Below are 41,420 nucleotides of genomic sequence, written 5' to 3'. Positions count from 1 at the left end.
CCCCAGGTGGGTGCCGGCCCGCGGTGCGTGGTGCCTCACACGTGTTCCACGGCCGCGTCCAGCAGCCAGTCCACCAGGTAGCCGGCGAACGACGAGCGCACCAGCACCCAGAAGCCGGCCCTGGTCTCGTCCCGTGCGACCAGGACGACCTGGGTACGGGCCAGCGTGGTCTGGGCGCAGCGGCCGGGGCCGAAGGCACGGGGATGCAGGTCCAGGGCGCAGCCGTGGGCGAGCAGGTCGCGGGCGCGCGGGCCGCCGACCAGGAGGGTGGTGCGCTGGGCGGAGACGTCGGTGACGGCGACCGGTTCGTCCCCGGCGGCCGTGCGGATCCGGCTCTCCAGGTCCCGCTCGGTGCCCGGCCGGCCCACCACCAGCCATTCGTCGGGGCCGAGCCACACCGCGGTCACCTCCCCCGCGTGCACCACGGTGTCGGGTTCCAGAGGCAGTTGGAATCCGAGGGCCAGTGCCACGGCGTCCGCCGCCGGGCTCTTGGCGTCGAGGCGGACGTTCACCTGGGCCAGGAACGGGAGTTCGGCCAGCCGGAGCGCGCCCTTGGAGGAGCGGGTCACGGCGGCCAGGCGGTGCGCGGCGTCGGCCAGGGGGCTGCGCGGCCGTGCGGTCGGGGCGGTGTCAGCCATCGCGGCGGGCTCCCTCGGGGTCGTAGAGGACGGGACCGGCGACGGTCACCGGCAGCAGTTGTTCGCCGACGGGGGCGTAGAGGCGTTCGCCGATGCGGTCCCGGCCGCCCTTGACCAGGGCGAGCGCGAAGGTCCGGCCGAGCGCGGCGCTGCGGTAGCTGGAGGTGACGTGGCCGAGCATCGGCACGGGCGGGGCGGGCAGTTCGCTGTCGGCGACCAGGTGGGTGCCCTCCGGGAGGAAGGCGCCCAGGTCGTCCGTCAGCAGGGCGACCAGGTGCTTGCGGTCGGGGCGCACGGCGTCGGCACGGGCGTAGGAGCGCTTCCCGATGAAGTCGGGCTTCTTCTTCGACACCGCCCAGCCCATGCCGAGGTCCTGCGGGGTGACCGTGCCGTCGGTGTCCTGGCCGACGATCGGGTAACCCTTCTCGGCGCGCAGCACGTGCATGGTCTCGGTGCCGTACGGGGTGATGCCGTACGGCGAACCCGCCTCGTACAGCGCCTCCCACAGCGCGACGGCCTGCCACGGCGACACGTTGATCTCGTAGGCGAGTTCGCCGGAGAAGCTGATCCGGCAGACCCGGGCACCGATGCCGGCGACGGTGGTCTCCCGCCAGGCCATGAACGGGAAGTCCTCGTTGGCCACCGCGAGTCCGGGTGCGAGCGAGCCGAGGACCGCGCGGGACTCGGGGCCGACCAGGGCGACGGTGGCCCAGTGTTCGGTGACCGAGGTGCAGTGCACCCGCAGGTCCGGCCACTCGGTCTGCAGCCACTCCTCCATCCAGTCCAGGACGGCCGCCGCGTTGCCGGTCGTGGTGGTGACCAGGAACCGGTCGGGGGCGAGCCGGATGACCGTGCCGTCGTCGAACACCATCCCGTCCAGACGGCACATCACGCCGTAGCGGATCATGCCGACCTTCAGGTTGCTCATCATGTTCGTGTAGAGCCGGTCGAGGAAGAGCGCCGCGTCCGGGCCCTGGACGTCGATCTTGCCGAGGGTGGAGGCGTCCATGAAGGCCACCCCCTCACGGGCGGCACGGCACTCGCGGAGCACCGCGCTCTCCATGTCCTCGCCGTCCCGCGGGTAGTACCAGGGCCGCTTCCACTGCCCGACGTTCTCGAAGAGCGCGCCGTGCCCGACGTGCCAGTCGTGCAGGGCCGTGGTGCGGATCGGGTCGAGCAGTGTGCCCCGGTCGCGGCCGGCGAGGGCGGCGAAGGACACGGGGGTGTACGGCGGCCGGAAGGTGGGCAGGCCGAGCGCCGAGATGTCCACGCCGAGGAGTTCGGCGACGACCCCGCTCGCCAGCACGCCACCGGTCCTGCCCTGGTCGTTGGCGGTGCCGGCGGTGGTGTAGCGCTTGGTGTGCTCCACCGAGCGCAGGCCCGCGCCGGTCGCCCGCGCGAGGTCGTCCACCGTGACGTCGCGCTGGAGGTCGACGAACCGGGGGGCTTCGCCTGGGACGGTGAAGACCTGCATGGGCGGGGTGTACGGCTGCGGGGCCACGGCGGGGAGGGCGGGGGTCTCGGCGGTGTAGCCCTCGGCCTCCACCGCGCGGGTGCCGGCCGCCGTGCCCTGGACGAGGGCCGTGGCGAGGTCGAACGCTCCGTTCGCGGCGCCCGCGACCGCCACCGCCTGATGGCAGCTGTCGGGCACGAACGTCCCGAGTCGCTCGTCGTGGCGGAGCTTGCCGCCCGCCTGGCTGAACAGGTGCGCGACCGGGTTCCAGCCGCCGGAGACGAGGAGCAGGTCGGCGGCGAACTCCCGCTGTGCGCCGGTGCCTTCGTACGGGGCGACGGTCACGGCGGTGAGCCGCTCGCGGCCAGCCGTGCCGGTGACCGCGTGCCCGGGCAGCACCTCGATCCCGGCGGTCCTGGCCCGCTCGGCCCACTGGCCCGGTTCGGGTCGGGTGTCGACGATCGCGGCGATGCCGACTCCGGCCGCCGCGAGGTCGAGGGCGGCCGCGTAGGCGCTGTCGTTGGTGGTGAGGACGACGGCCTGCCGGCCGGGGAGCACGGCGTACCGGTGCAGGTAAGTGCGGGCCGAGGCCGCCAGCATCACGCCGGGGCGGTCGTTGTCGCCGAAGGCGAGGGAGCGCTCGTGGGCGCCGGTGGCGAGGACGACGTGCCGGGCGCGGATCCGCCAGACGCGTTCGCGGGAGACGTGCTGCGGGGCGTCGGCGCCGAGGTGGCCGGTGCGGCGCTCCACGGCGAGGAGGTGGTTGTCGTCGTAGTGGCCGAAGACGGTGGTGCGGGGCAGGACGCGTACCTCGGGGGCGGCTTCGAGGCGGGCGCGGGTGGCCGCGACCCAGTCGAGGTGCTCGCCGGTGCCGAGCAGGCTGCCGCCGGGTTCGGGCTGGTCGTCGGCGAGGATGACGCGGGCGCCACTGGTGGCTGCCGCCGCCGCTGCCGCGAGGCCGGCCGGGCCCGCGCCGACCACCAGGAGGTCGCAGTGGGCGTGGACGGCGTCGTAGCGGGCCGGGTCGGGGGTGGTGGCGAGGCGGCCCTGGCCCGGGAGGCTGGTCGCTACCAGGCCGTCGTGGAGCTCGATGGTGGTGGCGGGGAGCATCGGCTCGGGGAAGGGCGCCTCGACCTGCACGACCGCGTTGGGTTCCTCGACGCCGGCGGAGAAGATGCCGCGAGGGCGGCCGAGCTTGATGCTGGTGGCGGCCTGGATGACGCCGTTGGCGAGGAGGGCGGAGGCGAGGGTGTCGCCTTGGTAGCCCTGGTATTCGGTGCCGTCGAAGGTGAAGGTGAGGGGGGTGGTGCGGTCGACTCGGCCGCCGGTGGGGGTGCGGAGGGGGCCCGCGGCGGAGCCGCTGATGGATGGCGTGCCCCCGCCGCCCCTACCCGTCCCGTCCTGAAGGGGCGCTGCCCCTTCCACCCCGCTGGGAGCTGCGCCCCCGGACCCCGCTTCGGCCTGGACGGCCTCGTCCTCAAACGCCGGACGGGCTGAGAGAGGAGACGCCGGACGGGCTGAGTTGAGTGGACGGGGCTCGGCAACCGCGGGACGCGACTCGCCCGCCCTGTACACCGTCAGGATCTCGTTCGTCGACGTGTCGCGTACCGCGTTGAACCACCTCCGGCAGCCTGCCGCGTGGGTCCAGCGTTCGGCGAAGGGGCCCTTGGGATTGTCGCGGAAGAACAGATACCGCGCCCACTCCTCGTCGGTGAGGGAGGCCGGGTCCTCCGGGTACGGCACGTGGGCCTGGCCGCCGTAGTGGAACTCTGTCTCGTCGCGGGGCCCGCACCACGGGCAGGGGATGAGCAGCATGGTTGGGCTCCCTAGTGGGCCACCGCGGCAGCGCCGTGCTCGTCGACGAGCGCGCCGGTGGTGAAACGGTCGAGCGAGAAGGGGGCGTTGAGAGGATGAGGGGTGTCGTGGGCGATGGTGTGGGCGTAGACCCAGCCGACCCCCGGGGTGGCCTTGAAACCGCCCGTTCCCCAGCCGCAGTTGAGGTAGAGGTTGTCCACCGGGCTGAGGCCCACGACCGGTGAGGCGTCGGGGCTGACGTCGACGATGCCGCCCCAGGTACGCAGCACGTGGGCGCGCGCGAAGACCGGGAAGAGTTCGAGGGCCGCCGCCATCTGCTCCTCGATGATGTGGAACGCCCCGCGCTGGGTGTAGGAGTTGTACGCGTCGATGCCCGCGCCCATCACAAGTTCGCCCTTGTGCGCCTGGCTGACGTAGACGTGCACCGCGTTGGACATGACGACGGTGGGGTGGACCGGTTCCAGGAGTTCGGAGACCAGGGCCTGGAGCGGGTGGCTCTGGAGGGGGAGGTCGATGCCCGCCATCGCGGCCAGGACCGAGGTGTGGCCGGCCGAGCAGAGGGCCACCTTGCCGGCCGCGATCGGGCCGAGGGTGGTCTGGACGCCGACCACCCGGCCGTCGACCACGTCCACCCCCGTGACCTCGCAGTTCTGGATGATGTCGATGCCGGCCGCGTCCGCGGAGCGGGCGAAGCCCCAGGCCACGTAGTCGTGCTTGGCGATGCCGGCGCGGGGCTGGTAGGTGCCGCCGAGGACCGGGTAGCGCACGTCGGGTGAGGTGTTGACGATCGGGCAGACCTCTTTGACCCCGTCCGCGTCGAGCCACTCGGCGTCGACGCCGTTGAGGCGGTTGGCCTCGACCCGGCGGACGCTGTCGCGGACGTCCTGGAGGCTGTGGGCGAGGTTCAGGACGCCGCGCTGGGAGAAGAGGATCGGGTAGTCGAGTTCCTCCTCCAGGCCCTCCCAGAGTCTCAGCGCGTGTTCGTAGATGCCGGCGCTCTCGTCCCACAGGTAGTTGGAGCGGATGATCGTGGTGTTGCGGGCCATGTTGCCGCCCGCGAGCCAGCCCTTCTCCAGGACGGCCACGTTGGTGATGCCGTGGTTCCTGGCCAGGTAGTGGGCGGTGGCGAGGCCGTGACCGCCGCCGCCGACGATGACGACGTCGTAAGACCGCCTGGGCTCGGGCGTGCGCCAGAGGAACTCCGGGTGGTCGGGGAGGTCGGCGCCTGGGGGTCCCCCCACGCCCGCAGGGCGTAGGGGGCGGGTGCTGGGGCTCATCGGACGTCTCCGTCGTGCGAGAGGTGCGGGTAGAGCGGGTGCTTGGCCGCGAGTGTCTCCGTGCGGGCGCGCAGGGCTGGGATGTCCGGCTCGGGCTGGAGGGCGAGGGCGATCACGTCGGCGACCTCGGTGAAGTCCTCCTCGGTGAAGCCCCGGGTGGCCAGAGCCGGGGTGCCGATGCGCAGGCCGGAGGTGACCATGGGCGGGCGCGGGTCGAAGGGGACGGCGTTGCGGTTGACGGTGATGCCGATCTCGTGGAGGAGGTCCTCCGCCTGTCGCCCGTCCAGCGGGGACTCCCGCAGGTCGACCAGGACCAGGTGGACGTCCGTGCCGCCGGTCAGCACCTTCACGCCGGCCGCGGCCGCGTCGGGCCGGGTCAGGCGCTCGGCGAGGATCCGGGCACCGGCCAGGGTGCGGGCCTGGCGCTCGGTGAACTCGGGTGACGCGGCGACCTTGAAGGAGACGGCCTTCGCCGCGATGACGTGTTCCAGCGGGCCGCCCTGCATCCCGGGGAAGACCGCCGAGTTGATCTTCTTGGCGAGGTCGGCGTCGTTGGTGAGGATGACCCCGCCGCGCGGTCCGCCGAGGGTCTTGTGGGTGGTCGTGGTGACCACGTGGGCGTGCGGGACGGGGCTCGGGTGCAGCCCCGCCGCCACCAGGCCCGCGAAGTGCGCCATGTCGACCATCAGCAGGGCACCGACCTCGTCGGCGATCCGGCGGAAGGCCGCGAAGTCCAGCTGCCTGGGGTACGCCGACCAGCCAGCGATGATCATCTTCGGGCGGTGTTCCTTGGCGAGCCGCTCCACCTCGTCCAGGTCCACGAGGTTGTCGGTCTCGGAGACGTGGTAAGGCACGACGTTGAGCATCTTGCCGCTGTAGTTGATGCGCATGCCGTGGGTGAGGTGGCCGCCGTGCGCGAGGTCGAGGCCGAGGATCGTGTCGCCGGGCTTGAGCAGGGCGAAGAAGACGGCGGTGTTGGCCTGGGCACCCGAGTGCGGCTGCACGTTGGCGAAGCCCGCGCCGAAGAGCGACTTGACGCGTTCGATGGCCAGCCGCTCCGTGACGTCGACGTGTTCGCAGCCGCCGTAGTAGCGGCGCCCGGGGTAGCCCTCGGCGTACTTGTTGGTGGCCACCGAGCCCTGCGCCTCCATCACGGCGACGGGCGCGAAGTTCTCGGAGGCGATCATCTCCAGGGTGGACTGCTGCCGGTTCAGCTCGGCACGGAGCGCGGCATGGACCTCGGGGTCCAGCTCGGCCAAGGGCGTGTTCAGCGCGTTCATTTGAGTTTCGCGATCCTTTCAACGACCTTGGCGAGAGGTGCGCCCCGAAGGGGCGCGGGGCTGTGCCGATATTGCGGCTGCCGCCGCGTGGGCGCGACCAGCCACGACGTGCCCGCAGCCGAACAACGACGCCACCCGGATCCGTCACCCACGGAGACGACTCATCCCCGGGTCGAACAACGGCTCCTCGGCCACCACCGCCGCCACGCGCTGGTCGAAGTACCCGATCTGCACGCCGGTCCCCGGCACCGCCAGCTCCGCCGGAAGCCACGCGTAGGCAATCCCCTTGCCGACCGTGTAGCCGTACGCCGCGCTGGTCACGTAGCCGACGGCGCGCTCACCGTCGTAGACCGGCTCCTTGCCCATCACGACCGCCCTCGGGTCCTCGATCGTGAGGCAGCTCAGCCGGCGCCGCACGTCGCCCTTGCGCCGCTCCAACGCGGCCTTCCCGACGAAGTCGCCCTTGTCGAGCTTGACGGCGAAGCCGACGCCGGCCTCGTAGGGGTCGTGCTCGTAGGTCATGTCGGTGCCGAAGGAGCGGTAGCCCTTCTCCAGGCGGAGGCTGTTGAAGGCGCCGCGGCCGGCGATGATCCCGCCGAGCGGCTCGGCCGCCTGCCACAGGGTGTCCCAGAGCTTCTGGCCCTGGTCGGCGGTGGTGTACAGCTCCCAGCCGAGTTCGCCGACGTACGACAGCCGCATCGCGGTGACCGGCACCGAGCCGATGTAGGCACGCTTGGCGCGGAAGTACTTGAGGCCGTCGTTGGAGAAGTCCTCGTCGGTGAGCGGCTGGAGGACCTCGCGGGCGAGCGGTCCCCACAGGCCGATACAGCAGGTGCCGGGCGTGATGTCCCGGACCTGGACCGTGCCTCCCCCAGCTACCGCTGGGAGGTGCCCCCAGGCGGGGAGGTGGCGGCTGAACCAGTCGAGGTCGAGGTTGCCGTTGGCGCCGACCTGGAAGAGGTCGCGGGCGAGGCGGGCCACGGTGACGTCGCTGCGGATGCCGCCGTCGTGGTCGAGGAGCAGGGTGTACGTCACCGAGCCGACGGACTTGGCGACCTTTCCGGTGACCAGTCCCTCCAGGAAGTCGGCGGCGCCGGGGCCGCTGATCTCCAGGCGCTTGAGGGCGGTCATGTCGTACATCGCGACGGTCTCGCGGGTGACCTGGGCCTCGGCGCCGACGATGGGCGACCAGTAGCGGGCGGCCCAGTCGTTGGGGGTGGGGATCGAACGGCCTTCGAGCAGGCCCGCGTTCGCCTCGTACCACTGGGGGCGCTCCCAGCCGTTCGCCTCCAGGAAGAACGCGCCGTGCTCCTGCTGGCGGGCGTGGAAGGGGCTGGTGCGGATCGGGCGCGGCTTCCCGGACGGCTGGAGGGGGTGGAGGATGTCGTAGACCTCGACGAAGTTCTGGCAGTCGCGGGCCAGGACGTACTCCGGGGCCAGCTGGTGCGGCTCGAAGCGGTTGACGTCGCACTCGTGGAGGTCGAAGGACGAGCAGTGGCCGTCGACCAGCCATTCGGCGACCGCGCGGCCGACGCCCGCGGAGTGGGTGACCCAGACGGCCTCGGCGACCCAGAAGCCCTTGACGTCGGGGGACTCGCCGAGCAGCGGGTAACCGTCGGTGGTGAAGGAGAAGAGGCCGTTGATGCCCTCCTCGACCTTGGCCTCGCGGGTCGCCGGGAGGAGGGACTGCGTCTCGGTCCAGGCGTCCTCGAAGTCCTCCTCGGTGAACTTCAGGACCGAGGGCATCTGTGCGGCCTCGTCCACGGAGAGGATGTCGTCGGCGGAGATCGGCATGGGGCGGTGGCCGTAGTAGCCGATGCCGATGGCGTCGAAGCGGTCGCGGTAGTAGAGGTCGGCGTCCTGGTGGCGCAGGATCGGGCGGACCGCCTCCTCCGTCTGGCCGGCCAGGGCGGGGACCGGGCCGGTCCAGGCGAGCTGGTGGGCGAGCGGCGTGAGCGGGAGGTTCATGCCGACCATGCGGGCGATCTTCGGGCCCCAGATGCCGGCACAGCAGACGACGATGTCGGCGGGGAGTTCGCCCTGGTCGGTCAGCACGGAGGTAACCCGGCCCTCGCTCTGCCGGACGTCGAGGACCTCGTGGCGGGCGAGGAAGCGGACGCCGCGTTCGGTGGCCCGGCGGATCTGGGCCTCGACGGCGAGGACGGCCTTGGCGAGGCCGTCGGTGGGGACGAGGAGGCCGCCGAGGACCCGGTCGCGGTTGACCAGCGGGTGCTGTGCGACGCACTCGTCGGCGGTCAGCAGGCGTGCCTCGATGCCCCAGGCGGTGATCCAGCCGTGCCGGCGGTGGAGTTCCGCGAGGCGCTCCGGGGTGGTGGCCACTTCGAGGCCGCCGACCTGGAGGAAGCAGGGCTTGCCGTCGACGTCGAGGGAGCAGAACTTCTCGACGGTGTAGCGGGCCAGCTCCGTCATGGTCTTCGAGGGGTTCGTCTGGAAGACCAGGCCCGGGGCGTGTGAGGAGGAGCCGCCCGTGGCCGGGAGCGGGCCCTGGTCGACCACGGTCACCTCGGTCCAGCCGCGCGCGGAGATCTCGTCCGCGAGGGCCGCTCCCACGACGCCCGCTCCGATGATGACCACTCGGGGTCCCGCCATCGCCCAACCTCCGAACTTGAGACCGGTGCAGTTGCTTTGTGCGCAACATGATTCAGGCTGCGCAACTCAATGTGCCCGCCGGGAAGGAGGGGTGTCAAGAGGGTGGTGACCTAGCGGAACGGCCCCGGCCATGGCGGTGTCCGCGGCCGGAGAACGGCAACGCCCGGCGGGCGGCGCGCACAGCTGCGCACCGCCCGCCGGGCGTCCCGGAACGATCCCGCGGTCCTCGCTACTTCAGCCAGGCCTTGACCTTGTCGGGGTTGGCGTCGACCCACTTCTTGGCCGCCGCGTCGTCCGACAGCTTGTCCACCGCGATGTACTTGGCCACGGTGTTCTGGTCGTCGTTGGTCCAGTTGAAGTTCTTCACCAGGTCGTACGCCGGGCTGCCCGACTTGGCGAAGCTCGCGCTGACGATCTTGTCGAGGTCGTAGACGGGGTAGTCGCAGGCGACCTTCGCCGCGTCGGCGTCGCAACCCGTCGTGTACTTGGGCAGGTTCACCTTGACCAGCGGCACCTCGGACAGGAACCACTGCGGTTCGTAGAAGTAGCCGATCAGCCACTGCTTGTTCTTCTCGGCGGTTCTGAAGGCCTGGATGAGCGCGGTCTCGCTGCCCGCGTACACCACCTTGAAGTCCAGCTTCAGGTTCTTCACCAGCGCGGCGTCGTTGGTGACGTACGACGGGTCGCCGTCGAGCAGCTGGCCCTTGCCGCCGGACTCGGAGGTCTTGAAGTTGGCGGCGTACTTGTTGAGGCTCTCCCAGTCCGTGATGTCCGGGTGCGCCTTGGCCAGCCACGGCGGCACGTACCAGCCGATGATGCCCTTGTTGCCGGTGGAACCGGCCTCGACGGCCGTCTTCTGCCCGGTGATGTACTTCTTCTTCAGATCGTCGTGGCCCCAGTTCTCCAGGACGGCGTCGACCTCGCCGGTCCCGAAGCCCTGCCAGGCGATCTCCTCCTTCAGGTCCTTCTTGTTGACCGTACAGCCGAGGTTGTGCTCCGCGACGTACGCGACGACCGCCGCGTCCGCCTCGTAGCCCACCCAGGGGTTGACGGCCAGGTTGAAGGTGCCGCACTTGCCGCCCGAGGACGTCGAGCCGGCGGAACTGCTGCCGCCGACCTTCGCCCCGCCGCAGGCGGTGAGGGTGAGGCCGAGGACGGCCAGGCCGGCCGCGCCGGCTCGCCAGTGTTGTGCCATGGTGTCGAGCTCCTTATGCCCTGGTGCGTCGTGCCGCAGCCTGAGTGATCCGGTCGAACATGACTCCGAGCAGTACGATGGCCAGCCCTGCCGCCAGCCCCTTGCCGTACAGCTCGCTCTGCGAGAAACCGGCCACGACGTCGTAGCCGAGGGCGCCCGCCCCTACCAGGCCGCCCAACACAACCATCGACAGCACGTAGATCAGGCCCTGGTTGGTCGCGAGAGTCAGGGCGCCGCGTGCCATCGGCAGCTGGACCTTGGTGATGATCTGCCAGGTGTTGCACCCGGCCGAGGTGGCCGCCTCCACGGTGGACTCGGACACGTTCCGCACCCCGTCCGCGATGATCTTGATCGCCACGGGTGCCGCGTAGACGACGCCCGCGATGATCGCGGTGAAGCGGGTGGCGCCGAAGAGCGCCAGGAACGGTACGAGGTAGACGAACGGCGGCATGACCTGCGCGGCGTCCAGGGTGGGCCGGATCAGCCGGTCGGCCAGGGTGCTGCGGCCCATCCACACGCCGACGACGACGCCGGCCAGCATCGTCAGGACGGTGGCCACGACGGTCGAGGCGAGGGTGGTCATGCTGTCCGACCAGAGTCCGGTACCGACAAGGAGCCCGACGCACACGGCCGCCGTCACCCCGGCCCGCCAGCCGCCGAGGACCGCGCCGAGCGCGACCAGGACGGCGCCGACCAGCCACCACGGGGAGTCGGTGAGCAGGGTCTGGAAGGGGTTGAGCAGGCCGTTGGTGACCGCGTCCCGCAGGGCGTTGGTGAGGCCGTAGAGATGGTCCTGCAGCCATGTGGACGTGGTGTCGGCGGCGCTCGCGATATGGCTGCCGACGGTGCCGTCGCCGGGGAACTCGGCCGCCCAGACGTAGGTGTGGGAGAGGTAGACCAGGACGACGGCGGCGACTCCGCCAGCGCCCAGCAGCGGGCGGCGCCACGTGAGGAACCGCCCCTCCGCGCGGCGGGTCTCGGTTCGGACGGCCGCCGCGGTGGTCACCCGGTCGAGCACGATGGCCATGACGACGATGGCTAGGCCGGCGTTGAAGGCGGTGCCGACGTCGAGCGACTGGAGCGCCTGCACGACGGTCTTGCCGAGGCCGGGCGCGTCGATCAGGGCCGCGATGGTGACCATGGCCAGGGCGGCCATGATGGTCTGGTTGACCCCCACGACGACCGTGCGCTTCGACATCGGCAGCAGCACCTTCACCAGTTGCTGCACGCGGGTGGCGCCGAGCGAGTCGGCCGCCTCGACGGTGGTCTCGGGGACCGAGCGGATGGCGTACGCGGTGATGCGGATGGCGGGCGGGGCCGCGTAGATGACCGTGGTGATCACGGCGGAGGCGCCGCCGATGAGGAAGATCAGGGTCAGCGGGGCGAGGTAGACGAAGGTCGGCATCGTCTGCATGAAGTCCAGGAAGGGCGTCATGATCCGGTTGACCCGGTCGGAGAGCCCCGCCCACACGCCGAGCGGGATGCCGATGAGCAGGGCCACCAGGACCGCCGACAGGGTCAGCGCCAGGGTGTCCATGCTCTCCTGCCACAGGCCCTGGAGCCCGAAGAAGGTGAAGCCCGCGACGGCCAGCAGGGCGACCCGCCAGTTGCCCACGGCCCAGGAGACGTAGCCGGTGATGCCGACGACGCCGAGCCAGCCGATCTGCGGGACCGGGCGGCCGACGCTGGGCTGGGAGATCAGCGACTGGACGAAGGTGACCAGGTTGTCGATGACCAGCCGGATCTCGTTGAAGAAGTACAGGAAGACCGGGTTGGAGTTGCGGTTGGCGCCGATGCTGTCGTTGACGTCGTTCAGCCAGCGGTGCAGACCGGTGAGGTCGGCGGCGGCCAGCGTCAGGGTCTGCCGGCCGCGCAGCGCGGCGAAGAGCACCAGCCAGACGACCACGATCGCCGCCACCACCATCGGGCGGCTGACCTTCTTGCGCGGCGTCACGACCGGCGCGGTCGCGTCGGCGACGGCGGCCATCAGGCGCCGCCCTCCTGCCCGGCGACGACGGCGAGGATCTCCTCGTCGCCGACGATGCCGAGCAGCTTGCCGTTCTCGACGACCTTGACCGGTTTCTCGGCGGCGAGCACCGCCCGGGTGGCCTCGCGGACCACGACGTCCGGGCCCAGCTCGGGCCCGTCCAGCTCGTCGCCGTCGGCGGGCGGGCGCATGATCCAGCGCAGGGTGAGGACGTCCCCGCGCGGCACGTCCTTCACGAAGTCCCGTACGTAGTCGTCGGCCGGGGCGCCGACCAGTTCGTCGCCGGTGCCGCACTGGACCATCTTGCCGTCCCGCATGATCAGGATGCGGTCGCCCAGCTTGAGGGCCTCGGAGAGGTCGTGGGTGATGAAGACCATGGTCTTGCCGACCTCGTGGTGCAGGCGGATGACCTCGCTCTGCATGTCCCGGCGGATCAGCGGGTCCAGGGCGGAGAACGGCTCGTCGAAGAAGAGGACGTCGGGGTCGCCGGCGAGGGCGCGGGCGAGGCCGACGCGCTGCTGCATACCGCCGGAGAGCTGGTCGGGGTAGGAGTTCTCGTAGCCGGCGAGGCCCACCAGTTCGACGGTCTCCATCGCCCGTTTCATACGTGCGGCCTTGCTCATGCCGCGGATCTCCAGGCCGAACGCCACGTTCTCGACGACCTTGCGGTGCGGCAGCAGACCGAAGTGCTGGAAGACCATGGAGAACTTGCTGCGCCGCAGCTCTCGCAGCCGCCGGGCGTCGGCGCCGCGGATGTCCTCGCCCTCGAAGACGATCTCGCCCGCGGTGGGTTCGATCAGCCGGGTCAGACATCGCACGAGGGTGGACTTGCCGGAGCCGGACAGGCCCATGACGACGAAGACCTCGCCATTGGACACCTCGAAGTCCACATCGCGGACGGCGGCGGTGCAACCGGTGCGGTCCATCAGCTCGCGGCGGGTGAGCCCGCACAACTCCTCGGAGCCCGGCACCTCGTCGGCCTTCGGCCCGAACACCTTCCACAGCCGGCGCACGGAGATCACCGGGGTCCGATCGGGGTCCTGGGACGTGCCGCGCCGCTGCGACACCTCGGTCTGGGCTGGGGTCATGATCGGCCTCTCTTCGGCGTCAGCCGCGGAACCAGTGCTGCGGCCCGGGTTGGATGTTCTGCCAGACGTGCTTGGGCTCTCGGTACTCGTCCAGGCCGGTCGGTCCCAGCTCACGGCCCACGCCCGAGTGCCCGAAGCCACCCCATTCCGCTTGCGGCACATAGGGGTGGTAGTCGTTGATCCACACGGTGCCGTGACGCAGCCTGCGCGCGACCCGCTGGGCCTTGCCCGCGTCCTGGGTCCAGACGGCTCCGGCGAGGCCGTACTCCGTGTCGTTGGCGATGCGGACGGCGTCGTCCTCGTCCCGGAAGCGCTCGACGGTGAGCACGGGCCCGAAGGACTCCTCGTGCACCACGCGCATGTCCTGCCGGCACTCGTCGAGGACGGTGGGCGGGTAGTAGTAGCCGTTCGCCAGCGCGGGGTCCTCGGGGCGGGCGCCGCCGCAGCGCAGTACGGCGCCCTCGGCGATCCCGGCGGCCACGTAGGCCTCGATCTTCTCGCGGTGCTGTGCGGAGATCAGCGCGCCGGTCTCGGCCTCGGGGTCGAAGGGGCCGCCGAGGCGGATGAGCCGGGCCCGGCGGACCACCTCGTCGACGAAGGCGTCGTGGATCGAGTCCTCGACGATCAGCCGGGCGCCGGCCGAGCAGACCTGCCCGGAGTGCAGGAAGACGGCGGTGAGCGCGAAGTCGACGGCGGTGTCGAGGTCGGCGTCGGCGAAGACCACGTTGGGGTTCTTGCCACCCAGCTCCAGCGCGACCTTCTTCACGGTCGCCGCGGCGGTGGCCATGATCCGCTTGCCGGTCTCCAGGCCGCCGGTGAAGGACACCATGTCGACGGCGGGGTCCTCGGAGAGCGCGGCACCGGCCTCGGGCCCGGCGCCGAGCACGAGGTTGCCGACACCCGGCGGGAGTCCGGCCTCTTCCAGGGCCTTCATCAGCAGGATGGCGGTGGAGGGGGTCAGCTCGCTGGGCTTGAGGACGAACGTGTTGCCCGCGACCAGGGCGGGCGCGACCTTCCAGCTCGCCTGCAGCAGCGGGTAGTTCCACGGGGTGATCAGTCCGCACACGCCGACCGGCTCGTACACGACGCGGCTGACGGCGTCCGCACGCCCGGTGTCGATCACCCGGCCGGCGTCGGTGCCCGCGATGCCGCCGTAGAAGCGGAGGCAGGATACGACGTCGGCGATGTCGTACTCGCTCTCCACCAGGCGCTTGCCGGTGTCCAGGGATTCGGCGCGGGCGAACTCCTTGGCGTCGCGCTCGATGATGTCGGCGGTGCGCAGCAGCAGCGCGCCGCGCTCGCGCTCGGGGGTGTGCGGCCAGGGGCCCTCGTCGAACGCGCGCCTGGCCGCGCCGATCGCCGCCTCGGTGTCGGGGCGGGTCGCCTCCGAGACCGTCGCGACGAGTGTGCCGTCCGCGGGACAGCGGATCTCACGGTGGCCGCCGGCCACCGCGGCGCGCCATTTACCATCCACATACAGATCTGCCACGGCCGCGCCCTTCGAGCCCGAATTCGTTGCGCATTGTGCATTGGATTGCTTTTGGTGGAACACCCTGACCGAATGTACTGACAGCCGTCAAGGGCTCCGCGTATCCCGATTCGGCCGCGAAAGCGGCGCCCCCTCGGGCGGGTCAGCCGCCCAGCCGGTCCAGCAGCGCACGGCGCCACCGCTCCGTCTCGGCAACCTGGTTGAAGGTGAACAGATGGAGGCCCGCCACACCCGCCGACGGCGCGCCGAACGCCTCCTCGCCGCGGGCGAGCAGCCGCTCCGGGTCGTATCCGCCGGGTGTGGCGAAGCGCAGGAACCAGGAGGCGTGCTTGGTGAGGAAGCGGGTCGACTCCCCCACCCCGATCTTGGTCGCCATCGCCATCAGCTTGGCCCGCTGGACGGGCCCGGCGACGCCGACGTACACGGGCAGGGTGACGTCCCGGCGCCGGATCCGGCCGAGCCAGTCGCCGAGCACGCGCGCGTCGAAGCAGAGGTTGCTGACGATGTAGGTGGCGTGCGCCCGCTTGTCCCACATCGCCTGGATGGTGAGGTCGTCGTGGATCAACGGGTGGCTCTCCGGGTAGCCGGTGATCCCCGTCTCGGCGAAGGGTCTGCCCAGTTCGGTCAGCCTGCGCAGCACCGGCAGCGCTCCCTCGTACGGCCCGGCGGGCGGATCGGCGTCGCCCGCCGGGACGAAGAGGTCGTCGACGCCCACGGCGCGCAGCCGCTCGGTGACGTCCTTCAGGTGCGTGTCGTCCCGGAGCAGACGTGCGGGCACATGCGGGACGATCCGGTACCCGTGCGCCGCGAGCCGCTCGGTGAGGGCGAGGGTCGGTTCCAGGCCCTTGACCGGTGACGCCGTGACGGTGACCACTACGTCCTGGGGCACGTGGGCGAGGACCTTCTCCTCGGTCGCCTTCGCCGGCAGCACCTCGTAGCGGACGCGGGCCAGCAGCGCCCGCAGCGCCTCGGCACCCATGTCTACCCGGCCTGCTTCTGGGCGTCGCGGTGCCGGTAGTACACGGCCTCCGACGGTGGCAGCGGCTCCTTGCCGAGGATGAGGTCGGCCGCCTTCTCCGCGATCATCATCACCGGGGCGTAGATGTTGCCGTTGGTGACGTACGGCATCACCGAGGCGTCCACCACGCGCAGGCCCTCCACGCCGTGCACCCGCAGGCTCGTCGGGTCGACGACGGACATCTCGTCGGTGCCCATCCTGCAGGTGCAGGACGGGTGCAGGGCGGTCTCGCCGTCCTTGGCCACCCAGGCGAGGATCTCCTCGTCCGTCGCCACGGACGGGCCGGGCGAGATCTCCCCGTCGTTGTAGGGGGTGAGCGCGGGCTGGTCGAGCAGGTCGCGGGCGACTCTGATCGCCTCGACCCACTCGCGGCGGTCCTGCTCGGTGGAGAGGTAGTTGAAGCGCAGGGCCGGGTGCTCGCGGGGGTCCTTGCTCCTGATCTTCACCGAGCCGAGGGCGTCGGAGTACATGGGGCCGACGTGGACCTGGTAGCCGTGGCCGCCGGCGGGTACCGAGCCGTCGTAGCGGACCGCGATGGGCAGGAAGTGGAACATCAGGTTGGGGTAGTCCACGTCGTCGTTGCTGCGGGCGAAGCCGCCGGCCTCGAAGTGGTTGGTCGCGGCCGGGCCCTTGCGGAAGAGCCACTGCAGGCCGATGAAGGGGGCCCGCCACTTCGCCAGGTACGGCTGCACGGAGACCGGCTGCTTGCAGGCGTACTGGATGTACACCTCCAGGTGGTCCTGGAGGTTCTCGCCGACGCCCGGCAGGTCGTGGACGACGTCGATGCCGAGGGCGCCCAGTTCCTGCGCGTTGCCGACGCCGGAGAGCTGGAGCAGCTGCGGGGAGTTGATCGCGCCGCCGCAGAGGATGACCTCCTTGGCGCGGACCTCCTGGAGGGCGCCCTTGCCGCGCCGGTACTCGACGCCGACGGCCTTCTTGCCCTCGAAGAGGACCCGGGTGACCAGGGCGCGGGTCTTCACGGTGAGGTTGGGGCGCTTCCTGGCGGGCTTGAGGTACGCCTTGGACGCCGACAGGCGCCGGCCGCGGTGGACGTTGCGGTCGAACTTGGCGAAGCCCTCCTGCCGGTAGCCGTTGACGTCGTCGGTGGGCGCGTAGCCCGCCTCCTCGGTCGCCTTCAGGAAGGCGGAGAAGAGCGGGTTGGTGGCCGGGCCGCGCTCCAGGACCAGCGGGCCGTCGTGGCCGCGGAACTCGTCGTCCGGGTCGGCGGCCAGGCAGTTCTCCATCCGGCGGAAGTACGGCAGGCAGTGCGCGTAGTCCCAGGTGGCCATGCCCGGGTCGGCGGCCCAGCGCTCGTAGTCGAGCGGGTTGCCGCGCTGGAAGATCATGCCGTTGATGCTGCTGGAGCCGCCGAGGACCTTGCCGCGGGCGTGGTAGATGCGGCGGCCGCCCATGTGGGGCTCGGGCTCGGACTCGTACTTCCAGTCGTAGAAGCGGCTGCCGATGGGATAGGTCAGCGCCGCCGGCATGTGGATGAACACGTCCCACGGGTAGTCGGGGCGGCCTGCCTCCAGGACGAGCACCCGGTTGCCGGGGTCGGCCGAGAGCCGGTTCGCCAGTGCACTGCCGGCCGAGCCGCCGCCGACGATGACGAAGTCGTACTGCAAGGGAGCCATGGTGCCTCGTCTCGCTCGCGCCGTCGATTGCGCGGAATGCTAGTACGGGTATCGCTATACGCACCAGGTTGCGAACCACGCAACTTGTAAGATCTTTGTTCACATCGCGTTACTTGGAGTGTGTTGTTTACTGCGCGTATAGTTTCGCTATGAGCAACTTCAGTCCGGATACCGAAACGAACGGCTCATCTTCTGGTGGCGTGCAGTCCGTCGACCGCGCCATCAGCGTCCTGGAGATCCTGGCCCAGCGCGGCGAGGCGGGGGTGAGCGAGGTGGCCGCCGAGATCGATGTTCACAAGTCGACCGCGTTCCGGCTGCTCGGCGCCCTGGAGGCGCGCGGTCTCGTGGAGCAGTCGGGCGAGCGGGGCAAGTACTCGCTCGGCTTCGGCATCGTACGCCTGGCCGGGGCCGTGACGGGACGCATCGACGTCACCCAGCAGGGCCGGGCGGTGTGCGAGCGGCTGGCCGACGAGATCGGCGAGACGGTGAACATCGCGGTGTTGCAGGAGCACTATGCGATCAACCTCTACCAGGTGCGCGGCACGGCCGCCGTCACCGCGCACAACTGGGTGGGCCAGCTGACCCCGCTGCACGCCACCTCCAGCGGCAAGATCATGCTGGCCCACGTGCCCGCGCAGGAGCGCGCCGCGCTGATCGCGGAGGGCGGCCTGAAGAAGCTGACCCCGCACACCATCTCCTCGAAGGCGAAGCTGGAGAAGAACCTCGCCGACGCCCGGGAGCGCGGTTATGCCTGGACGCTGGAGGAGCTGGAGATCGGGCTGCACGCCATGGCCGCGCCGATCCGGGACCGGGACGGGGTGGTCATCGCCTCGATCAGCGCCTCAGGGCCCTCCTACCGGTTCACCGAGGAGCGCATGCACGAACTGGCCCCGGTACTGGTCAAGGGCGCGGAGGAGATCAGCCACCGCATGGGGTACCTGGGCTGAGCGCCCTCGGGACGACGACCACCGCAGGGCCCGCGTTCACACCCGGCGGGCGCGGGCCGCGGGCGGTCACTCCGGCTGCCGGGTCCCGAGCCGCTCGTGGACCCAGTCGTGGAAGGCGCCGATGTGGTGCTCGCTGGGCACCAGCACCCCGCCCTTGGCGTACAGCCGTGAGCTCATGCCGGGCTGCGTGCGCTCGCAGGCGTCGAAGTCCTGGCGGTTGACCCGGTCGAAGAGCTCCACGGACCGGCTGACGTCCTTGCCGCTCTCCACGACGTGCGGGAGGTAGAGCCAGTCGCACTCGACGATCGTGCGGTCGACGGCCACCGGGTACATCCGGTGGAATATCACATGGTCCGGCACCAGGTTGATGAACACCTGCGGCTTGACGGTGATCGCGTAGTACCGCCGGTCCTGGTCAGCCGAGACCCCGGGAATGCGGTCCAGCCCCTCGGAGCCGTCGACGGTGAAGCCCTGGACGTCCGCGCCGAACTCGGCGCCGTGGCCCACGTAGTACTGCGCCGCGTAGCCGTCGGCGAACTCGGGCAGCACCTCGGTGAGTTCGGGGTGGATGGTGGCGCAGTGGTAGCACTCCATGAAGTTCTCGATGATGAGCTTCCAGTTCGCCTTGACGTCGTAGACGATCCGTCTGCCGACGGAGAGGTCCTCGACGCCGTAGCGTTCGATCGACTCGACGTCGCCCAGCCGCTCGACCGCCGCCCCGATCACGTCCTCCTCGAAGGACGGCGGGTTCTCCGCGAGGCACACCCAGACATACCCGAGCCACTCCCGGACGGCCACGCCCACCAGGCCGTACTCGGTGCGGCCGACGTCGGGCATCTTGGTGAGGTTGGGCGCGGCGACCAGCTTGCCGTCCAGGCCGTAGGTCCAGGCGTGGTACGGGCACTGGAAGGCACGTGCGACCTCGCCGGTCTCCTCGGTGCAGAGCTTGGCGCCGCGGTGCCGGCAGACGTTGAAGTATGCGCGGATCGAATGGTCCCGGGCCCGGGTGACGAGGATGCTCTCGCGCCCCACGTCGACGGTGCGGAACGCACCGGGCTTCGGCAGGTCCGCGGCACGGGCCACGCAGAACCACATCGTCTCGAAGATGCGCTCCTGCTCCTGGGCGAAGATCCCGGGATCGGTGTAGGCGGAGCCGGGGAGGGTGGCGATCAGGCTGTCCGGCAGGCTGGTCGAGGTCACGGTGCACTCCTCGGAGGACGTCGTGGATCGGTGGGGTGGTGCGGGCGCCGGGTCAGGACGCGGCGGTGCCGAACTGCTTGCGGGCGCGGGTGAACAGCCGCGGCTGGTTCATCCCGAGCACGGCGACCTGCCGGCCCGCCCGCCGGTACACGGCGAGAAAGCTGCGGTCGTCGGTCGAGCCCTCCTCGACCGTCACGCTGTCGGCCCCGGCAGCGTGACCGACGAACTGGATCTTCACGCCGTACTGGTCGGACCAGAAGTACGGCGGCCGGGGCGCCCCCGGTTCCCGCGCGCCCTGCGCGAGCAGCGTGGCGACGGCCGTGTCCGGTCGCTCCAGCGCGCCGGTCCAGTGCTCGACCCTGCGGTGGCCGCCGGTGTGCGGGTCGTACCAGTTGGCGCAGTCGCCCACGGCCACCACCCCGGCGACGCTGGTGCGCCCGTCGGCGCCGCACTTCACGCCGTTGTCGAGCACGACGCCGGAGCCCTCCAGCCACTCGACGCAGGGGCGCGCCCCCACGCCGACGACGACGGTGTCGGCGGGCACACTGCGGCCGTCCTCCAGCAGCACGGCCTCCACCTGGCGCTCGCCGCTCAGCCCCTTCACGCCCACGCCGCACAGCAGCCGTACCCCGTGGTCGGCGTGGAGCGCGGAGACGACGGCACCCATGGCCTCCCCCAGCGGTCCGGCCAGCGGGGTCGGGGCCGCCTCGATCACGGTGACGTCGAGGCCGAGGGCGTACGCCGTGGAGGCGACCTCGGCGCCGACGAACCCGCCGCCGATCACCACGAGGCGGCCGCCCCTCGCGAGGTCCTCCCGGAGCGCGCGGGCGTCGTCGAGGGTGCGCAGCGTGTGGACGCCGGCGAGGCCCTCGGCACCGGGCAGGGTACGGGCGGCGGCGCCGGTCGCGATGACCAGGCCGTCGGCGCGGACCTCGCGGCCGTCGGCCAGCCGGACGGCCCGCGCGGTGCGGTCGAGCCCGGTGGCGCGGGTCCCGAGCAGCCACTCGGCGTGGAGTTCCTCGTCGTCGCGCTCCAGCGCCAGGTCGGCCTCGCCGAGGGTTCCGGCCAGGAACTCCTTGGACAACGGCGGCCTGTCGTACGGGCGGTGAGGCTCGTCGCCGACGACGACCAGCCGGCCGTCGTACCCCTGCCGCCGCAGCGAGCGCGCTGCCGACAGCCCGGCCAGCGAGGCGCCCACCACGGCCACGGTCCTCACGCCGCGCCCCCGGCCAGGCGGGCACTGACGCACGGCGGCAGGTTGGGGGTCTCGTCGGACAGCCGGACGTAGACCGTTCCGTCCTCCACGACGACCTCGTGGGTGCGGACCGGGCGCTTGGCCGGGGGTGCGTCCACGGCGCCGGTGCGCAGGTCGAACTTGGAGGCGTGCAGGGGGCATTCCACCTCGCAGCCCTCCAGCCAGCCGTCGGCGAGCGAGGCGTCCTGGTGGGTGCAGGTGTCGTCGATGGCGAAGAGCTCGCCGTCATCGGTGTGGAACACCGAGACGGGCGGTTCGATGTCGAGCCGGTGGGCCTCGCCTCGCGGCAGATCCGCGAGACGGCACGCGGGAATCATCATGACACCTCGGTGCGTATAGCGAAACGGATTGCGGTTAGCGCAACGCCAGTCTGCGGGCCGCCGCGAAGCGTTGTCAAGGAGTTCACGCGCCGGTTTGCCCGGGCCCCGACAGCGGCCCCCCGGGCACCCCGAGGCACCCTCGAAAGCGCGCGTGAGCAGGGCGAACAGGCCCTGTACACAGCGCGACCACGGCCCTGTCCCGGTGCCGTCACCGGGGCAGGGCCGCTTCGTCGGCGGGGCGGTCAGAGACCGCGGTAGTCCGTCACAGGAGCACCACCGAGCGCAGGACGTCACCGTGGTGCATGCGCTCGAAGGCCTTCTCGACCCCGTCCAGGGCGATGGTCTCGGTGACGAAGGCGTCCAGGTCGAGGCGGCCCTGCAGGTACAGGTCGATGAGCATCGGGAAGTCCCGGGAGGGCAGACAGTCCCCGTACCAGGACGACTTGAGCGCCCCGCCGCGACCGAAGACGTCCAGCAGCGGCAGCTCCAGCTTCATCTCGGGGGTGGGCACGCCGACCAGGACGACGGTGCCGGCGAGGTCGCGGGCGTAGAAGGCCTGCCGGTAGGTCTCCGGGCGGCCCACCGCCTCGATGACGACGTCGGCGCCGAAGCCGCCGGTCAGTTCGCGCACCGCGTCGACGGCGTCGGACTCCTTGGAGTTGACCGTGTGGGTGGCGCCGAGCCTGCGTGCGGTGTCCAGCTTGCGGTCGTCTATGTCCACGGCGATGACCCGCGCCGCGCCGGCCAGGTGCGAGCCGAGGACGGCCGCCGCGCCGACGCCTCCGCAGCCGATCACGGCGACGCTGTCGCCGCGGCCGACACTGCCGGTGTTGAGGGCGGCACCGATGCCCGCCATCACGCCGCAGCCCAGCAGCCCGGCGGCCGCCGCCGACGCGCGCCGGTCGACCTTGGTGCACTGCCCGGCCGCCACCAGCGTCTTCTCGGCGAAGGCACCGATCCCGAGGGCGGGCGAGAGCTCCGTCCCGTCGGTGAGGGTCATCCGCTGCTCGGCGTTGTGCGTGGCGAAGCAGTACCACGGCCGCCCGCGCAGACAGGCCCGGCACTGGCCGCACACGGCACGCCAGTTGAGGATCACGAAGTCACCGGGTGCCACGTCGGTCACCCCGTCGCCGACCGCCTCGACGACGCCCGCCGCCTCGTGCCCCAGCAGGAACGGGAAGTCGTCGCTGATCCCGCCCTCGCGGTAGTGGAGATCGGTGTGACAGACCCCGCAGGCCTCGATCCTGACCACTGCCTCGCCCGGACCGGGGTCGGGCACGACGATGGTCTCCAGACTGACAGGGGCACCCTTGCTCCGCGCGACGACGGCACGGACCTGCTGAGACATGGCCACTCCTCGACTGACAGAGGCGGCGAGATGTTGCCCAATACGGCACACATCTCGTGTTCCGCAACACAGCATCGCGGAGCCGGAAGCGGCGGTCAAGAATCCGGACGACGGGCCGACACCCCCCGGCGGCGGAGTGCGGCCGTCCGGGCGCCGGAGTGCGGCCGTCCGGCGTCCGGGCGCGCCGGGGGCCCGTCCGGCGTCCGAGCGCGCCGGGGGCGGCCCTCGCATGCGCAGGTATCATCTATTGCGCAATCATCACAAACCACCACATCCCGAGTCCGGCACGGATGTGCCCGAGGTGAGGATGCGCGACATCACCTTCGACGACCGCGGCGAGCTCCCGGAGCCCGGGGGCGAGGCGGAGGTCCTGCTGAACGCACAGGGCCGGGTCGTGGCCTGGGGCCCGGGCGCCGAGGAACTGCTCGGCCGGCCGGCGCGGGCGGTGCTGGGCCGGCCCGCGGCCGAGCTGCTCCACGACCCGGCCGATGCCGCGCACGTCGTCCGGCGCTGGGCGGAGGGTGTCCGCCAGGGACCGCTGGCGCTGCGACGGCGCGGCGGAGAACCGGTCCACGTCCAGGTCTGGGTGCGCCCCCTCACCTCCGCGGACGGCGAGCAGCGGTGGCTCGTGCAGGGGGCGGGTGCCGAGTCGTACCGCACGTACGAATTCGGTCGTGCCCTGCTGCAGGGACTGTTCACCGACATCCCCTTCCACATCGACCTCTTCGACACCCGGCTGCGGTTCGTCGCCCAGAACCTCGCGCAGCGGCGCGCCGGGGTGTTCCGGGATGCCGCGTACAGCGGGCACACGATGCGCGAGATGGCCCCGCCCGGTCTGCTGGACCTGGACGCCCTGGAGGAGCGGCAGCGGCGGGTGCTGGAGACCGGCGAGGCGCTGCTCGACACCGAGGTCGTCGGCCATCCCGTACCCGGTTCGCCCAACGACTACGTGTGGTCGGAGTCCATCCTGCCGCTCAGGAACCCGGCCGGGACGGTGATCGCGCTGGCCCATGTGATCTCCGACGTGACCCAGCGGGTCCGCTCGCGTGAGCGGCTGGTCCTGGCCAACGAGGCCGGCACCCGGATCGGGACCACCCTGGATCTCTGGCAGACGGCCCGGGAACTGGCCGAGGTATCGGTGCCGTGGTTCGCCGACGCCTGCCATGTCGACCTGCTGGACTCCGTCTTCTCCGACGGGGAGCCCGCCGACGACGCACGGCCGCGCCACCCGGTGCTCCGCCGGGCCGCCCGCGGCGGAGCCGTCGAGGACACGGACACCGAGGGGGCTCCGGCGGTGCGGGTGGGCGAGCTCGACACGGCGGCGACGGCACCCGGCTCACCGTTTCTCGACGCCCTGGCCAAGGGTGAGCCCGTGCTCCTCGCGGACGAGCAGCTGCGCCCCGGCACCGCGGGCCCCCGCCTGCCACCGGGCGCCGGCCCCGGAGTCCACTCGTGGCTGCTCGTCCCCATGCTCGCCCGGGGTGTCGCCCTCGGCACCGCCGTCTTCATGCGCTCCCGCAGCCCCCGCCGGTTCGAACCCGAGGACGTGCTGCTCGCCGAGCAGATCGTGACCCGCACCGCGGTGTGCGTCGACAACGCGAGCCGCTACCACCGGGAGCGGACGACGGCCCTCACCCTCCGGCGCAGTCTGCTCCCCCAGCGGCTGCCGTCGCCGTCGGCGGTACGGACGGCGTCCCGCTATCTGCCGGCCAGCGAGCACACCGGGCTGGGCGGGGACTGGTTCGACGTGATCCCGCTGTCCGGGGCGCGGGTGGCGCTCGTGGTGGGCGATGTGGTCGGGCACGGCCTGCAGTCGGCGGTGACCATGGGCCGACTGCGCGGCGCCGTACGCACCCTCGCCGATCTCGACCTGTCCCCGGTGGAGCTCCTCGCCCACCTGGACGAACAGATGAACCGGTTCCTCGACGAGCGCGGCGACGAGGTGTCCCTGGTGACGGGGGCGACCTGCCTGTACGCGGTGTACGACCCGGTGTCCCGGCTGTGCCAGCTGGCGCGCGCCGGTCATCCGCCGCCGGCGGTCGTCTCGGTGGACGGCGCCGTCGACTTCGTGGACCTGCCCGGCGGCCCGCCCCTCGGCCTCGGCGGTGTCGTGTTCGAGGAGCGCGAGATTTCCCTGGACGACGGTGACCTCCTGGTCCTCTACACCGACGGGCTGCTGGAGTCCCGTGCGCAGGACTTCGACATCGGGCTGCGCCGGATGCGCACCACCCTCTCCCGCACGCCCGCGTCGGCCGCACCGCAGGAGGTGTGCGACACGCTGGTCCGCGAACTGCTGCCGCCGGGCCACCAGGACGACGTGGCCGTCCTGGTGGCCCGGATGACCGGTCTGGCCGCGGACTCCCATGTCACCTGGGAGATCGAGGCGCACGAGAGGATGGTCGGCCGGGCGCGGGAGCTGACGGCGTGCCAGCTGGCGCGGTGGGGGCTGGCGGAGGAGTCGTTCACCACCGAGCTGATCGTCAGCGAGCTGGTGACGAACGCGCTGCGGTACGGCGGTGCGCCGATCACGCTGCGCCTGATCCGGGACCGCGGCCTGATCTGTGAGGTGTCGGACGGCAGCAGTACCTCGCCCCATGTGCGGCGGGCCCAGGAAACGGACGAGGGCGGTCGCGGTCTCTATCTCATCACCCAGCTCGCGCAGAACTGGGGGACGCGGTACGGAGAGCGGGGCAAGACCATCTGGGCCGAGCAGTCACTCCCCGGCTGACGCGCCCGCCGCCGACGGGGGCCGGTCGTCGTCCGGGCCGGGTACCACGACCAGGAAGGCGTCCGTGCCGAGGTCCATCACCATGGTGGCCCGCCCGCCCCGGGCCCGGCACTTCGCCGCGTACTCCTCGGCCGGCCACGAGCCCCGGGGAGCCCCGGCGGGAAATCGCTCCAGCACCCTCGCGCCCATGGCGACCTGCACCTCCCGAATCGGTTCCGCCTCTCCGTGCGGCTGCCCCGGATCGACGCGGACATGCCGGAAACGCCGGAACGGCGCCGGCAGCGGTCCGCCGCCGGGGCGCGGGGAAGTGGGAGCGTGGGGCCTTCGCAGCCTCCCGCCGTACCACCCCGGAGCCGCCCCGTGAACGTCTCGGTCGTCCTGTTCACCGCCGACCTGCGCCTGCACGACCAGCCGCCGCTGCGGGCCGCCGTGGACGGCTCGCGCGAGGTGGTGCCGCTGTTCGTGCGGGACCGAGCGGTGGACCGGGCCGGCTTCGCCGCACCCAACCGGCTGGCGTTCCTCGCCGACTGCCTGCGCGAGCTGGACGCGGGGCTGCGCGAGCGCGGCGGCCGGCTGGTGGTGCGTTCGGGTGACCTCGTCGAGGAGGTGTGCAAGGTGGCGGCCGAGACGGACGCCGGCGCGGTGCACCTGGCGGCGGACGTGAGCGGGCATGCGCAGCGCCGGGAGGAGCGGCTGCGCCGTGCCCTGGAGGCGGACGGCCGGCGGCTGCACGTCCACGACGCGGTGACCGCGGCGGTCCCGGCCGGCGCGGTGACTCCGGCCGGCTCGGAGCACTACGCGGTGTTCACGCCGTACTTCCGGCAGTGGTCGCGGCAGCCGCTGCGGGAGGCGGTGGCCGCGCCGCGCCTGGTCCGGGTGCCGGACGGGGTCGGGTCCGAGCCGCTGCCGGACCGCGACCGGCTGTCCGGCGTGTCGGCGGGCCTGGCCGCCGGTGGCGAGACGGAGGGCCGCAGGCGGCTGGCGGCCTGGCTGCGCGAGGGTATCGGGTCGTACGAGGACCGCCACGACGACCTGGCCGGCGACGCGACCTCCCGGCTCTCGCCGCACCTGCACTTCGGGACGCTCTCCCCGGTCGAGCTGGTCCACCGGTCGCGGAAGGCGGGCGGCCCGGGCGCCGAGGCGTTCGTGCGGCAGCTGGCGTGGCGGGACTTCCACCGGCAGGTGCTGGCCGCGCGGCCGGCGGCGGCCACGGCCGACTACCGTACGAAGCACGACCGTTGGCGCACCGGGCCTGCCGCCGACGAGGACGCCGGGGCATGGCGTGCGGGGCGTACCGGCTACCCGATCGTCGACGCGGCGATGCGCCAGCTGCGGCACGAGGGCTGGATGCACAACCGGGGCCGCCTGCTGACCGCGAGTTTCCTGGCCAAGACGCTGTACGTCGACTGGCGGGTGGGCGCCCGGCACTTCCTGGAGCTGCTGGTCGACGGGGACGTGGCGAACAACCAGCTCAACTGGCAGTGGGTGGCGGGCACCGGCACCGACTCCCGCCCCAACCGGGTCCTCAATCCGGTGGTCCAGGCGAGGCGTTACGACCCCGACGGCGCGTACGTCCGGCGCTGGGTGCCGGAGCTGGCGGGGCTGCCGGGGGCGAAGGTGCACGAGCCGTGGAAGCTGGACGGCCCGGAGCGGGCCGCGTTCGACTACCCGGAGCCGATCGTCGATCTTGCGGACGGCCTCGCCCGCTTCCGGCGGGCCCGGGAGCGCGACTGAGCTACACATAAAGAAGAAATAAGAGCAGAATGTTGTCTAGTGGCGCATACCGCATGCACCAGACGCGGTCAGGCCTGCAAGTCAAAGGAGACGAGTCATGGCCAACGTCTCGCACGGCAGAAGTGACATATCCAGCCACCCCGATGTCTCCGAGATGCGGGAGCGCTACGCCCGCATGCTCGGCGGCCGTGATGTGGCGCTCGTGGACGGACCGGTGTTCCTGCTCGGTCTGTACTGCGCGGCGTCCCCGTGGATCCTCCACTACACGGCGAGCCAGCCCGCGCTCGTGGCCCACAACCTGATCATGGGCATAGCGATAGGCCTGCTGGCACTGGGCTTCACCAGGGCCCCGGAGCGCATGTACGGCCTCAGCTGGGCCATGTGCGCCATCGGCATCTGGATGATCATCGCCCCCTGGGTGGTCGGCACCAGCCCGGACAAGGGCGTCATCATCAACAACGTCATCATCGGCGCGCTGGCCCTCTGCCTCGGGCTGGTGTGCGCCGCTTCGGCGGCCAAGCGGACGCCTATGACCTAGGCACACCGGCATCCCCTGGAAGGGAGGACGCGGGGCCGGTCCGATGACGGCGGACCGGCCCCGCCGCACGTCCGCTCAGTGGCCGGGGACCAGCCAGGGCTCCTGCGGGAGCGGGCTGCCGGTCTCGATGAGGGACTTCAGGTCGGACAGCACGGCAGGCCAGCCGGACGAGACGGCGCGCAGTTCGTCCTCGTCGCCCAGGCCCTCGTGGGTGACGGTGAGCTTGACGATGTCGGCGTGCGGCCGGATGTCGAAGGTGACCCGGGAGCGCCGGTCCGGCTCCCCCTCGCGTTCGGGCGCGGCCCAGGTGGCGACCAGGCGGGTCGGGCGCTCGCTCAGTCGTTCAGGTCGAACGAGATCCACACGTCCGGCGGCAGCTCCGGCCGGCCAGGCACCGGGCGTGGCTCCTCCGTCCAGGCATCGCCCGCGGCCTCGGCCGCGACCCGCCGCCAGAAGGCGACGGCGCCCGGGTTCTCGTACTGGAAGGCGATCTCCCAGCGGCCCGGATGGCGGGTGAGGATCTCGTGTACGGCGGCCACGCCGATGCCCGTCCGCCGTGCGCCGCGTACCACGAAGAAGCTGTTGAGCACCCGCACGGGCGAGCCGAGCGCCCGGACGAACGCGAAGCCGACCGGATGCTCGCCCCGCACGAAGAGGTAGGGCGCCCAGTCGGGCGAGGAGAAGGCGTCCTCGACGCGGTCGTCGCGGAACGAGCCGTCGGGCCTCGGCAGGAGCTCACGGAACTCGGACAGGTCGTGGCGGAACATCAGCCACAGACGCTCGACGACGGGTCGGTCCCCGGGGACGGCAGGACGGACGACGACGTCCGCCTCGGTGAGTTCGGTCATGAAAAAAGCCTCACCCGACGGGAGTTGGCCGTCGGGTGAGGCTTACGTGTGGTGGCGAGCCTACACCACGACCGCCTCGTCGGGCGCCAGATACTCCTCGCTGATCTCCTTCGCTCCGAACGGCCACACCTTCTCCAGCCGGGCCCAGATCAGGAACGCCACGCAGCCGAGGGCGAGCCAGGCCAGGGACCACTCGATGGGGTGACGGCCCGGGGAGTTCCGGTCGGCGTAGCCGTAGATCACGCACCAGCCGGCGAAGGCGACGATGCTCGGCAGCGGGTAGAGCCACATGCGGTACGGCCGCTTCAGCGCCGGCTGCCGGCGGCGCAGCACGGTGAGCGCCACGATCTGGGCCAGCGCCTGGACGATCACCATCACGGTGGTGAGCAGCTGGATCAGGGTCGCCAGGTCGGTGTGGCGGCCGATCAGGAAGCCGATCGCGGTGATCACGCCCATGGTCGCGAGACCCAGCATCGGGAAGCGGTGCTTCGGGTGCAGCTTCCCGTAGGGGCGGAAGAAGACCCGGTCGCGGGCGGCGTCGTAGGGCACCCGGGAGCCGCCGAGCAGGCCGGTGAAGACCGAGGCGAAGGCCGTGATCAGGATCAGCACGGTCACCGTGTCGGCGGCGCCCCTGCCCCAGGTCTTCTCAAGGACCGCCGAGGCCACGGAGGTCGAGGCGATGTCGTCCGGGTTGGTCATGCGGTGCCAGTCGATGACGCCGAGCGTGCCGATCTGGAGCAGCAGGTAGATCGCCATGATGCCGAGGATCGAGAAGAGGATGGAGCGCGGCAGGACGCGGCCGGGGTCCTTGATCTCGGCGCCCATGTAGGCGGTCGTGTTGTAGCCGAGGTAGTCGTAGATGCCGATGGTCAGGCCCGCGGCGAAGCCGAGCCAGAAGTGGTCACTGGTCAGGTCGAAGGCGTGGGCCGGGTAGGTGAAGGCCAGGTGCGGGCTGAAGTCGCTCGCCGCGGCGGCGATCACCAGCAGCACCGAGGCGATCATCACCGTCCACATGACGGCGGTGATCCTGGCGATGTGCTCGATGCCGCGCCAGAGCAGGAGTACCACCAGGGCGATGACACCGAGCCCGATCAGGTCGCCGGAGGTCTGGCCGAGGCCCGGGGCGAGGTAGCCCAGGTACTGGACGAAGCCCACCACGCCCGTGGACATGATCAGCGGGATGAAGAGCATCGCCGTCCACACGAACAGGAACGGCATCAGGCGTCCGGTGCGGTACTGGAAGGCCTGGCGCAGATAGACGTAACTGCCGCCGGAGCCGGGCATCGCGGCGCCGAGTTCGGCCCAGACGAGGCCGTCGCAGAGCGCGAGCAGCGCGCCCGCGACGAAGCCGATCACCGCCTGCGGTCCGCCGAACGCGGCGACCATCAGCGGGATGGTCACGAACGGACCGATGCCGCACATCTGGCTCATGTTGATGGCGGTGGCCTGGAACAGGCCGACGCGGCGGACGAAACCGCCGGTCGGCGGGGCACTGCCCGAGACGACGGGACTACCGGGACCAGCAGACATGGGGGCTCCTGAGCGAGACACGGGGGAAGCGGGCGAGGCGCGTACGACGGGCGGGGGCCGACTCGGCGGGATGGCCGATAAAGTTAAGGAGCCTTACTAGATGCGTCAAGTATGCGTCGGGAATCGGTGAGAATGGTGTGATGGCCGCCAGCGACGTCGAAGAGCAGCAGGACCAGCCCTGGAGCCGGCAGCGCCTGCGCAGCACCAACGAGCGGCTACTGCTGGACCGGCTGCGCATGCTCGGTTCGGCCTCGCGCGCCCAACTCGCCCGCGACACAGGGCTGTCGAAGCCGACCGTGTCCAGCGCGCTGGCCGCTCTGGAGTCCGCGGGACTGGTCCACGAGGTCGGCACCCACGCCCCGGAGCGCGGCCGCACGGCCGTGCTGTACGCCCCCGATCCGGCGGCCGGGTACGCGCTCGGCGTCGACGTCGGCCGGAGCTGGCTGCGGGTGGCGGTCGCCGATCTCGACGGCACCCTGGTCGCCCGCTCCGACGTGCGCAACCGGGCCCGGGGGTCGGTCGCGATGGCCGACCTGCTGGTCACGACCGCCCGGCAGGTCGTCGCCAACTCGGGGGTGGACCCGGCCGAGGTGGTGCACGGGGTGGTGGGCACGCCGGGCGTGTACGACGAGCGGCAGCGGCGGGTGCGGTACGCGATGCATCTGCCGGGCTGGGGGCGCGCGGGCCTCTTCGACCGGATGCGCGAGGAGCTGGGCGTTCCGCTGGAGGTGCACAACGACGCCAATCTCGCGGCGCTCGGCGAGTACACGTTCGGCGCCGGAGCGGGCAGCCGGCTGTTCGCCTACATCATGATCGGCACCGGACTCGGGATGGGTGTCGTCAGCGAGGGGCGGCTGTTCACCGGGGCGCACGGGCTGGCCGGGGAGATCGGCTTCCTGCCCTGGCCGGGGCAGCAGCGGGGAGCCGAGCGCCTGGAGGACGCGGTGTCGGGGGTCGCCGTGGTCGAGACGGCGCGGCGGCTGGGGATGACCGGGCAGCTCACCGCGAAGTCCGTGTTCGACGCGGCCCGCCAGGGCGACCCGGCCGCCGTCGAGGCGGTACGCCTCGAGGGCGAGCGGATCGCGCACACGGTGGCCGCGGCCGCGGCCGTGCTCGACCCCGACCTGGTGGTCCTCGGCGGCGGTGTCGGCCACAGCGTCGACCTGTTGCTGCGCCCCGTACGGGAGCATCTGCGCGCCCTCACACCGCTGCGCCCGAAGCTGGCGCCCAGCCGGCTCGGCGAGGACGCGGTACTGCTCGGCGCGGTGGCCACGGCCCTGGGCACCGCCCGTGACCTGGTGTTCGAGCGCAGGTCGGGCGCTTCCTGAGAACGGCGGCACCAACTCGCGCGGGCACCACGGTGATTGACACGGCCTCCGCGGCACCCTAGCTTGAGCCGGGTTAGTAAAGTTTCCTAACTTTACGAGCCTGGAGACCATCGTGTTCCCTCGCCGTGCCCCCGGACACCGTCTCGCCGCGGCCGCCGTGGCCCTGGGACTGCTCTGTTCACTCAACACCAGCGCCTGGGCCGGGGCCCGCGACCCGGCCCACGGGCAGGCCCGGATCACCCGTGTGCCGTCCGCCGCCGGGTCCGAGACCCCGCTGTCGGGCTACGCGATCCGGTCGACGGCCGAGGTGGGCGACTCCGCGTCGGCGGTCTCCTCCCCCGGCTACCCGACGCAGGGCTGGTACCCGGCGGGTCCCCGCTCCACGGTCCTGGCCGCACTCCTCGCCGACGGCGTCTACGCCGACCCCTTCGTCTCCACCAACCTCCAGAAGATCCCCAAGTCGCCCTTCCAGGTCCCCTGGTGGTACCGCAGCGACTTCACTGTCACGGACCCCTCGCACCGCACCTACCTGGACTTCAGCGGGGTGATCTCGGCGGCCGACGTGTACGTGAACGGCCGTCAGGTCGCGACCACCGCCGACGTCACCGGCGCCTACACCCGTCACGAGCTGGACGTCACCTCGCTGGTGAAGGCCGGCACCAACACGGTCGCCTTCCGCATCCAGCCCAACAATCCGAACAAGAACCTCACCATGGGCTGGCTCGACTGGCTCCAGCCCCCGCCCGACCAGAACATGGGCATCGTCCGTGACGTCCTGGTCCGGCGCGGCGGCCCGGTCGCGCTGCGCGACGCGCACGTGGTGACGAAGCTCGCGGTGCCGTCCCTCGCGACGGCCGACCTGACGGTGAAGGCACAGGCCCGCAACGACTCGGACGCGCCGGTCACCACCGAGGTCTCCGGCACCGTCGCCGGGGTGCCCCTCACCAGGTCGGTGGAGCTCGCGGCGCACCAGAGCAAGACCGTCACCTTCACCCCCGCCGACACCCCGGGGCTGCACCTGACCTCCCCGAAGGTGTGGTGGCCCGCGGGGATGGGCAGCCAGCCGCTCCACGACCTCGACCTCACCGCGTCCGTCGGCGGGACGGCTTCGGACACCGCCCACGAGACCTTCGGCATCCGGGACGTCCGGGCCCCGCTGAACTCCGACGGCGCCCGCCAGTACTCGATCAACGGCCGGCGGCTGCTGATCAAGGGCGGCGGCTGGTCACCGGACGAGTTCCTGCGCTGGGACCGCACCTATGCCGAGGACCGCCTCAAGTACGCGGTGGACCTGGGCCTCAACGCCATCCGCCTTGAAGGCCACATCGAGCCCGACGAGTTCTTCGACCTCGCCGACCGCCTCGGCGTCCTCACCCTGCCCGGCTGGGAGTGCTGCGACAAGTGGGAGGGGCAGACCAACAGCGGCGAGAGCGGCGAGAAGTGGACCGCCGCCGACTACCAGGTCGCCCAGGCCTCGATGGCCGCCGAGGCCGCCCGGCTGCGTGACCACCCCAGCGTGATCTCCTTCCTGATCGGCAGCGACGCCGCGCCCGACGCGAAGATCGAGAAGAACTATCTGGACGCCCTGGCCGCCGCCGACTGGACCGTCCCGGTGGTCCCCGCCGCCTCGGACAAGTCGGCTCCCCAGCTGGGCAGTTCGGGCATGAAGATGACCGGCCCCTACGACTGGGTCCCGCCGGGCTACTGGTACGCCAAGCGCGAGGGCGGCGCCACCGGCTTCAACTCGGAGACCAGCGCCGGCCCGGACATCCCCACCCTCGACACCCTGCGCCGGATGATGACCCCGGCCGAACTCGACACCCTCTGGAAGAACCCGGACGCCAAGCAGTACCACCGCTCGCCGTCCGCGACCTTCGGCACCCTGAAGATCTACGACGCCGCCCTCACCGGCCGTTACGGCGCCCCGACGAGCCTCACCGACTACGTCCGCAAGGCCCAGCTCGCCCAGTACGAGAACGTCCGCGCCCAGTACGAGGCGTACGGCCGCAACCAGACCGACGCCTCGAAGCCGTCCACCGGGGTCGTGTACTGGATGTTCAACAGCGGCTGGACGTCCCTGCACTGGCAGCTGATGGACCGGTACCTCGACCAGGGCGGCGCCTACTTCGGCGCGAAGAAGGCCAACGAGCCCCTGCACGTCCAGTACTCCTACGACACCCGCTCGGTCGTCGTGCTGAACAACCGGCACACGCCGGCCTCCGGGCTCACCGCGCGGGCCACCCTCTTCAACCCCGACGGCACCGAGAAGTACGACAAGACCGTCACCGGTGTCTCGGTCCAGGGCGACGGCGCGCACACCACCGCACTCACGCTGCCGGCGTCGGTGACCGGGCTGTCGTCCGCCTACCTGGCACGGCTGGTCCTCACCGACGCGGACGGGAAGGAGGTGAGCCGCAACGTCTACTGGCTCTCCACCAAGCCGGACACCCTCGACTGGGCGAAGACCGACTGGTGGCACACGCCGACGACGAGCAGCGCGGACCTGAGGGGGCTGTCCTCGATGGCCCAGGTACCGGTCACCGCGACGGCGTCGACGACGGACGCCGACGGCACGTCGACCACCACGGTCACCGTCCGCAACACGGGCACCGGGAAGACCCCGGCCCTGCTGACGGACGTCCATCTGGTCGACGCGAACGGCAGGCCGGTGCTGCCGGTCCGGTGGTCGGACAACGAGGTCAGCCTGTGGCCGGGCGAGTCGGCGACCCTGACGGCCACCTACCGGACCGTCGACCTGCACGGCTCGACACCCCGGGTGCGGGTCTCCGGCTGGAACGCGGTGGAGCGGACGGTTCCGGCGGGCCTGCCGGAACCGTCCGTCCCGCTCAGCTCACGTTGAGCGCGGTGTCGTCGACGACGAAGGACGTCTGGAGGGTCGAGCCCTCGACGCCGGTGAACTTGATGGTGGCCGTGGTGCCGGCCAGGGAGGAGACGTCGAAGCTCTTGAGGACGTATCCGGAGGCCGCGTTGAGGTTGGAGTACGTGGCCAGGGTGGTGGATCCGGCGGTGACCGTCAGCTTGTCGTAGGCGGTGCTGGTGGTGGTCTCCGCGGTGTCCACGTGCAGATAGAAGCTGAGCGTCGCGGAGCAGCCGGACGGAATGGTCACCGACTGGGACAGCGTGTCGGTGTGGGCGGACCCGTAGCCGTCGAGCCAGGCCTTGTAGGAGCCGGTGCGGGCCGCCTCGCTGCTGGAGCTGGTGATGACACCGCTGCTCGCGGTCCAGGTGGTGTTGCCGGACTCGAAGCCGGGGTTGCCGAGGAGCTGGGCGGAGGTGCAGGTACCACCGCCACCCCCTCCGCCGCCCCCGCTGCTGCCGCTGCTCGCGCCGGTGAGCCAGGCGGTGGCGTTGAGGGCGAGGGCCGCGTTGGTGGCGCCGCTGTCGTTCCAGCCGTCGTACAGCGTGTTGCCGGACTGGCCGGTGCCGTCGTCGATCGGGGAGCTGTCGCCCCAGAACGCGACCCGCCCGCTGCCGAAGGTGCTGGTGGCGAAGAAGGCGCCGGTGTTGCCGGAGTAGCCGCTGCGGTACACCAGGCCCTTGACGGCGGAGTTGTCGGAGGGCTTGAGGGTGGCGGTGGTGCCGTCGGCGATCAGGCTCTTGGTGACGGTGCCGAAGGAGCCGTTCAGCACCGGGTCGCTGCTGTCGCTGATGGCGGCCGGGTAGCCGGAGCTGATGTCGAGCGAGTCGATCGAGAAGCCGAACGGGTCGGTCGAGTCGACGCTGTTGTTCGTCATCAGGTCGTTGAGGATCTCGACGGCGTCCTCACCGTCGCTGTTGCGGTCGGCCCCCGTGTGGTCGGAGATCATGAAGAGTCCGCCGCCGTTGTTCACGAAGTTCATGATCGCCGTCTTCTCGGCGGTCGTGAACAGCGTGTTCGGCTCGGGCAGCACCAGCGCGTCGAAGTTCGACAGGTCGGTCGTCGACGAACCGCCGTAGGTGAGCGCGCTCGTCGCGGTCTTCATGCTGTAGCTGCCGGTCTTCTGGAGGGCGACGCCCCACGAGGAGAGAGCACCGGTCCAGTCCGTCTCCGAGGACGGGGAGGAGTCCTGGGCGAGCGGGTCCGGCTTGCTGGTGGAGATGATCCAGTCCGCGTTGCCGGCCTCCTCGGCGTGGCCGTCGTCGAACAGGACCCGGTAGGTGGTGGCCGCGTGAGCGGGGGCGGCCGCTGTGCCGACCTGGAGGGCGGCTCCCGTGACGAGCAGTGCGAACCCGGCCAGGGCGGTGGTGAGTCTGTGGCGGGATCTGCTGGATCCAAGCATCCGGCGAACCTCCATGAGGGGGTGGGGTAGAGGCGGTGCGGGCGCCAACTCTGCGCGCGTAGAACGTGCTTGAGATTTCTACACGCGTCGACTCATTGAAAGGTACATGGCATGTCGGGTCGGTGAACAGAAAACCGCTGTAACAACCGGACGGGACTGCCTCCGGACTGAGCGGGCAGATTGGACAGCAGCGGGGTACAGACGAAGAGGGGCGGACATGGAGATCTCGGGCATCATCAGCGCCATCGTCATCGGACTCATCATCGGTGTGCTGGGGCGCCTGGTCGTCCCCGGCCGCCAGCACGTCGGTGTCCTGTGGACCGTCGTCGTCGGCATCGTGGCGGCCCTGCTGGGTTCGGCGATCGCGGCGGGCTTCGGCGTGGCCGACACCAAGGGACCCGACTGGATCGAGTGGTTCATCCAGATCGCACTGGCTGCGGTGGGGATCGCGGCACTGGACCGCACCAAGGCACGCCGGTGACCGGAGCGCGCCTCGCGGGCGGCGGGACCGCACCGAGTGGTGCGGCCCCGCCGCGCGGGCACACCGCCCGGCGGCAGCTGGCCTGCCGGCCCGTTCAGAGCGGAGACAGGTACGGCGTGGTCGTGGTCAGGGCATGGAAGCCCAGCCGCTCGAGGATGGGCCGGCTCATCGGCAATGCGTCCACTTGGAGGTACCGGCAACCGTGAGCGGCGGCGACACGGGCCCGGTGGGCGACCAGGGCACGGTACACACCACGCCCGCGCCACCCTTCCACCGTGCCTCCGCCCCACAGTCCGGCGAACCGCGCCCCCGGTACCAGTTCGATCCGGGCGGCGCTGACCGGCTCGTCCCCGGCGAGCGCGACCAACGCGACCACGCTGTCCGGCTGCTCGGCGAGTCCCGTCAGCAACCGGTGGCGCAGCCGCGAGCCGTCCGTGCCGAAGGCCTTCTCGTGTACGTCCACGACGAGTTCGACGCCGGCCCGGTCCGTGACGGGCACCACCCGTACGCCGTCCGGCAGCCCGGCGTCGAGGCTCAGCCGGGCGATCTCCCCGACCATCAGCGTCTCCTCCGGCTCCGGCGTGAACCCGGCCGCGGTCAGCCGGTCACCCAGGTCCGACGGCTGGTCGTGGCCGTAGAGCTTCCACTCGAACTCGCGCCCGCGGGCGGCGAAGAAGTCGACCTGCTCGGCGATCGCACGATCCGCGGTCGCCTCGTCGAGGTCCGACCAGAGAACGCCGTTCCATCCCTTGGCGTCCGCCACCTGGCGCACCACCGCACCCACGCGCTCGATCCGGGCGCCGGGCCCGTCGGGCCGGGCGCCTTCACGCATGTCGCGGTCGTACAGGGCGAGCACGGTTTGATGATCCATCCGGGCACTCCACCATCCGGACGCGAGGGCGGCAACAGAATTACCGTGGTCCGCCGACCGCCCGGGGTGACGGTCAGCCCAGTTCGAGCGTCGTGACTCCGAAGACCCGCTCGCGGGCGTGGTCGCGGACCGGGCCCGTGTACATGCGGGCGGTCTCGAACGAGGGGGTGAAGCCGGCCGCCTCGGCGAGGGCGACGCCGGCCGTGCTGGTCTCGGGTACGTCGATGGCGACCTGGCTGCCCGCCGCCTCGGCGGTGAGGGCGGTGAACAGGGCGCGGGCGTCCTCGGCGGTGTCGGCGAAGAGCGGGCCGATGCGCAGGGTGTCGCGGCCGGGGCGGAGCACGCCGTAGCCGGTGAGGCGGTCGCCGTCGTGGCGGACGAGCGCCTTGTGCCCGGGGCCGGTCAGCCAGGCGGCCACGAAGCGCGGCCGGTCGGCCGGGCAGCAGGCGCTGTCGTACGCCGTGACGGCGGCCAGGTCGGCGGCGCGGGCCGGCCGGACGCCGGCCGGGGTCTCGGCGGCGGGGGCCGCGCCCACGAACCGGGCGGTGCGGTGGGCGAGTTCGAAGCCGGACTGGCGGTAGTTGTCCTGCTGGGCCACCACGCCGTCCAGGCCGACGGTGCGGTTGCCGGCGTGCGCGAGCGCGGTCTTCCAGGTGGTGAAGCCGTGGCCCTGGCCGCGCAGGTCGGGGCGGACCAGATACCAGCCGAGGAAGGCGTAGTCGGCGCCGTAGTTGACGACGGAGATGGCCGACACCGGTTCGCCGTCGACCCGGCCGACGAAGAAGCCGTCGGGGTCCTGGGCGAAGAAGGCGGTGGTGTCGCAGAGCCCGGGATTCCAGCCCTCGTCCGCCGCCCAACCGACGATCACCGGCCAGTCGTCGGGGGTGGCCCGGGTGACGACGAGGTCCTGGGGGGCCGGAGAGGTCATCGATGCGCTCCATTCCGTAGCGGGGTCCGACCGCGCGGCGACCGGCGCCGCGCGCCCGCAGCATCCTTCCCGATCACCGGGCGCCGTGCCACGACGGGATCAAGCCGTTGACGTGCACCACGAGCGACGTACAGGCCGAGCGACGCACCCCACAAGCGACGCGCACGCCGAGCGACGCACCCCACAAGCGACCTGGTCGGCGGCGGCGTGCTCGGCGAGGCGTGCCGGTGCACGGGGCGACCGTCCGGCGCGGGGGCCGCCGGGCACGTGCACGGCGCAGGCCCCACCGGTCGGGTCCGGTGGGGCCTGCCGATGCGCGGGGCGTCAACCGGCCCTGGTAACACGTCGGCCGGTCAGCGCGTGCGGCCCGGGCGGAAGCGCCGGTGCAGGGCGGTCCCGGCGAGCAGCAGCGCCGCGCTGCCCGCCACGGCGGCGCCGGTGAGGTCCGTGCCGGTGTGGGCGAGGGTGGCCTCGGCCGGCGGCGCGGCGGGGTGGTGCGTCTTGGGTACCTCGTGGGTCTTCGGCGGCGCCTTGGTCGGCGGCTCGGGAGCGGGGGGCTCGGTCGGCGGCTTGACGGTGGGCGGCTCCTGGATGGGCGGCTCCTGAGTGGGCGGCTTCGGCGGGCTCGGGTGGTCGCCGGAGGTGTTCACGCAGGTGTTGCCGGCCGCCGGGTTCAAGAGCCCGACCACGTTCACGGTGTTCCCGCACACGTTCACCGGGACGTCCACCGGCAACTGGATGCCGTTGCCGGAGATCACCCCGGGCGAGTCCTTCTCGGCGCCCTGCGCGGACGCGCCACCGGACGTGGCCGAGCCGCCGGGAGCGCCGTGCCCGGCGTCGCCGCCCTTGTTCACGCAGGTGTTGCCGGCCGCCGGGTTCAAGAGCCCGACCACGTTCACGGTGTTCCCGCACACGTTCACCGGGACGTGCACCGGCAACTGGATACCGTTGCCGGAGATCACCCCGGGCGAACCGGCCGCGATTCCGTCCGCGCCCGCGTCGGCCCAGGCCGGAACCGCCACGGCCATCGCACCGGAGGCGGCAGCGACGGCGATCACACCGTTTCGGGTAACCCGTTTCATAGGTTCCCTGCCTTCCAGACATGATTGCGGGCGCTCGCCCGCAACGGTTAAAACGCATACGAACCATGTGAGTTATGGCTTATCCACCTTTCACCCCATCGAGTGACACTGATGTCGAACCGTCAGCAAAAGTATGCAAGGGCATCGAAACGGGATGATCGCGCGGAGAATACGGCGCCCAGGCTCGCCCCGCCCGCCGGGAGGCGGGCCCCGCGGAGCGCGCTTATGGTGAGCGAAAGCCCTGTACCCGGTCCGCCACGGAGCGTCTCTGGAGGCCCTCGATGCCTGCCGTGCCCCGTACCCGGCCCGTCCTGCGGCGCTGCGCCGGCGCCGGTGCCGTAGCGCTGGCCCTGCTGGGCTCCGGGCTGCCCGCCACCGAGGTCGCGACGACGGCGGCAGCGGCGGGTGACAGGCAACCGGACCTGACCCGGTTCTACCGGCAGAAGGTCCGGTGGACGGCCTGCAAGGACGGCGAGCTGCCCAAGGACATGCAGTGCGCCAAGGTCACCGTTCCCCTCGACTACGCGCGCCCCGCAAAGGGCACCCTCGATCTGGCGCTGTCCCGCTACCGGGCGACCGGGAAGTCGCAGGGCTCGGTGCTGCTCAACTTCGGCGGTCCCGGCGGCTCGGGTGTCAGTCAGCTCGGACAGGACGGCAAGGAGTTCATGAGCCTGACCAACGGCTACGACGTGGTCGGCTTCGACCCGCGCGGGGTCGGCCGCTCCTCCCCCGTGAGCTGCGGTGACGGCCCGGGCCAGTCCTCGGACGGCGCCGACGCCGACGAGCCCCCCGACGCCGCGCATCCGCAGGCCCTGATGAAGGCGCTGAAGCAGCTGACGGTGCGCTGCACCAGGAACTCCGGGCCCGTGCTGCCCCACATAGGCACCGTGAACGCCGCCCGGGACCTGGACGTCATCCGCCAGGCGCTCGGCGACCGGAAGCTGAACTACCTGGGCTTCTCCTACGGCACCAAGCTCGGCGCGGTGTACGCGGCGCAGTTCCCGCACAACGTGGGCCGGATGGCGCTGGACGGTGTGGACACGCTGACCGAGTCGCTGGCCGAGCAGGGGGTGGCCGGTGCCCGTGGGCAGCAGACGGCGCTGGACGACTTCCTGGACTGGTGCGCCACCGACCTGGGGTGCCCGTTCGGGCAGGACCGGCGCAAGGCCGGCGAGGCGGTCCTGAAGCTGGTGCGCTCCCTGGACGAGGACCCGGTGCCCTCCGACTTCGGCGGCCCGTTCACCGGTCAGGATCTGGTGGACGCCATCGGGCAGGGGCTGTACGGCAAGGAGCTGTGGACGAAGCTGGAGCGGGCGCTGTCCTCACTGGTCGACGACGGGGACACCCGGGGGGTGCAGAACTTCGCGTCCGGCGGCGCCGCGCTGCCGGTCGGGCGGGGGCACAACGGCGGGCTGGTGAACAGCTCGGACATCCCCGTGGACAACCTGTCGGCCGCACTGATGGCGATCAACTGCGCCGACGACCCGGACCGGCCGAGCGCCCGGCAGCTCACCGCGGACGTCGCCCGGCTGCGCAAGGCCTACGAGCAGGCGTCCCCGGTGTTCGGCCGGTTCCGGCTGACACAGGTCCTGCTCTGCTACGGCCGGCCGCGCGGCACGGACTTCATCCGCGACGAGGTGAAGGACGTGTCTTCGGCACGGATGCTCCTTGTGGGCACTCGTGGTGACCCGGCGACGCCGTACAGCTGGACGGTCAAGACGGCGAAACGGCTGGGTCCGTCGGCCGTGGTGCTGGACAACAGGGGCGACGGCCACACCGGGTACACGTCGTCCAGGTGTGTGCGCGCCAAGGTCGACGACTTCCTGCTGTACGGCACGCTGCCTGCCGACGGCAGCTCCTGCCCGGCGGACGGTGACGGCGGCGCCGTCACCGACTCGTCGGGCTGAGGCTCAGGTGAGGGTGAGCTCCGGGTCGTAGAGGTCGAGCCACTGGGCCAGGTCGAGGGTGCGTTCCAGGCCGCGCCGGTCGGCCTGGGTGCTCAGTTCGCTCCGGTGGGCAGCCCGGTCCGCCTTCTCGCGGTCGACGAGGTCGAACACCCGGTGGTCGGGCCGCGCCAGCAGGTCCTTGACCTGGTCCTGGAGGGCACGGCCGTACTCCGGATCCTGGGTGGACGGGTACGGGCTCTTGACCCGGTCGTACACGGACTGCGGGAGGACGTCCCGGGTGGCCTCGCGCAGCAGGGTCTTCTCGCGGCCGTCGAAGGACTTGAGGGACCAGGGCGCGTTGTAGACGTACTCGACGAGCCGGTGGTCGCAGAACGGCACCCGGACCTCCAGGCCGACGGCCATGCTCATCCGGTCCTTGCGGTCGAGCAGGGCGCGGACGAAGCGGGTGAGGTGCAGATGGCTCATGCGGCGCATGCGGTACTCGAAGTCGCTCTCGCCGTCGAGGCGCTGGATGCCGGTGACGGCGGAGTGGTAGGCGTCGGCGACGTAGTGCTCCAGGTCCAGGGACTTCGCGAGGTCCGCGCGCAGGACGTCGGAGTCGTCGCCGAAGT

General features: G+C 71.5%; 32 protein-coding genes (1 of these 32 only partly in view). 8 read left to right on the top strand and 24 right to left on the bottom strand.

All coding sequences use genetic code 11. The annotated features are described in order from the left end of the window. Positions 1-35: 35 nt before the first annotated feature. The 11 genes from ACFWPS_RS27190 to betA all read right to left on the bottom strand — a co-directional run bounded on the left by ACFWPS_RS27190 (position 36) and on the right by betA (position 17,484). Positions 36-638, bottom strand: coding sequence for a sarcosine oxidase subunit gamma (locus tag ACFWPS_RS27190; protein WP_383708966.1), 603 nt, complete (start codon positions 636-638; stop codon positions 36-38). Then, positions 631-3,906, bottom strand: a complete 3,276-nt coding sequence (locus ACFWPS_RS27185) for a sarcosine oxidase subunit delta family protein (RefSeq protein WP_383708964.1) — start codon at positions 3,904-3,906, stop codon at positions 631-633. The genes ACFWPS_RS27190 and ACFWPS_RS27185 overlap by 8 nt, the downstream gene beginning before the upstream one ends. Positions 3,907-3,917: 11 nt before the next feature. Further along, positions 3,918-5,183, bottom strand: coding sequence for a sarcosine oxidase subunit beta family protein (locus ACFWPS_RS27180; RefSeq protein ID WP_383708962.1), 1,266 nt, complete (start codon positions 5,181-5,183; stop codon positions 3,918-3,920). After that, the gene (gene glyA, locus ACFWPS_RS27175) at positions 5,180-6,463 is read right to left on the bottom strand and encodes a serine hydroxymethyltransferase (RefSeq protein ID WP_383708960.1); all 1,284 of its coding nucleotides are present in this window, start codon (positions 6,461-6,463) and stop codon (positions 5,180-5,182) included. Before glyA ends, ACFWPS_RS27180 begins: the two co-directional genes overlap by 4 nt. Positions 6,464-6,607: 144 nt before the next feature. Beyond that, the gene (locus tag ACFWPS_RS27170) at positions 6,608-9,073 is read right to left on the bottom strand and encodes an FAD-dependent oxidoreductase (RefSeq protein ID WP_383708958.1); all 2,466 of its coding nucleotides are present in this window, start codon (positions 9,071-9,073) and stop codon (positions 6,608-6,610) included. Positions 9,074-9,302: 229 nt separating this feature from the next. Further along, a complete protein-coding gene (locus ACFWPS_RS27165; protein ID WP_383708956.1) occupies positions 9,303-10,268 on the bottom strand; it encodes an ABC transporter substrate-binding protein in 966 nt (321 codons plus the stop codon). A 13-nt stretch (positions 10,269-10,281) separates the two neighbouring features. Beyond that, complete coding sequence (locus ACFWPS_RS27160) at positions 10,282-12,255, bottom strand: ABC transporter permease (RefSeq protein ID WP_383708954.1); 1,974 nt, start codon at positions 12,253-12,255, stop codon at positions 10,282-10,284. Continuing rightward, positions 12,255-13,343, bottom strand: coding sequence for a glycine betaine/L-proline ABC transporter ATP-binding protein (locus tag ACFWPS_RS27155; protein WP_383708952.1), 1,089 nt, complete (start codon positions 13,341-13,343; stop codon positions 12,255-12,257). Before ACFWPS_RS27155 ends, ACFWPS_RS27160 begins: the two co-directional genes overlap by 1 nt. A 19-nt stretch (positions 13,344-13,362) precedes the next feature. Then, a complete protein-coding gene (locus tag ACFWPS_RS27150; RefSeq protein ID WP_383708950.1) occupies positions 13,363-14,832 on the bottom strand; it encodes an aldehyde dehydrogenase family protein in 1,470 nt (489 codons plus the stop codon). A 142-nt stretch (positions 14,833-14,974) separates the two neighbouring features. After that, complete coding sequence (locus ACFWPS_RS27145) at positions 14,975-15,811, bottom strand: 5,10-methylenetetrahydrofolate reductase (RefSeq protein WP_383708948.1); 837 nt, start codon at positions 15,809-15,811, stop codon at positions 14,975-14,977. 2 nt (positions 15,812-15,813) lie between these two features. Next, a complete protein-coding gene (gene betA / locus ACFWPS_RS27140) occupies positions 15,814-17,484 on the bottom strand; it encodes a choline dehydrogenase (RefSeq protein WP_383708946.1) in 1,671 nt (556 codons plus the stop codon). A gap of 149 nt (positions 17,485-17,633) precedes the next feature. On the opposite strand from betA, the gene ACFWPS_RS27135 reads away from it, so the two are divergent. Beyond that, positions 17,634-18,431, top strand: a complete 798-nt coding sequence (locus ACFWPS_RS27135; protein ID WP_217551962.1) for an IclR family transcriptional regulator — start codon at positions 17,634-17,636, stop codon at positions 18,429-18,431. A gap of 66 nt (positions 18,432-18,497) precedes the next feature. Here the strand turns inward: ACFWPS_RS27135 and ACFWPS_RS27130 are convergent, their stop codons facing one another. From ACFWPS_RS27130 to ACFWPS_RS27115, 4 genes are all read right to left on the bottom strand, one after another. Next, positions 18,498-19,631 carry an aromatic ring-hydroxylating dioxygenase subunit alpha gene (locus ACFWPS_RS27130; protein WP_383708944.1) on the bottom strand — a complete coding sequence of 378 codons (1,134 nt, stop codon included), beginning with the start codon at positions 19,629-19,631 and terminating at the stop codon, positions 18,498-18,500. Between the two features lie 52 nt (positions 19,632-19,683). Further along, on the bottom strand, positions 19,684-20,847 hold the full coding sequence (locus ACFWPS_RS27125; RefSeq protein ID WP_383708942.1) for an NAD(P)/FAD-dependent oxidoreductase: 1,164 nt from the start codon (positions 20,845-20,847) through the stop codon (positions 19,684-19,686). Then, entirely contained in the window at positions 20,844-21,206 is a 363-nt protein-coding gene (locus ACFWPS_RS27120) for a bifunctional 3-phenylpropionate/cinnamic acid dioxygenase ferredoxin subunit (protein ID WP_383708940.1), read from the bottom strand. The genes ACFWPS_RS27125 and ACFWPS_RS27120 overlap by 4 nt, the downstream gene beginning before the upstream one ends. Positions 21,207-21,468: 262 nt before the next feature. After that, a complete protein-coding gene (locus ACFWPS_RS27115; RefSeq protein ID WP_383708938.1) occupies positions 21,469-22,554 on the bottom strand; it encodes an S-(hydroxymethyl)mycothiol dehydrogenase in 1,086 nt (361 codons plus the stop codon). A gap of 307 nt (positions 22,555-22,861) precedes the next feature. Between ACFWPS_RS27115 and ACFWPS_RS27110 the strand changes: the two genes are divergently transcribed. Beyond that, positions 22,862-25,282 carry a SpoIIE family protein phosphatase gene (locus ACFWPS_RS27110; RefSeq protein WP_383708936.1) on the top strand — a complete coding sequence of 807 codons (2,421 nt, stop codon included), beginning with the start codon at positions 22,862-22,864 and terminating at the stop codon, positions 25,280-25,282. On the opposite strand, the gene ACFWPS_RS27105 is transcribed toward ACFWPS_RS27110, so the two are convergent. Further along, complete coding sequence (locus tag ACFWPS_RS27105) at positions 25,268-25,471, bottom strand: hypothetical protein (protein WP_383708934.1); 204 nt, start codon at positions 25,469-25,471, stop codon at positions 25,268-25,270. The two genes, ACFWPS_RS27110 and ACFWPS_RS27105, sit on opposite strands and share 15 nt — an antisense overlap. A gap of 171 nt (positions 25,472-25,642) precedes the next feature. Between ACFWPS_RS27105 and ACFWPS_RS27100 the strand changes: the two genes are divergently transcribed. Both ACFWPS_RS27100 and ACFWPS_RS27095 read left to right on the top strand, forming a co-directional pair. Further along, positions 25,643-27,016 carry a cryptochrome/photolyase family protein gene (locus ACFWPS_RS27100; RefSeq protein ID WP_383708932.1) on the top strand — a complete coding sequence of 458 codons (1,374 nt, stop codon included), beginning with the start codon at positions 25,643-25,645 and terminating at the stop codon, positions 27,014-27,016. 97 nt (positions 27,017-27,113) lie between these two features. Further along, positions 27,114-27,554, top strand: a complete 441-nt coding sequence (locus tag ACFWPS_RS27095) for an SPW repeat protein (protein ID WP_383708931.1) — start codon at positions 27,114-27,116, stop codon at positions 27,552-27,554. A 75-nt stretch (positions 27,555-27,629) separates the two neighbouring features. Here the strand turns inward: ACFWPS_RS27095 and ACFWPS_RS27090 are convergent, their stop codons facing one another. Genes ACFWPS_RS27090 through ACFWPS_RS27080 form a run of 3 tightly spaced genes read right to left on the bottom strand, consistent with a single transcriptional unit; the run spans position 27,630 to position 29,932 of the window. Further along, positions 27,630-27,917: an SRPBCC domain-containing protein gene (locus ACFWPS_RS27090; protein ID WP_383708929.1), complete on the bottom strand. Its 288-nt coding sequence runs from the start codon at positions 27,915-27,917 to the stop codon at positions 27,630-27,632. Next, positions 27,890-28,402 carry a GNAT family N-acetyltransferase gene (locus ACFWPS_RS27085; RefSeq protein WP_383708927.1) on the bottom strand — a complete coding sequence of 171 codons (513 nt, stop codon included), beginning with the start codon at positions 28,400-28,402 and terminating at the stop codon, positions 27,890-27,892. The genes ACFWPS_RS27090 and ACFWPS_RS27085 overlap by 28 nt, the downstream gene beginning before the upstream one ends. Before the next feature lie 60 nt (positions 28,403-28,462). Then, complete coding sequence (locus ACFWPS_RS27080; RefSeq protein WP_383708926.1) at positions 28,463-29,932, bottom strand: APC family permease; 1,470 nt, start codon at positions 29,930-29,932, stop codon at positions 28,463-28,465. Between the two features lie 140 nt (positions 29,933-30,072). Between ACFWPS_RS27080 and ACFWPS_RS27075 the strand changes: the two genes are divergently transcribed. Both ACFWPS_RS27075 and ACFWPS_RS27070 read left to right on the top strand, forming a co-directional pair. Further along, positions 30,073-31,260, top strand: a complete 1,188-nt coding sequence (locus ACFWPS_RS27075) for an ROK family protein (protein WP_383708924.1) — start codon at positions 30,073-30,075, stop codon at positions 31,258-31,260. A gap of 112 nt (positions 31,261-31,372) precedes the next feature. Beyond that, positions 31,373-34,120 carry a sugar-binding domain-containing protein gene (locus ACFWPS_RS27070; RefSeq protein ID WP_383708922.1) on the top strand — a complete coding sequence of 916 codons (2,748 nt, stop codon included), beginning with the start codon at positions 31,373-31,375 and terminating at the stop codon, positions 34,118-34,120. Here ACFWPS_RS27070 and ACFWPS_RS27065 read toward each other — a convergent pair. Beyond that, positions 34,107-35,540: a hydrolase gene (locus tag ACFWPS_RS27065; protein ID WP_383708920.1), complete on the bottom strand. Its 1,434-nt coding sequence runs from the start codon at positions 35,538-35,540 to the stop codon at positions 34,107-34,109. The genes ACFWPS_RS27070 and ACFWPS_RS27065 overlap by 14 nt on opposite strands. A 217-nt stretch (positions 35,541-35,757) precedes the next feature. Between ACFWPS_RS27065 and ACFWPS_RS27060 the strand changes: the two genes are divergently transcribed. Next, positions 35,758-36,021 carry a GlsB/YeaQ/YmgE family stress response membrane protein gene (locus tag ACFWPS_RS27060; RefSeq protein ID WP_383708918.1) on the top strand — a complete coding sequence of 88 codons (264 nt, stop codon included), beginning with the start codon at positions 35,758-35,760 and terminating at the stop codon, positions 36,019-36,021. A gap of 94 nt (positions 36,022-36,115) precedes the next feature. Here the strand turns inward: ACFWPS_RS27060 and ACFWPS_RS27055 are convergent, their stop codons facing one another. The 3 genes from ACFWPS_RS27055 to ACFWPS_RS27045 form a co-directional block, all read right to left on the bottom strand. Then, positions 36,116-36,892, bottom strand: coding sequence for a GNAT family N-acetyltransferase (locus ACFWPS_RS27055; protein ID WP_383708916.1), 777 nt, complete (start codon positions 36,890-36,892; stop codon positions 36,116-36,118). 73 nt (positions 36,893-36,965) lie between these two features. Then, the gene (locus ACFWPS_RS27050) at positions 36,966-37,820 is read right to left on the bottom strand and encodes a GNAT family N-acetyltransferase (protein WP_383708914.1); all 855 of its coding nucleotides are present in this window, start codon (positions 37,818-37,820) and stop codon (positions 36,966-36,968) included. 353 nt (positions 37,821-38,173) lie between these two features. Next, entirely contained in the window at positions 38,174-38,902 is a 729-nt protein-coding gene (locus ACFWPS_RS27045; protein ID WP_383708912.1) for a chaplin, read from the bottom strand. Positions 38,903-39,183: 281 nt separating this feature from the next. Here ACFWPS_RS27045 and ACFWPS_RS27040 point away from each other — a divergent pair, with 281 nt between their 5' ends. Further along, positions 39,184-40,809 (top strand): alpha/beta hydrolase, encoded by a 1,626-nt coding sequence (locus ACFWPS_RS27040; RefSeq protein WP_383708910.1) that lies wholly within the window; start codon positions 39,184-39,186, stop codon positions 40,807-40,809. Between the two features lie 3 nt (positions 40,810-40,812). Here the strand turns inward: ACFWPS_RS27040 and asnB are convergent, their stop codons facing one another. Further along, positions 40,813-41,420, bottom strand: the 3' portion of a protein-coding gene (gene asnB, locus ACFWPS_RS27035; protein WP_383708908.1) for an asparagine synthase (glutamine-hydrolyzing). Its footprint extends 1,231 nt past the window's final position; only the last 608 of its 1,839 coding nucleotides appear in the window; the start codon falls outside the window, past its right edge; its stop codon occupies positions 40,813-40,815.

It is taken from the genome of Streptomyces sp. NPDC058457 (genome assembly GCF_042720695.1).
GTDB lineage: Bacteria > Actinomycetota > Actinomycetes > Streptomycetales > Streptomycetaceae > Streptomyces.
Note: the sequence above shows the minus strand (reverse complement) of the source record. Positions and strands in the feature narration are given on the sequence as shown.

Excerpts from the sequence above, each read along its gene's own strand:
- ACFWPS_RS27080 (WP_383708926.1), bottom strand. The coding sequence starts at position 29,932 with ATGTCTGCTGGTCCCGGTAGTCCCGTCGTCTCGGGCAGTGCCCCGCCG.
- ACFWPS_RS27180 (WP_383708962.1), bottom strand. The coding sequence starts at position 5,183 with ATGAGCCCCAGCACCCGCCCCCTACGCCCTGCGGGCGTGGGGGGACCC.
- ACFWPS_RS27135 (WP_217551962.1), top strand. The coding sequence starts at position 17,634 with ATGAGCAACTTCAGTCCGGATACCGAAACGAACGGCTCATCTTCTGGT.
- ACFWPS_RS27160 (WP_383708954.1), bottom strand. The coding sequence starts at position 12,255 with ATGGCCGCCGTCGCCGACGCGACCGCGCCGGTCGTGACGCCGCGCAAG.
- ACFWPS_RS27190 (WP_383708966.1), bottom strand. The coding sequence starts at position 638 with ATGGCTGACACCGCCCCGACCGCACGGCCGCGCAGCCCCCTGGCCGAC.
- glyA (WP_383708960.1), bottom strand. The coding sequence starts at position 6,463 with ATGAACGCGCTGAACACGCCCTTGGCCGAGCTGGACCCCGAGGTCCAT.
- ACFWPS_RS27115 (WP_383708938.1), bottom strand. The coding sequence starts at position 22,554 with ATGTCTCAGCAGGTCCGTGCCGTCGTCGCGCGGAGCAAGGGTGCCCCT.
- ACFWPS_RS27045 (WP_383708912.1), bottom strand. The coding sequence starts at position 38,902 with ATGAAACGGGTTACCCGAAACGGTGTGATCGCCGTCGCTGCCGCCTCC.
- ACFWPS_RS27085 (WP_383708927.1), bottom strand. The coding sequence starts at position 28,402 with ATGACCGAACTCACCGAGGCGGACGTCGTCGTCCGTCCTGCCGTCCCC.
- ACFWPS_RS27165 (WP_383708956.1), bottom strand. The coding sequence starts at position 10,268 with ATGGCACAACACTGGCGAGCCGGCGCGGCCGGCCTGGCCGTCCTCGGC.
- ACFWPS_RS27060 (WP_383708918.1), top strand. The coding sequence starts at position 35,758 with ATGGAGATCTCGGGCATCATCAGCGCCATCGTCATCGGACTCATCATC.
- ACFWPS_RS27040 (WP_383708910.1), top strand. The coding sequence starts at position 39,184 with ATGCCTGCCGTGCCCCGTACCCGGCCCGTCCTGCGGCGCTGCGCCGGC.
- ACFWPS_RS27155 (WP_383708952.1), bottom strand. The coding sequence starts at position 13,343 with ATGACCCCAGCCCAGACCGAGGTGTCGCAGCGGCGCGGCACGTCCCAG.
- ACFWPS_RS27105 (WP_383708934.1), bottom strand. The coding sequence starts at position 25,471 with ATGGGCGCGAGGGTGCTGGAGCGATTTCCCGCCGGGGCTCCCCGGGGC.
- ACFWPS_RS27110 (WP_383708936.1), top strand. The coding sequence starts at position 22,862 with ATGCGCGACATCACCTTCGACGACCGCGGCGAGCTCCCGGAGCCCGGG.
- betA (WP_383708946.1), bottom strand. The coding sequence starts at position 17,484 with ATGGCTCCCTTGCAGTACGACTTCGTCATCGTCGGCGGCGGCTCGGCC.
- ACFWPS_RS27120 (WP_383708940.1), bottom strand. The coding sequence starts at position 21,206 with ATGATGATTCCCGCGTGCCGTCTCGCGGATCTGCCGCGAGGCGAGGCC.
- ACFWPS_RS27170 (WP_383708958.1), bottom strand. The coding sequence starts at position 9,073 with ATGGCGGGACCCCGAGTGGTCATCATCGGAGCGGGCGTCGTGGGAGCG.
- ACFWPS_RS27055 (WP_383708916.1), bottom strand. The coding sequence starts at position 36,892 with ATGGATCATCAAACCGTGCTCGCCCTGTACGACCGCGACATGCGTGAA.
- ACFWPS_RS27145 (WP_383708948.1), bottom strand. The coding sequence starts at position 15,811 with ATGGGTGCCGAGGCGCTGCGGGCGCTGCTGGCCCGCGTCCGCTACGAG.
- ACFWPS_RS27065 (WP_383708920.1), bottom strand. The coding sequence starts at position 35,540 with ATGCTTGGATCCAGCAGATCCCGCCACAGACTCACCACCGCCCTGGCC.
- ACFWPS_RS27050 (WP_383708914.1), bottom strand. The coding sequence starts at position 37,820 with ATGACCTCTCCGGCCCCCCAGGACCTCGTCGTCACCCGGGCCACCCCC.
- ACFWPS_RS27095 (WP_383708931.1), top strand. The coding sequence starts at position 27,114 with ATGGCCAACGTCTCGCACGGCAGAAGTGACATATCCAGCCACCCCGAT.
- ACFWPS_RS27185 (WP_383708964.1), bottom strand. The coding sequence starts at position 3,906 with ATGCTGCTCATCCCCTGCCCGTGGTGCGGGCCCCGCGACGAGACAGAG.
- ACFWPS_RS27075 (WP_383708924.1), top strand. The coding sequence starts at position 30,073 with ATGGCCGCCAGCGACGTCGAAGAGCAGCAGGACCAGCCCTGGAGCCGG.